A 57,671-nucleotide genomic window follows, 5' to 3' on the forward strand; every position below is an offset into this window, starting at 1 on the left:
GACGAAGAACCAAATCGAACCGAAGTATCCAAACCTTGTCCCGTCCTAAAAAAACTTTACAGTTTTTACTGTTAATCGTATCTTCTAATTTACACCTTTTTATTATAATCCTTAATAAAGTTTACAATCTTTTTAATGAATGATTTGGGTCATGAGGTAAATGGCTCGTTTTCATTGATTTCTTATAATTCTTCCAACGTTTTTTTAGAGGTTCTTTCATATAATGAGCTACCTCAGGTGTGTGATAATCAATGCTTCCGTGAGGGCGCTTAGTGTTATATACATGTATATCTTTTGAAATTGCCTTATAAGCGTCTTTGTGATTTTTGTATATCTGATTTTTCTTAAACTCATTTTTAATAATACCATTAACTCGTTCTGCCATGCTATTATCACAGGGGTTACTATCCTCAGTCATACTTATAGCTATGTTTTCGTTTACTAGGAGTTCTACATATCTTCTAGAACAATATTGCACACCTCTATCCGAGTGATGAATAAGAAAGAAGCTAGTATGGTAACTTCGGTTTGCAATAGCCATCTTCAGAGCTGCGATTGGCCCATCAGCTTCCAAAGAAGTATCAAGCGAGTACCCCATTATTTTCTTTGAATAAGCATCCATAATAAGGCTTAAATAATTAAACCCTTGAAGAGTCTGAACGTAGGTAATATCACTTACCCAGAGCTGCTCACTGCCGGTAAGTATGATCTCCTTGATAAGATTAGGATACTTCTTTAGCCAGTGATGAGAATTAGTTGTGTAAACTTTTTTATGACGTCGTCGAACAAGTAATCCGTGGAACCGCAGTAAGTTAAAGAGCTGATCTCTTCCCATTTTGATGTTGTGATCTTGCATCTTTGGTGTAAGTAAATGTAATAATTTACGAGTACCGATAAAAGGCATATCTTCTCTTATTTCTTTTACTAGCACCAGTACAATTGAATGGATAAATGTAGTTGATTCACTTCGATGAAGCGATTGGTAATAAGCTTGTCGAGTTTTGCCAAACAGCCCACAGAGCCTCTCTAGACCCATCTGGGGATGCTCCTGCTTCAGTCTTTTAACTGTTTGGCACCAAACTTTTTTGAGATCTTAATTTTTAATTGCTCTTCACTAACTTCAATTAAGGTCTCTAGCCCTTTAACCTTAAGTTTTGCATTTTCTAGCTCTTTTGATAAGTATCGAACTTGCTGAGAGAGCTCACGGATTTTAGTTTTTTCATCCATATTCTCAATAGCATTATTGGCTATTTCCAAAGGTCTTAAGTTACGCAAAGAAAACTGAACAATCCATTTAGCAATGTTGTTTCTACTGATACCATACTTCCGAGCGGCGGCTCTATGCCCAATAAGCCCTAAGTTGATTTCCTGGACAATTTTTCTTTTTTCGTCTTCTGATAGACGGGCATAAGGTTTTCTCTCAGATATTGGTTTGTGTGATGCCGTTTTTTTCATAATAAGTAGCTTTTAAGTGTAAAGCTATTCTAGGACAAGACACCTTACTGCTTTTGCGCCATTGAAGGTAATGGTAGCAAAACTGACTGTATTCATAGTAATCATTGTGGACTTCTCTATATTCCTCCCATAGCAACTGTAAGGTAACACCAACCCTTTTGAGCTCTTTTTCAAAGTAAGGAAAAAGCTTTACTAAGGCTTCATGTCGAGGATTTTGCGTTTTCTTTCTGATATTAATCAGATCAATGAGTTCACTATCCGTCATACTAGAAATTCCAGAAATAGGAACTCCACTGTTCTTAAAACCAGCAATATACTGACCTGCGGATGTTCTTCCAATGCCAACAACCTGAGCTGATTTTCGGCCACTGAGACCTTGTTCAAAATATAATCGTAATAATTCGCGTACTTCTCTCATACCTATCGGATTGTTAGCCATTATCCTTGTTTTTAAAAGTTAATGGCATAAAGATGAGAAAAGTGTCCATTTTGCTACGGAATGACTGACCGCTTTGCCCCGGAATGGGCGTCCGCTTTAAAACGGAATGGGTGACCGCCTTCTAGCGGAATGGGTGTCCGTTTTCACCGGATTGTGCACAATGATTTTTGAACGTTGGTAAAAATACTAGTTTTGGTAATGGAGCGTCTGTCCGATAGGCAGGTGCGGAATGGACATAACGAGTCGTGTTGGGAACTAGAAGCTCTTATATTTGGGTGAATGTAGTTTTTTGCTGAATGAAAATTTCATACCAATAGGCGAAAAATTGCTTTTTGACTTCTTTACCCACAAACAAGATATCGTTATAAAATTTTTTTCTATTTCTAATAGGGTTTTTAGAACTGGTTTAATTAAAATTTATGTTAAACAAATGCCTCTAATAATTTAGAAATTTCTAATAATCGGATTTGATATTCGGATTCGGCACTTAAATATTTATTGTTGTAATAATTGATATGACTTGCATAATCATTAGAATCTTTAATGAGCTTTTCTGTTTGTCTTAAAAATTCTTGAGAACTCGTAAGTAATTTGTTGAATTCTGGGAGAAGAATGTGATCGCTATTATACCTTTGCATAATTCCTTCGAATAATGGCCCAACAATGTCCATTCTGAATTCCATCAATCCAGTTGAAATTTCTTCTGGGTCAACACCATCCTCTAATTTTTTTTTCCTTTCATCTGTTATTACAATTGTTCTTTCTTTGAAGTCATTAACAATTATAAAGTATGGATTTTCAAGCAATAAAGAATGATGCGCTGTGTGGGCTGTAAGAAGACCATTCCTAACATTGGAAACTTCATCTATTAAAGCATCAAGGGTGATGGCTATTTCAGAACTGTGCTTATATTTCTTATTGAGATGTATTTGATGCTTATCTGTTACTTCCTTTGTTGATTTATCATAGAAATCTGCAATTTTATATAAGTCTACATAAGCTTTCTTCCAATCACTCCCAGGTTTGAACTCTCTAAATGCTTTATAAATATTTTGTTTGTCTACATCTAAAATTAATTTAGGAAAGGTATTAGGATAGAAAGACATTCTATTCATCTCTGTTGGATGTTTAATTTCTTCATTTGAGTAATCAGTAGCTTTTTTTGATTGATTGATATTGCTTTTATATAACTTATCAATATAGACTTGTATAAAACCCAAGCTATCTTTTAATTCCTGTATTCTTGAAGCTTCTTTTTCTTCAATTTCTAATGTTTTTTGTCTACGCTGATAAATTAAGTCAAGTATTACAAATAATATTGCGATAAAAGATAATATAGACCCCAATAAACCACCATATGCAGATATAATATTATCTCTTTTAGAGAAATCAAAATTTAAGAATTCCCAATTTTGAGTTTCATTTGCAGCATCAAATGATAATATTATTAAAAAGGTAAAAATTATGAATATGAATCCAAGTGTTAGACCTAATACCCATCTGTATAATTTTCTACTCATAATAAATAAACTTTATATTAATTTGACTGTTTTGAGAGCTTCTTATTTAAATTATCAAAAATCAATATGCATTTAGTACGAATCAACATCCTTAATGATTTGATAAGCCGACGAATCTCTATAGTCTTCATTTTGAAGCATATCATCAAAAACATCCATAGCACCTTCTAATATTTCATTCGCTTTATTATATTCTCTCATTGCGTTATATGAATTGACAATTACTTGCAAGGGTTCATTTTTAAGCATTCTTTGTGTAATATCTGGTGAATAATGATTTTTATAACTACTCGCAAGGACAATACAATCTTCAGGATGATTATTCGAGGACTTCAATAGAAGCAAATAGAATGGATGCTCTCTATATTTTCCAACATTTGAATGAACATATTTATATAAAAAATCTTTAAGTTCAGAAAACAAATGAGGCTTTATGTGAAAAAATGCTTGATTATAAATTTCTCCTACTTCTTTGTCTTCGTTATCAAAAAATCTTTGGACTAGTGTTAATGCCTCTTCAATTTTTATTTCATGTTCAATGAATTCAAATGCAGTCCTTACAACAGTATTGGGTTTGTTGTATACTAAAAATTCTTCTATTAAAGATTCTGCACCCTCATAACTTCTACAATAAGCGATTGTAATTAATTTACCAATTTCCGTACTAGATTCTTCTACTTTAATTGCATTTTCAAAAAATGAAATTAATCTCTCAAAATTATGATTTATTAAATACTGTAATGGATTAATTGAAACTTTCAAAATATCTGGATGAAAATCATTAGATAGTTCTAAAAACAATTCCATTACTCGGTCTTTGCCATGCTGTAAAAGAGATTGCATTTTGTATATGGCTGCAGCTCTGGTCGATGGTTTAGAATTATCGACAAGAGTTTTTAGAGAATTGCAAATAAAATCAAAGTACTCTTCCGAAAAGGAGCAATCTATCAGAGCACTTGCAGCAGCACCACGCACTGAATTAATACCAGCCGCTAAACTATCTTTTAAATCATCTCTTCCTTCATCACCTGTTAAAATGTTATGTTCAAGAAACCTTAAAATACTATCATCAATCCTTTTATGCTCTGAAAAATATCTTGTTATCCAGATAAGGTATAAAGTGTTCTCTTTTTCAAATATTCTGCTCTCTATAGTTTTACAGAATAATTTTATTAAAACTTCATTTGAAACCTTACCTTCTACCAAGCCTTCTAAAGCTTTTACGATGTAAGTGTTAGAAATCTCTGAATCTTCAATTATTTCGTCGATAAAATCCAAAAAATGAGAAGGGTTTTGAGATACTATATCTGCAAATCTTCTTCCATGTTCATATTCTGAAGGCTGGCTCCACCTATCAAAGTTCTTATTATTTGAATTATACTTTTTAAAACTCTTCCTCCAATTTTCTAAAGTGAATTTATCATATCTCGCGTTTAAAGGGTCTCTATTAACATGTACAACTATCCCTTCTGGCTCTTTGTTTTCTATTTCTCCAAATTTACGCTTTAGTTCCTGATATTCCTTAAGCAGTTTTTTATCTACCGTTTTATTCGTTTTTACAACCGAGGTCAACAATTCAAATTTACCTACACCATAAAACTTGTTCTTTTTTATTGTACCATCTTCGTTTTTAAAAACTCTTAATTCGTGGGGCTTATAGAATTTAGATATGACTTCTTCATTTATATTCTTCTTTTGTTTACCATCGAGCATAGAATAGGTCTTACCAAAAATCTCTAATATCATAAAGTTGAGATATTGATTAAGACTGTAAACTTCATTAAACTTTTCAAGATTTGAAAAGAACAAATAGGATTGCTCTTTAAAATTTTTAGGGTACTTAAAAATAATACTAAATGCTATAATTATTTCTGTAATATAATTAGAGCCTAAATATTCACAAACTTCATTCTTTACGAATTCAGGATTGGTCTTATATTTATCCTCTAAATATTTCTGAAGTTTATCTATTTGGTCGTAATGCTTGTGGAGGTTTATGTTTTTTCTATCATACAAAAGATAAGCAGAATCTGATATAATTGTTCCTCTGCTCTCAAAACTGCGTTTGGTTATAATTTCTTTTATTATAGTCTTTACAAGTTGATAAGCAATATCTGGGTGCTTTTCCCAAAAGTCATCATAGACCTGACTAGCGTGATTTCTTGAGTAAAAAAAGTTCGTTTCATCATTGATATCCGTTCCTTTTTTAATGTCAAGATTAGTCAATATCTGATTCTTTACCCAATCAGGAAAATGTAGAATAGTGTTCTCAAGTACTCTATAATACCAATACTCCTTTTTATATTCTGGCTTACGCTTAAGAACATTTTCAATTAATTCAATAGCAAGGGTGTTTCTAACTTCACTTACACGCCATAAGTAATCAATTACCAACTCATCCTTGATAGTAGAGTCTTTTAAAGTTTTATAATATTCCAGCAAACTCTTTCCCTCATCAACATAAATAAAACGTCTAAAAACATCTACGATTTGCCTTTGACGTTCCAATATATCCGTTTCTAATTCTTCTCTAAAAATTTCATTATTTATAAAAAAATATAACCAACCCTCACCTAGATAAAGAGATAGAAAAGTATTCCTTAATTTTTGATTTGGTAAAATAACATTTTTTACTTTTTCCTTTTCTAAAGCCAAAGGCTGCTGTTGAAATGCTATTAGTTGAAGCACTAATAATTTGATATGAAATCTTATCTCATCATTTATAATTAGTTCTTGAATATCTTTAAAATACTGTTCTTCATCAACACTTCTTCTGTAATTAAGAATTTGTTTAATTTTTGAACGAATAAATAACCCTTGATGTCTTCTTAAAATATCATTGGTTAGGTTTTTGTTCTCGTTTGTAAAATTTCTTGCAAAAGAATAATCAAAAAAAGACTGATGAAAAAATTCAATTTTATTAGTTGTATTGATAATACCTTCTGTCCTCAAATAATTTATTTCGTTTGAATAGCTATCCTCAAATAATCTTTGGTCAACATTTATCTGTTGCACTTCGTACATTTTGGAGGCGAGTTCAAATACTAATTTTGAAACTTTGTTATAGTCAACTTTCAGTTTATTGAGACCTTTATTGTCAATAATTTTATGACTCCATAATACGGAATATAAATCTTGTAGACTTTTTATTTCATCTGTATGTAAGTCAGAAGTATATACTTTGAGAAATACATCTAAATGTAATGGTACTGCTAATAAGTTTATAAAAGCATCGGTAAACTGACTAATATTTTCAACACCAGATTGTTTCAATATATTCAGCAGTGTTTCTTTATTTAGTTGCTTTATAATAAAACTTCTCTTCCCTTTATAGTTTGAAATAATTGGGTCATAGTTCAAATCGTAAATTCGAGTTGAAATAATGATTTTTATTTTTGGATGACCAATAAACTTTTGAATTAGACTATCATAAAACTTTAGTGGTTTTAGGTCTGAAGACAATGCTTGAGAAAGTGCATCAATTTGGTCAATTAATAAAACACCTTGTTCTTCTGTATCAATCAATCGATTTAAAAAGTCTTTAAAACCAACTTCCAAGTCAAACTCGTCTTCTAACTCTTTTGAAGAATTAAACGTTAGCCTATCTGCTTTTAGTGAGACCACAGGTATTTTCGCTTTTTCCAATTTATCATATAATTGTGAAATTACCACGGATTTGCCCATGCCGGCATCTCCCGCGACTACAGCAATATTTGTTTCGTTCTCTTTGAGTTTTTTCTCAATCCATTTATAAATTTCACTTACTTCAGACCTTACAATCTTTAACTTTTCATTTTCACCAAAATGGGTTTTAATTCTTTTTATATCATAAGATATCTGTTTAGCCGTTGATTGAAGTTCTGAACTTGATAGTTTAAAATTTCTTTCCTTGCTTTTATCATTATCTTGATTACTCTCATTTGGTGATTCTGGCATTAATGATATCGTAGAAAAATATCTGTTAATGACATCAACATTTGACCTAACAATATGGTCTAAATCAACTGCATTTAGAGAGGTTACATTTAATTGATTTAATAAGTCTTCAATTTCTGGCTGAACCTCTACAAGCTCTATATCTTGAAGATTAGCTGAATTTAATTCTTTTTCAATCAGTGATTTAATATTTATATACTTCCATTGGTTCTTGAAATCAGCTAATAAAAGTTTAGTATCTTGAGTGAAATCTTTTGAAGCGACAATGTAATAGGTAAAAGTTTGTATATCATTAATCAATGAAGAAGATGATGACGTGCCTTTTTTAATTTCAGAAAGGTGATGTAAAAGCAGCTTTATGATTTCTGACAGAATAATTTTTTGCCCTATGTTTTTCCCATACTTTTTACATTGGATGACCCCATTTATTTTACCACCTAAAAAAAGCATTATGTCAGCTCCTTTTTCACCTACACCTGATGAAAGCACTACCTTATCATAAATGCCCTCGAAAAAGCCTTTTTTGAGCTGTTCATTAAAATAATGATATACCACCTCTTCAAACTCCCTATGAGTTAACGTGTTAAAATCTAGTGGTCTATTACTATAAACTTCTTGTCTCATTTGTTTTATTTATTAAAATCAATCATATCCTCATCAAGCCATCTATTAATTTCTGTTTTATCGATTTTAGTTTTATTACTTGAACATTCACCTGCTTTATGATAGAACAAGTTCTTGACTTCATTATGGCATCCCATATTTATAAAGCGATGTTTTATTAAATCCTTTATCTCTATAAGCGGTATACATTTCATTTCAATTTTTTTTGCAAAAGCAATTAGCTGAAAGTCATCGTAACCTAAATATTTTTTTGCCATTTCCCACTGCTCAATAGCATATTCAGAGACTAAAACTGTATAAATATCATTAGGTAATTCCGCATTTCTTGCACGCATAAATACCTCTGAAAATAAATAACAATTATTTTCAGAAACTAAAACTATTGTGCATTCTGGGTCAGCCTCGTGTTGCTTTTTAAAATCTGAAAATACACCTTGAGAAAACAGATTGGATTGCTCCCAATGTAACTTCTTCGAAGGTGACCTAAACTTAACACTATGCATTATTTTACCTAATCTAGTTTTTACTTTAATATCGTCTACAATTGTTTTATCAGACTTTAAAGCTTCAGGATATATAACATAATCTACTTCAAAAAAAGCATGAGATATTAGCAGTGCCAAATACCAGTTCTGATATGCTATACCTGATTGTGTTGAGCTACCTCCAGAATATGGCATTACTGAAAATGGTTTTTATATGTGTTCAGATTAATCAATAATAAAATATGACTTTATGTTAAACGAAAAAATTATTTAATGTGGTCAAGCTGATAAATTAAATACCAATAAAAAAACGCTTCTGGATTGGTCTTTTTTAACTTATTCAAACGAGTTTCAAAGGGCTGTTCTATTATCCAGTCTTCCACCTCCATAGGATTTGCAAAGTGTGCCACTTTAGTGGTGCCAGTTTGTAACATGGTTGCTATGTACGCTGCTTTTGCCGCTGGCACCATCGCGCGCTCAATATGAAAGTTTTCTGAAAAAATAAAATTTTTGATGTTTTGAATTCCTCTTTGAAGTTCATTGTAATTTCCTGTGCCGCTTTGCCCTCTTGTAGCCATGAGCAGTGCTGTTTGAAACACATCGTTTAGCACATCCTCCTTATTTAATTCCTTTAACTCTCTATAGGCTAACTCTGTTTGTGCAAATCGTGTAAACACCTCGGAAACTATTGTCATGTCCGTTACCATATCGAACAAATTACCAACATCGAATAACTGCTTTATAATCTCCACTTCTTTTTCTCTTCCATAAGGCACTCCTGTTGTGTTGGGTGCAAAAGCTGTTAACTTATCGCCCAATATCGCTTCGGGAACAGGCACTGTTACCGTTGCATTCTTCCCTTCTGATTTTATAAACGGCGATTTTATTTCAATGTCACTTGTGTGCTTTCCGTAGTGGCTTTCTTCATAAAGTACATCCAACAAAATATATTCTTGTTCTGCTCTGGCATTTGTAATCGGTGTGTAATAGAATTTATAATGTTCTTTTTCTATATTGGATTTTGATTTCCTTTCGTCAATTTTATATTCTATGAAATCTGAATTTTTTATAACCGCATCCAACATTGTTTTCATGTCTTTGGGTTTTTTCGAAATTATAATATCAATATCTATCGAAAATCGTTTCGGTTCTTTCAGTAAGAGCATCAACGCAGTACCTCCTTTAAAAATAAATTCTAACCCACTATTTTGAAGATGCTCCAATAAAGACAATGCACGGATTACCTTTTCAATGAGAATAGGGTCAGATTTATGTTGTTTAGCAACATCTGTTATCCATTTTTCTTTAAGTGAATCGTCGTGAGTCATATTTCAAAGATTTGGCAGTAAAAAGGCATTAATCCCATATCTATACTTCGTTATTTATAAAATCATTTATTTCGTCACGCTTATTTCTTCTACTTGCATAACGTAACATTTTAGTGTTATTCACATTGTATTTTTCAAATACTGCTTGGTATATCCTTTTTAATTCTGCTCCCTGTTGTGCTGCGAAAATTATTGGGTCACAATAAATATCTACCAGTAATTTCTCTATGGTTTGGGTGACTACTTTATTTACTTTTTGAGTAGGAGCTTCTGTTGTTAATCGTGTAATGATAATTGGTTCAGAAGCATTCATAACGTAATTATTAATTATGTCTTCTGACGGGTCTAAAAATACTTCTTTTCCTTGTTCTTTTAATGCGTAAAAAACTGATTCCATTACATCCTTTTCTACTTCCACTATGGTATAAAATCGAAATGGTTGATGTAACATAAACTCATTTAACCATTTTGTTGACCATATACAGATATCAATAAATGGAAATTGATTGTTAATTTTACCTGATAGGTATTTCAATGATTTATTAATTTCAGGAATATATTCTTTCCCTTCATTTTCTGATAAAGAGTATAATCCTCTGCTTACCCTGTGAAGTATGCCCTTGTTTACCAAATCGTAAATTCGCCAATCTACGGTAGCACGTTTAACGTCTTTGTCAAATTGTTGATAGTAGGCAATTAAATCGCTTACTTTGAAATTTTCTTTAATTGAAAATTCCTTAATAAAATCTTCTATATGTAGCGTTTCAGAAGTGATAGTTACTAAATTTTAAAAATCATACTTTTCAAAGATTCGGCAATATAATCAATTATTGCCGAATCTTTGTATTGATTAACTCAAAATATTGTAGTGTTTTATAAATCTTTCATAATTATACCCTTTAAAGGTTTAAGGTAATATAAAATATCCGTTTTATATCTTATTAGGTATAGCCATTATAATATCCTTCTATGTAGATTTATCCTTTATATTTCGGTAGATTTCAAGGAATTTATCCTTACCTATTAAAGCACCAATTGTAATGGATAGTGGTATTGACATTGGTTCGATAATTTTCTCAAAAAAGCCTCCTATAGATTCAACTTTTTCATTTGGCATTATCCAAAACAAAACCACCAGTACCAGCAAAAACATCAAAAGGTTCGTAAAATTCGTCGTTCGTTTCATGATTGTATTTTTAAATTGTTTTCTATTTTTTTCACTGCAAAGGATTCCAACTCTTCGCAAGAACGCATTTTTTGACCGTATCGTTTAAGACATGATTTTTCAATCTATGCCTTTTCATTCAATCTTAAAAGGACACCAATTTTTCCTTTATTATCAAGCAATGTATTCACTGCGTTTTTCTTAAAATAGGACAGTAAAATAGTGTTACTTAAAACAAAGTAAAAGCAATTATTTTTAAAAAGGTCCTTTAGGTGGTAATCGAAGATTTTGTAAATGTATAACGAATCAACACACCATGAAAAACGGTCACAAAAGAACATTACGAAGATATCTTTAATTAAAAATTTTATGACAAGATTATATTTCCGCGGACAGGTACGAACCATCAAGTTTTCTCCGAGCGTTGACAAATCTGTTTCCAAAGGTGGCGTTTTAAAAAGGCGAAGATTTAAAGTTGCTGGTTTTGAACGTTGGGCAATCTTTGGCTTTTTAAAATGATAGCCTAAATGGCGATTGAATGTCACGTACTGACATGATATTCTTTGAAGCTCGAACTTAATAATAAACAATTTCAAAGATTTGGCAGTAAATGACAATTACTGCCAAATCTTTGCTACATATAGAACTATTACGAATTCTAATTCGTAACCACATTTCGTATCAACATAAATAAGCGAGCGCAGCGCTGCAAGCCCCAACATCTGCCAAACAAACCTATAAAATGTTTTTGGGGTGTTATCATTAATTTTACCATTCTATCCTTTATCTATAAATTTTCTTTCTATAAATCTCGGCTTTGTAGGCTTTGGTTCAACAAACAATGATTCCAACATTTTTCTTGTTGGTATCAAATCACGTTTTTCAATCTCTCGCAGAATTGACACAATCGCATCCAATCTCTTATTGATTAAAATAGTCAAACTATGTACTCTATTTTCAAAAGGAACGAATGGATCGATTTGGTTCTTCTCGAAAAAGTCCAACATTGCTTCCATCGTTTCGGTATAATTTTCGTTGTGATTCGAGGCAAAATTCTTAAACCTTTCAACGGTTTCATCATGAAAATTAATTCTTGAAAAATTCTTGCTCATGGTACTGAATTTTAAAAATTAGGATAATGGGTTCTACTATTTATAAGGGTTCACGATGCTTTTATTAAATTTTATTGCAAAATAAATTTTAGTTATCTCATTAAAATTTTATATAATATATTGAATATCAAATATTTATACAGAAAAGAGAATCATTATAACATCGCGCAGCGTGTTATCCTCTTGCTATTCCCAACTTTTTAAAAATATCCAGTTTATTACATTCAATTCAATCAAAGAACTGACTTTAAAATAGTCACTAATAAATCGGGAATACTCTAAATAGTTGCCACAATTATATTCGGATTATTCGTTAAGTATTTCATTCAATTTCTGGATAAGCTGTTCATTTGTTAAATGAGAATACCTGTTCTTTTCGGCTTCTACAATTCTTTCGCGAAGAAAATTTAGCTCATTTTCCTCTTCAAATTTTCTTGCTTTTTTGTTGAGTCTTTTCTGTACAGCATCCATATCTGACTTTATCTTATGATCCATAACACGAGCATAAATTTGAGTTGTTGTGATTTTTGAATGCCCTAAAATTTTCGAAACAGTCTCAATAGGCATTCCATTACTCAATGCGATGGTTGTGGCAAAAGTGTGACGCGCCATATGAAAGGTTAGGTTCTTTTCTATTCCTACTTCTGTGGCAATTTCTTTAAGGTAAAGATTTGCTTTCTCATTGGTTATTGAAGGTAGGAGCGTTCCAGAAATTTGAGTGACTGGGTGTATTTCATATTTACTCAAAATATATTCTGCTGGAAATAATAATGGAATTTTAATTTTAGTATTTGTCTTTTGCCTTATGGTGGTTATCCATTTATTGCCTTCATCATCGCCAATCCAAACGTTTTTCTTTGTCAAGTTTTTAATATCGACAAATGCAATTCCCGTGTAACAACTAAAAACAAACAAATCACGAACACGATCCAAACGGTCTATAGCAAAATGATGGTTTGCCAGTTTTGAAAGTTCGCTGTCAGACAAAAACTCTCTATCTACTTTATCGAATGAAGATTTCCATCTACGGAAAGGGTCATCTTTTATCCATTCAAGGTTGTAAGCAAGCGTTACTATTTTCCGTAAACGTTGGATATGCTTTGTGACGGTATTGTGACTCATTGCCTTTGGATGACCTTTTGGATAGTACGCATTGAGGAAATTCTCAAAATCACATAAGAATTTATAATTCAAGTCTGAAAGGAACATATCATCAATTCGTTTTTTCTTTAAAAATCGATTGACATAAACTATGGTAACACCAAAATTTCTAATCGACCCAATTGCATGGGTATTCTCAATTTTTTTTGAATGATAAGTGATGAGTTCCTGAAGCGTATGACTATTTAAGCTTTCATTTAAAAAGAGATTTTTAATTGCTTTGCTCGTTACTTCTTCGCCATTGTCTCGAAGCTCTTGATAACATCTAAAAAGTTTGGACTTAGATAAATCCAAATAACGATTGAATTCTTTGGCCTTTTGTGAGCTACCACGAAATTTTTTGTTTTTCGTATCCCACAAATCAATTTCTAACTTTCTTTTGAGACTAATGCTCAATCGTTTTTGATCTACTATAACTCTGGCATAGATGAAACCTTCTCCTTTCGTTGCTTTCTTTTTGTCCATCCAAAACTGAATGGAAAATGTTTTTGATGTACGCATAACTTTGGTTTTAAATTAAACTTGATTTGTTACGAAAGTCAAAACAAGACATAATCAACCTAAAGTTGAATTCCTTAAAAGGTAGCTAAAGCTACCTTTTAGTACTTTGAGTTACCTGATAGCTACCATATAACATCAAATAAAATGAATCCCTTAAAATCACGAAACCACGCAAATCCTATGATTTGCGTGGTTTTGATACTTTTTGATAAAGCTTTTAGTGACCTCGGCAGGATTCAAACCTGCAACCTTCTGAGCCGTAATCAGATGCGCTATTCAGTTGCGCCACGAGGCCTTTATGTTCGCAATTAAGACATTACCTAAATGCGGGTGCAAATATAATATTTTTTATGATATATGTACCAATCTTTAATTAAAAAAAATGGAATTATAGTATGTACCACCTATCACCATTGTCAAACTTTCTGTATATCAGCACATTCAAAGCTAAGGCATCACGATTAAGAAGTCTGTTAGTGATGAGCTGAATTTACTACATTAAACTAGAAACCCATTATGCTTTTGGTGAAACATCTCAAGACTAAGCGATCCTGAAAATCATAGATCCCCTTTGGTATATTTTTATGACATACTGCGTATATTTGGGATACATCTAATATTACTGTCTTATGGAACTAATACTTCAACCATGGCCATGGTACGTTTCTGGTCCACTATTAGCCCTTGTTATGTACCTACTTGTTTATTTTGGTAAAACTTTTGGGGTTTCCTCCAATTTGCGAACACTATGTTCTATTGCAGGAGCAGGAAAATACACGGACTTCTTTGGTTTTGACTGGAAGTCACAACTTTGGAATTTAATGGTAGTAAGCGGCGCTATTTTAGGAGGTTATATCGCCTATTTCTACCTAAGTGATCATTCCCTGATTCAATTAAGCAACAACACGGTTGTTGCCCTTCAAGAATTTGGTTTTGACAACATCGGGGAAACCCTAGTTCCCATGGAGATATTCTCCATGGAGGCAGTATTTAGCCTTAAGGGACTTCTAATACTGATCCCTGGAGGTTTTTTAGTTGGTTTTGGAACCCGCTATGCTGGAGGTTGTACTTCGGGACACGCCATTACAGGTTTGAGCAACCTCCAACTCCCTTCACTCTTGGCTGTAGTTGGCTTTTTTATCGGAGGACTCATTATGACACATTTAATCTTACCTTTTTTATTCTAAAACAACAACCATGAAATATATCAAATACATACTAACAGGAATGCTACTAGGAATTGTCTTAGTAAAATCAGAGGCCATATCCTGGTATCGTATCTTCGAAATGTTCCGTTTTGAATCATTTCACATGTATGGAATTATTGGTAGCGCTGTTCTAACAGGTATTCTTTTAATCCAGTTATCGAAAAAGTATGGTGTAAAGACTTACAATGGCGCTCCAATAACTATAAAGCCGAAAGAAAGGTCCAAGTATCGCTATCTTATTGGAGGTAGTATTTTTGGGTTAGGCTGGGCCTTAACAGGCGCTTGTCCAGGTCCAATTTTCACTCTTATCGGTACCGGACTATTCTCCATGATTATTGTACTAATATCAGCTGTGGTTGGCACGTTTGTCTATGGGCTTTTAAAAAACAAGCTCCCTCATTAATAAGAGTCTTTATAATAGATCAATATACTATATTGTTAACTTTTAGAACATCGAAAAGTCACATGTTTTTGTACCTTTGAGCTGCGTCCTTAAAAAACGTATTAAGGAGCAATGCAAAAAGTGTAAAAAATGAAAGTTGAACAAATTTATACGGGCTGTCTAGCTCAAGGCGCCTATTACATAGAATCAAAAGGAGAAGTTGCCATAATTGATCCGCTGAGAGAAACAGAACCCTATATCACAAGGGCAAAAAAAACAGGAGCCAAAATTAAATATATTTTTGAAACCCACTTCCATGCTGACTTTGTCTCTGGACATATTGATCTAGCTAAAAAGACAGGAGCAACTATAGTCTACGGACCCAATGCAGCCACTAGTTACGACATATACCAAGCTAAAGACCAAGAAGAATTTACTCTAGGAGATGTAACAATCAAAGTAATACACACCCCTGGTCATACTTTAGAATCATGTTGTTATCTTCTAAAAGATGAACATGATAAAAACTATGCCCTTTTTACTGGGGACACCCTCTTTATAGGGGATGTTGGCCGGCCTGACCTTGCTATTAAACAAGATTTAACCAAGGAAGATTTAGCTGGGATGCTCTATGATTCGCTGCGAGATAAAATCATGCCTTTGGAAGATGATTTACTCATATATCCAGCTCATGGCGCAGGGTCTGCTTGTGGTAAGAACATGAGCAAGGATACGGTAGATACTTTGGGAAATCAGAAGAAGACCAATTATGCCCTTGATAAGAATACAACAAAGCAGGGCTTCATCGAGAAACTTTTAGAAGGAATCCTACCCCCACCTCAATATTTCTCAAAAAACGCCTTACTCAATAAACAAGGTTATGCTTCTTTTGACCAGGTATTAGAAAAGGGAAGTATACCGTTAGATCCAGCGTCTTTTGAAGCCCTGGCAAACCAACACTCGGCTGTAGTTCTAGATGTTCGATCTCCAGAAGAATATTTAAATCAACACGTTCCAAACTCCATTTTTATAGGTTTAAACGGATCTTTTGCTCCTTGGGTAGGCGCTTTGATTACAGATCTTAAACAACCCCTTTTGTTGGTGGTACCCCAGGGTAAAGCAGAAGAAACTGTTACCCGCTTATCAAGAGTTGGATATGACAACACCCTTGGTTATTTAGAAGGAGGATTAGAGGCATGGAAAATGGCTGGAAAAGAAACCCAGTCAATTGAATCTATCGATGCAGATACCTTTAAAGACAAATTCAAAACACAGGGCGATCAAATAAGTATTCTAGATGTGAGAAAGCCAGATGAATTCAGCGCTCAACATTTACTTTCTGCGACGAATTTCCCATTGGACTTTATAAATGAGAATATGAGTGATTTAGATAAACAAGCGCCCTATTATATTCACTGTGCTGGTGGGTATCGCTCCGCCATTGCAGCTTCCATACTAAGAGCTAGAGGCTTCTCCAAGCTAACTGATATAAAAGGCGGATTTGGCGCTCTAAAACAAACTGAACTTCCAATTTCTAATGAACCTTGAGCTGATTAAAATACTGTATAAAAAAATGCCGATGAAGATAAAAATAAATATGAGTAAAAAGGATAAGCTAATCCGAGTAATTATAGCCTTTGTAATTGCGATGTTATTTTTTTTTCAAATTATAAAAGGAATCCTAGGGGTAATACTTATGCTACTAGCTATAGCAATTTTGCTTACCTGTTTTTTTAGGGTCTGCCCATTGTATAAAGTATGCGGTATTTCCACTAATCAATCCAAAACCTAACTACACAATTTCTGCACTAAGACCAGCTTGCAGTAATTGATAACAACGTGTTTTTAGGAAATCATACTCTCCTGTTTTAACGGTACATTTACCCTTGTAATGTACAATAATAGAACACTGTTCAGCCTGCTCTAAGGTGTGTTCACATACTTTAATTAGTGTATCTATAACGTGATCAAAGGTGTTAACCTCATCATTATACAAGACGATTTCATGCTCCTTAACCACCTGTTCCTCTACAAGAACATCCTCTAATATCTTTTCTTTAGTACTCATCTTCAATATTTTATACTAATTTATGAATTTTACAGCAACCCAAAGATTCTTTTCCAGATTTTCAATAAACTTTAACGAAAATTCCTCACAACGTTCTTGGATCTTTGGAATATCATCTTTGTAAAATCCACTTAAGTATAACATCCCTTGCTCGTTTAAACAATTGGCATAAACTGGGATATCTTCCAATAAAATATTTCGATTAATATTGGCAATAATCACATCATAACGCTTTCCAGATAACAAAGAGGCATCTCCCTCGAAGACTTCGATATTATGACACTCATTACGCTCGACATTTTCAAGAGCGTTTAAATAGCACCAATTATCCACATCAATGGCATCCACAGAAACAGCCCCTTGTTTTTCTGCTAAAATGGCCAACACTCCTGTTCCCGAACCCATATCTAAAACTGTTTTACCCTTAAAATCATTTTTAAGAATAAACTGAATCATCATATGTGTAGTCTCATGATGACCCGTCCCAAAACTCATTTTTGGCTCAATAATGATATCGTATTTGGTATTTGGTACCTCGTGAAATGGTGCGCGAACCGTACAAATTTCATCCACGACAATTGGACGAAAATTACGTTCCCATTCTTGGTTCCAGTTTTGTTGTTTAATCTCTGTAAAGGAATTCGATATTTTAAAATCAGGGTTTTTTAAAATGACGATGTCCTTTAAGATTTCAGGGTTCCAGTCTTGTTTTTGTATATAAGCAATAACGCCTTGCTCCTGCTCTACAAAGCTTTCAAAGCCCGCATATCCCAGTTCCGCGATTAAAATCTCGGTCCCAGGAATTGCAGGTGTTACTTTGAAAGTATATTCTAAATAAATTTGTTCCATTAACTTCTTTAACTAGAACGCATTAACAATGGCTACAAAATCCTCAGCATTTAAGGAAGCTCCACCAATAAGCCCTCCGTCTACATCAGGCTTAGAAAAGATTTCAGTAGCGTTGGCTGGCTTTACACTTCCACCGTATAAAATAGAAACGCCATCAGCCAATGAAGCGTCATATTGACCAGCTACCGTTTTTCTGATAAACTCATGCATTTCTTGAGCTTGTTCTGGTGATGCCGTTTCTCCTGTACCTATTGCCCAGACTGGTTCATAAGCCAAAACGATTTGTTTCCACGCACTAGCTGGCAGGTGAAATAATCCACTCTTTAGCTGACTTGCAACCAAATCAAAATGCTTATCGCTTTTTCGGTCCTCTAATTCTTCCCCAAAACAGAAGATGACATTTAATCCAGCATCCACTGCTGCACTTACTTTTTGAGCCAAAAGCGCATCATCCTCACCAAAATAAGCTCTTCTCTCAGAATGTCCTAAAATCACAGTCTGAATCCCTATACTCTTAAGCATATCGGCAGATACCTCACCTGTATAGGCGCCACTTTTAGCCTGGTGCATATTTTGAGCTACCACCTCCACTGCTGTATCTTTTAAGGTTTCATAAGCGGGATATAGATTAACATACGTCGGCGCAATCTTTACCTTTACATCAGTATTGGTTAAGACCTTTCTAAGATCACTGATAAGAGCTTGAGTCTCAGCTAAATCATTATTCATTTTCCAATTCCCAGCAACTATTTTTTCTCTCATGCTATTTTTAAATTTAGTTCTATAATTAATATTTCGTTAGTGTTCTTCTTTTGCTAACAGGTTATTGACTTTAAATTATTTTGTTAGTTGTCAAACTCAAAATCTTCTAAATCGTTGAAATGCAATTTTTGAGTAATGGTTCCTTCTTTAAGTTCTAATACCCCAGGGTTTGACCTTACAATGGTCTTTACCGTGGTGAGGTCACAAAAATAAAAATCAAAATCCAAATCGTACTTATTTTTATATGGGGCAAGTTGGGTTGGACTAGAAGCACTTAATCCCACAACACGATATCCCTTTTGTTTTGCCTTAGCAACCAATTGTTGAATTTCCCTTAATCCTTCCTTATCCGCCTGCTCAATCACGCGGCTTACAATAAGCATTAATAAAGGTTCATCCAAAAGCTGCTCCGTATAATCTACACCTTCACGTTCCATAGTAAAATCGTGTATCGGAGGCAAGTAACCTTCCTGTACTAGGGACGTTTCCACATCGATAAATTCTCCATCAACAGTAGGATAATTACCATTAGTAACTATAATTTCTTCTTGACCATTTACCTTAAACTTCCATGCATAATCATATATAGCCACTGGAGCATCCTCAGGGATTTCCATGCCTTGCTCTATATTATTTCCAATTTTATAGGGACGAAAATCAACCACTGGTAAATGGTTGTACACATAGTAGGCATACCAGCAGCATAGCACCAAGGCTATCATAGTAACTATTGATGCAAATTTCAGGGCTTTTATATACTTCTTACCAAAGAACAAGATCACAATTAACACCAGCAATATCACATCTTTGGTAAAGGATTCCCACGGGGTTAATTTAATAGCATCCCCAAAGCAACCACAATCAGTGACCTTATTGAAATAAGCTGAATAAAACGTTAGAAAGGTAAAGAAAACGATCATTAGCAGAAGTGACCAAACTGTAAATTTTGGCTTGTACCCCCAAAGAAGCATTACCCCGAGTATGGTTTCAAAAATCACAAGAAGCACCGCAATATGCAAGGCAAATGGCATTAAAAATGCCAAGTCCAAAACCTCAGGACTAAAATACTCTTCCAGTTTAAAAGAGAACCCAACAGGATCGTTAAGTTTAATCAATCCACTGATTACAAATAGTAATCCCACAATGATTCTTGCTGCTGAAACAACTATTCTCATAATTATTCAATATCTAGGTTATTAACATAATCACCTTACCACTAAGGTACGTGATACTTTATGCGGCTTTTAGATGTATTAGAGCAAAGACTGCGTAATTTATCATGTCTTGATAATTTGCATCAACACCTTCGCTAACCAAAGTCTTCCCTTTATTATCCTCCATCTGTTTAACGCGCAATATCTTTTGAAGAATCAGATCAGTCAAAGAACTCACTCTCATATCTCTCCAAGCCTCTCCATAATCATGATTTTTATTCTCCATCAATTCTTTAGTCTGACACACTTTCAGGTCATAAAGCTCTAGAGCTTGACCAAGGTCAATATCTGAATCACTACCTACACCCTTCTCAAGCTGAATCAAAGCCATAATAGCGTAATTGACAATTCCAATAAATTCAGAAACCTCTCCTTCTTCTACTTTCTGTACTTCATTATCTTGAATCGAACGAATTCGCTGTGCTTTGATAAAAATTTGATCTGTAAAAGACGGCAAACGCAGTATACGCCATGCACTACCATAGTCTTTCATTTTTTTTTCAAACAAGTCCCGACAAAGTTCAATGACCTCATCATATTGTTTTGATGTATTATGCATAAGTTTACTCCTATTTTGCGTAAATTTCGCTTAAAATTTCCAATGGTCAAAGCCGAAGAGCTAATCTTTCAAAAGTTGATCGTTGTAAAAAAGTCACATAGCATAAAATTAAATACCACATTTAGATGACTATCAACTGTAAGGGCAGTCTAATTGACCTAACTATCCCAAGAGTAATGGGGATTTTGAACGTTACCCCCGACTCGTTTTACGACGGAGGTAAGTACACCAAAGAGACCTCCATTTTAAAGCGTGTAGAAACCATTTTAGACCAAGGAGCTACCTTTATTGATTTAGGGGCCTACAGCAGTCGCGCAGGAGCAAATCAAGTAAGTCAGCAAGAAGAAATTCAAAGAAGCGTCCCTATAACAAAACTGATTTTAAAGCATTTTCCAGATGCCTTAATTTCAGTGGACACCTTTAGATCTGAAGTCGCTAGGCAAAATATCGAAAGCGGTGCAAGCCTCATTAACGACATCTCTGGTGGTTTATTAGACCCACAGATGCTTCCTACGGTTGGAAAACTTCAAGTCCCCTATATCTTAATGCACATGAAGGGTGACCCAAAGACCATGCAACAGAACACCCAATACAACAATTTAATCAAAGACCTGCTGTATTATTTTTCTGAGCGTATTGCAGAGGCACGCTCACATAAGATAAACGACATTATAGTAGACCCAGGATTTGGCTTTGCTAAATCGTTAGATCAAAATTATGAACTCATGGCCAAGCTGGACCTTCTACATATTTTAAAACTTCCTTTGTTTGTAGGTATAAGTAGAAAATCAATGATCTACAATTTACTTGGGACGGATCCCAAAGAGGCCTTAAATGGCACAACGAGTTTAAATACTTTAGCTTTAGATAAAGGCGCTCATATTCTAAGGGTCCATGATGTCAAACCAGCCATAGAATGTGTCAAAATCCATCAGATGATTAAAACTAACAACACAGAGATTTAAAAACAATAATTTGGTTACAAATTCACGCCATAAGTTAATTATCCTGTACCAATAATATTTTTTTTAAATTTACCTAAAAACCGAGCAATTTGGAACTATTTGATTTTGTAGAGATAAAGGTGGTAGACATCATCGACATTTTTTTAGTCGCATTTCTATTTTATTACGTCTATAAATTAGTCAAGGGTACAGTAGCCATCAATATCCTTATGGGAATTGTAGTGATTTACATCATTTACTGGCTAACAGAGGCCTTAAACATGCGTATTTTAAGTAACATTCTCGGCAATTTCATCGGCGCTGGATTTTTCGCCCTATTAGTAGTCTTCCAACAGGAAATACGCAAATTTCTACTTATGGTTGGTTCCACCAATTTCAGAGGGAAAAATGGTTTGCTAAAACACTTTAGTTTTATGCGACAAGATACCACAACGGTGGAGACCAATGTAGATGCGATTATTTCTGCTTGTGAAAAAATGAGCATGAGCCGCACCGGGGCACTTATAGTTATTGAAAGAAACAACTCCCTTGAATTCGTAAAACATACTGGTGACTATATGGATATAGAGGTCAATCAACCCATTTTAGAAAGTATCTTTTATAAAAACAGTACGCTTCACGATGGCGCTATAATAATCGAAGGCAATAGAATTGTAGCCACTCGAGCCATTTTACCCGTTTCAAACGAACGTAACATTCCACTACGTTTTGGACTAAGACATCGTGCCGCCATTGGTGTTACAGAAAAAACAGATGCTGTTTCCATTGTGGTTAGTGAAGAAAATGGCCAGATTTCATATATGAAAAATGGAGAGTTCGTCTTATTTGAGACCTTGGAGAATTTAAAAAATCAAATCCTCGAAGACCTTTCCTAAAAAGATGGATGAGTAAGAGTTCATTGTGATACTGTGAAATAAACTGCTTTTCTATTATTTTTTAAACAGCCTCTTCAGCTAAAAATTGTACCTCGTACAAGTTCTTATAATAACCGTCTTGTTTTTTAAGTAGCTCTTTGTGGGTCCCAGATTCTACGATTTTCCCACCATCCATAACGATGATCTTATCCGCCTTTTTAACCGTAGTTAGTCGATGCGCGATAACAATCGAAGTTCTTCCTTTGGTTATTTTATCTGTGGCTGTTTGAATTAAACGCTCCGAATATCCATCCACAGAAGAGGTAGCCTCATCTAACACTAGTATACTTGGATTACTCACATAAGCCCTCAAAAAGGCAATTAACTGGCGCTGTCCACTAGATAACATGCTGCCTCGCTCCTTCACATTATAATGATATCCACCAGGAAGGCTATCGATAAACTTATGAATCCCAATTTCCTTAGCCGCCTGAATGACATCAGCCTCCTTAATTTCAGGATCCATCAGGGTGATATTATTAAGAATAGTATCGGCAAATAAGAACACATCCTGAAGGACCACCGCAATCTGAGATCGCAAGGATTCTACCGTATAATCTTTGATATCTACCCCATCAATAGTAATGCTCCCTTGGTTAATATCATAAAATCGATTTAATAAGTTTATGATCGTTGACTTACCAGCCCCCGTCGCCCCGACAATAGCAATAGTCTGCCCTGGATTGACCTTTAAAGAAATCCCGTGCAGCACTTCTTCATCCTTCACATAACCAAAGCGAACTCCATTCATTACAATCTCTCCTTTGAAGGTATCTGCCTTAAGAACCCCTTCGTTTTGCACCTTACTTTTGGTATCGAGTACATCAAAGACCCTGTTGGAGGCTACCATACCCATCTGTAGGGTATTAAATTTATCAGCAATCTGTCTAAGTGGTCTAAAGATCATACTCGAGAGCATAATGAACATAAAGATGTTCCCTAAATCATCCGCACCTCCGACAACAGATCGCAATCCACCATACCAAACTATAAGACCCGTAGTTACCGCTGACATCAATTCGACCACTGCAATAAATATAGAGTTATACCAGACTGTATTAATCCAAGCCTTTTTGTGCCGTGAATTAATTTCTTCAAAGCGCTCATACTCCCCTTTTTCACGTACAAATAATTGTACGATCTTCATTCCCGTTAATCGTTCTTGAACATAGGAATTTAAGTTAGAAACCTCTTTACGGACCTCCACAAAAGCTTTCTTCATAGCTTTTTGAAAAAGTCTTGTCGCATACAACATAAGGGGAAGAATACCGAATACGATCAATGATAATTGCCAATCAAAATATATCATCACACTAGCTACCACAATCATCTTAAGCACATCACTGACAATCATAAACAAACCATCACTAAAGATAGCGGCGATTCGTTCAATATCACTAACGGCACGGGTGACCAATACTCCTACAGAAGAATTATTAAAATATTCCATTCGAAAGCGCATCATATGCTTAAATAACTTCTCTCGGATATCTTTGATTACTGATTGTCCTAGCCAGTTGGCGTAATAGATAAATGAAAGCTGACTTATCACCTCAAGGATCAGTGCCGCTACCATGTAGATCACAAAAAGCAACAAGCCATTGGCATCCTTAGTGAGCACATAATCATCTACGGTATATTTTAAGAGAATAGGACGTACAGATGAGAATACAGAAAGCATGATCGCAGCAAACCCTACAGCGAAAAATATTAAGCGGTAAGGCCTGGCATATTGCATTAACCGCCGGAATAATCTAAAATCGAATTTCTGTTTACTTTTATCTGAACTCATTAATTTTTATAAAAAAACATTCTTTGGGTATTGAACTTCCGTCAAATAAAGTCCTTGAGCTGGAACAGAAACTCCTGCCTGCCTCCTATCTTTACTCGCTAAAACTTCTTTAAATTGAGCAATACTACATCGATCTAAGCCCACTTCTAACAAGGTCCCGACTACGGCTCTGACCATATTTCTAAGAAATCTGTCGGCAGTAATATTGAAAACTAACAAAGAGCCTTCTTCTTGCCAATAAGCCTTTTGAACATCACAAATATAGGTTTTTACATCGGTGTTTGATTTGGAAAAACATTGAAAATCTTCCGTCTCAAGTAAAATTTCAGCAGCCTTATTCATCGCAGCAATATCCAGGTCTGCCCTTAAATAATACGCATAATCAAATAAGAACGGATCTTTAAAAGAGGTCACCCAATAGGCATAACTGCGTCTTACGGCATCAAAACGCGCATGCGCGTGGTCATTCACAGGGTAAATATCTTTAATAGCAATATCTTTTGGCAAAAAGCTGTTGAGTTGATACACCAATGCTTTAGTGTCAATAGCTTCACTTATATCGAAATGCGCATACATCAGACGTGCGTGAACGCCTGCATCCGTACGACCAGCCCCAAGAATACTTATATTTTCTCTTAACAGAGTGGACAGAGCCTTTTCAATGGTCTGCTGCACGGTGACGGCATTGGGTTGGGTTTGCCAACCATGGTAATGCTTACCATTATATGAAAGCGCAATAAAATATCTCAATTAAAACCCTATTTTTGTAACAGAAAACAAAGATACCAATTATTTGAAGAGCACAATTAGCAGCAATTGTTTTAACAAAACAAAAACTTTAAAGATTTCATAAGTGCTTTTAGGTCAAATGCCAAACTTTTATATGCAAAAGATTTTATTACTATCAGACACTCATGGACACATCGACGATAAGATCTTAAAGTATGTAAAACAGGCGGATCAGGTGTGGCACGCTGGTGATATTGGCAGTCTTGAGGTTACCGATGCTATAAAAGCTATTAAACCACTGAAAGCCGTTTACGGCAATATCGATAATTCGACCATACGAACAGAATTCCCAGAGGAAGTTCGATTTACATGTGAAGGTGTGGATGTTTGGATGATCCACATTGGTGGTTACCCAAACCGTTACACCCCAAATATTCGCGAAAGAATCAAATCGAATCCCCCCAAACTCTTTATATGTGGGCATTCCCATATTTTAAAAGTACAATGGGATAAGAAGCTCAATCTACTGCATATGAATCCAGGGGCTGTCGGTCAATACGGAATTCATAAAATCCGCACCATGCTACGATTTGTAATCGATAATACGGAGGTCAAATCTTTAGAAATTATCGAGCTAGATAAAAGAAATTAAATAACCGCTATATAAGCACATAAAATTGTTAAACAAAAAAATCAATAAATGAAAAAAACAGTACAATTCTTCATCATCAGTTTACTTGTTCTCGGCAGCTTTTCTGGGTGTACAAGTATGCAAACAGGCACAAATTCCAACGCCGTTTTGGGGGCGGTTAAAGGTGTATTAACCAATGGAACTTCAAAGGCATTTAACATTTTCTCAGATTCCAATGCCTTTATGACCAATGCTCTAATTGAAGCCGCATTACCTAAAGAAATAAAAGAGATAAATGCCAAGTTGGAGTCTTTGGGGTTATCACATATTGTAGAGAAAGAAAAACAATACATTAGTCAAATCGCAAATGCCTCTATTACAACAGCGCGCCCAATTGTCAAACAAGCTATTGAGCAAATGACCCTTTCAGATGCTGTAGGGATAGTTTCCGGAGGCAATGGAGCAGCCACCAACTATCTAAGAACAACCACTGAGACTAAACTACAAACTGCCATAAGCCCTCTTGTTCATACCCAAACAGAAAAACTAGGGGTAAACACCCTTTTAAATAACGCACTTGGTGGACAAAATGGAACCCTCAACGCTATACTGGGCACAGTATTAGGCACTGGAAGCAATCAAAACACTACAGAACTATTAAACGATGCAATAACCCAACAACTTATTGAAGGGCTCTTTAACATCGTAGAAGATGTAGAAAATGATACAAGAGCAAATCCGAGTAATTTACTGAATTCCGTTTTGGGAACAACTACCAAAAATCAATAGTTAGAATATTAAAAAGTAATCGGTCTAAAAGGAGAGCTTAAGCCTCTCCTGTTGGACCAAAGTTCAATGGGATTGGAGGCTGCTCATAATCCTTAATTTCCCCATGATTGCTCTCAAAACGCTGCACATTATCATGAAGTGCCTTTAGAAATCTCTTGGCGTGTTGTGGGGTAAGAATAATACGACTTTTCACCTTTGCCTTAGGTCTACCGGGCATAATACTTACAAAATCAACCACAAATTCAGAAACAGAATGATTTATGATGGCTAAGTTCGCATAGGTTCCTTCCGCAGTTACATCATCTATTTCGATATTGATTTGATTTTTATTTTGTTCTTTTTGATCGCTCATAATTCATGTTTTTGAGAGAACTAAAGGTACTAAGATCTCAGCAATATTAGAGAAGATTTAAAAAAAATAACCCTAGAGAAAATCTCCAGGGTTATTAATTTATCAAACACTTATTAATTTACTAGAAATTAACGTGTTGTTGTTTGCTTGCCATGATCTCATCGTACTCTTCCTTAGATCCTACAATAATATTATCGTAATCTCTCATTCCGGTACCTGCTGGGATTCTATGACCAACAATAACATTTTCTTTAAGTCCTTCAAGACCATCGACCTTACCGCTAACCGCTGCCTCGTTTAACACCTTAGTAGTTTCCTGGAAGGAAGCTGCTGAGATAAAGGACTTGGTTTGAAGTGAAGCTCTTGTAATACCTTGAAGAATTGGCGTTGCAACCGCTGGAACAGCATCTCTAGCTTCCACCAATTGTTTATCTGCTCTCTTAAGTACAGAATTCTCATCTCTGAGCATTCTAGGTGTAATGATCTGACCTGCTTTTAAGTTTTGTGACTCACCAGCATCCTCGACAACCTTCATACCAAAGATTCTATCATTTTCTTCAATGAAATCATCTTTATGTACTAATTGTTGCTCAAGGAAGGTTGTATCTCCAGAATCGTTGATACTTACCTTACGCATCATCTGACGTACAACTACCTCAAAGTGCTTGTCATTAATTTTCACCCCTTGTAAACGATATACTTCCTGTACCTCATTTACCAGGTACTGCTGAACAGCAGATGGCCCTTTAATTCTCAAAATATCTTCTGGTGTAATAGAACCATCAGATAGTGGCATACCTGCACGAACATAGTCATTCTCCTGAACTAGGATCTGGTTAGATAATTTAACCAAGTACTTTTTAAGTTCTCCTAATTTAGATTCAACTATAATCTCACGGTTACCACGTTTTATCTTACCAAAGGAAACCACACCATCAATCTCACTTACCACTGCAGGGTTCGAAGGGTTACGCGCCTCGAAAAGCTCGGTAACTCTTGGTAAACCTCCAGTGATATCTCCTGCTTTAGAAGATCTTCTTGGAATCTTAACCAATACTTTACCTTCGGCCACTTTATCACCGTTATCTACCATGATATGCGCACCAACTGGTAAGTTGTAAGAACGTAAGGTTTCTCCTTTGCTATCTTTAATTAATAGCGTAGGAATAAGTTTTTTATTACGAGACTCAGAAATTACTTTCTCTTGGAAACCTGTCTGCTCATCAATTTCTACTTGGTAAGTAACTCCTTGTTCGATATTCTCATAAGCAATCTTACCTGAGAATTCAGAGATAATTACCGCGTTATATGGATCCCACTGACAAACCACATCACCTTTTGTTAATTTATCGCCATCCTTTTTGAAGATTTGCGAACCATAAGGAATGTTATTGGTTGCCAAAGTGATTCCAGTTTTCTCATCAATAAACTTGATTTCAGCTGTTCTGGAAATAACAATATCGACTGGCTTTTGTTCAGCGTCAACACCTTTAACAACTTTAAGATCATCGATCTCAACTTTACAATTGTATTTAGAAATGATCTTGTTATCCTCAGAGATGTTTCCTGCAATACCTCCAACGTGGAAGGTACGTAGGGTCAACTGAGTTCCTGGCTCACCGATGGACTGTGCAGCAACAACACCAACAGCCTCACCTTTTTGAACCATTTTCCCAGTAGCTAAGTTTCTACCGTAACATTTAGCACAAATACCTTGTTTAGCCTCACAAGTAAGCGGAGAACGTACATCCATACGCTCTAGTGGAGAAGCATTTACCTTTTTAACAATGGCATCTGTAATCTCTTCACCTGCACCAACAATTAACTCTTCAGTTAACGGATCATACACATCATTTAAAGAAACACGTCCTGCAACTCTATCACCTAGAGACTCAACAATCTCGTCATTTTTCTTTAAGGCTTCTACTTCAACTCCTCTTAAGGTACCACAGTCAACAGTATTTACGATAACATCCTGTGATACATCCACTAAACGACGTGTCAGGTAACCAGCATCCGCAGTTTTAAGTGCGGTATCCGCTAGTCCTTTACGAGCACCGTGCGTTGAGATAAAGTATTCCAAAATCGATAGACCTTCCTTAAAGTTAGAAAGAATCGGATTTTCAATAATTTCACCACCACCAGCGGTAGATTTTTTAGGCTTAGCCATCAATCCACGCATACCAGTAAGCTGACGAATCTGCTCTTTAGAACCCCTTGCTCCAGAATCCAACATCATAAATACGGAGTTGAACCCTTGGTTATCCTCACGAATACGCTTCATAGCCATTTCGGTAAGCATCGCATTAGTAGAGGTCCAAACATCAATTACCTGATTATAACGCTCGTTATTGGTAATAAGTCCCATGTTATAGTTCATCATAATTCCGTCAACCTGTTGATTGGCATCCTGAATCATGGTGTCCTTTTCAGCTGGGATAATAATATCACCTAAACTAAATGATAATCCACCTTTAAAAGCGAAGTTATACCCCATACTCTTAATCTTATCTAAGAAATCAGCAGTAGTTGGCACATCGGTTGCTTTTAAAATATTATGGATAATATCTCTAAGCGATTTTTTAGTCAATACCTCATTGATATATCCTGCATTTTCAGGAACCACTTCGTTGAATAGAACTCTACCCACCGTAGTTTCAATAATTTGAGGAACTAACTCTCCTTCTTCATTAAAGTCACGAGTACGAACCTTTACAATAGCATTAAGTTCCACTTTCTTTTCGTTGAAAGCGATATTTACCTCATCCGCTGAGTAGAAAGTAAGCCCTTCTCCTTTAACGGCTCTCTCTGGAGTTGATTTTCTAGCTTTGGTCATATAATAAAGACCAAGAACCATATCCTGAGATGGTACTGTAATAGGAGAGCCATTTGCAGGGTTTAATATATTGTGAGAAGCCAACATTAACAACTGTGCCTCAAGGATAGCCTCTGGTCCTAATGGCAAGTGAACTGCCATTTGATCCCCGTCAAAATCCGCGTTAAAAGCGGTACACACTAATGGGTGTAATTGTATAGCTTTTCCTTCGATTAGTTTAGGCTGGAAGGCCTGAATACCCAATCGGTGTAACGTAGGAGCACGGTTAAGTAATACAGGGTGTCCTTTAAGTACATTCTCAAGGATATCCCATACAACTGGCTCTCTTTTATCTATAATCTTTTTGGCAGATTTTACTGTCTTTACAATTCCTCTTTCGATTAGTTTTCTAATGACAAAAGGTTTGTAAAGCTCCGCTGCCATATTCTTTGGAAGCCCACACTCATAAAGCTTCATCTCTGGACCTACAACAATAACAGAACGAGCAGAGTAATCAACACGTTTTCCTAGTAAGTTTTGACGAAAACGTCCTTGCTTACCTTTAAGAGAATCCGAAAGTGATTTTAGCGGTCTGTTTGACTCGGTCTTAACAGCAGATGATTTTCTGGTGTTATCAAAAAGTGAATCAACAGATTCCTGAAGCATACGTTTTTCGTTTCTCAAAATCACCTCAGGTGCTTTGATTTCCATCAAACGCTTCAAACGGTTATTTCTGATAATAACACGTCTGTAAAGGTCATTGAGATCCGAAGTAGCGAAACGACCACCATCAAGTGGTACTAATGGACGTAACTCTGGTGGAATCACCGGAACTACTTTCATGATCATCCATTCAGGCTTGTTCTCTCTATTCTTTTGAGATTCACGTAACGCTTCAACAACTTGAAGACGTTTTAAAGCCTCAGTTTTACGTTGCTTAGAGGTTTCGTTGTTTGCCTTGTGTCTGAGTTCATAAGAAAGATCATCTAGATCAATTCTAGACAACAATTCGATCAAACACTCCGCCCCCATCTTAGCGATAAACTTATTAGGATCGTTATCCTCTAAGTATTGATTTTCTGCTGGAATGGTTTCTAAAATATTCAAATACTCTTCCTCGGTAAGGAAGTCCATTTTTTGAACAGGATCACCATCTGCATTTTTAGCATCACCTGGTTGAATAACCACATAACGTTCGTAATAAATAATCATGTCCAGCTTCTTGGAAGGTAATCCAAGAAGGTAACCGATTTTGTTAGGTAAAGAACGGAAATACCAAATATGAGCAACTGGAACCACTAAGTTAATGTGTCCAACGCGATCACGTCTTACTTTCTTTTCTGTTACTTCAACACCACATCGATCACAAACGATTCCTTTATAACGGATTCTTTTATATTTACCACAAGCACATTCATAATCCTTTACAGGTCCAAAGATACGCTCACAAAATAGACCGTCACGCTCTGGCTTATGGGTTCGGTAATTAATAGTTTCCGGTTTGAGAACCTCACCTCTGGATTCTCCTAGAATAGATTCCGGAGAGGCTAAACCGATTGAGATTTTATTAAATCTCTGTACTGTATTCTTATCTTTATTTCTAGCCATAATATATGGTGATAATGAATTAAGTGTAATTTGTATTACCTTTTTAACCTCGGGCAACCTTTTAAAAAGGCTGCCCTATGGTTAAAATTATTAATCTTCTAATCTGATATCTAATCCAAGACCTTTTAATTCGTGCATTAACACGTTAAAAGATTCTGGGAGACCAGGTTCTGGCATCATTTCTCCTTTGACAATGGACTCATAAGTTTTCGCTCTTCCGATAACATCATCCGATTTTACCGTAAGGATTTCTCGTAGGGTACTAGATGCTCCATAAGCCTCCAGTGCCCAAACTTCCATCTCTCCAAAACGTTGACCACCAAATTGCGCTTTACCACCAAGAGGTTGTTGCGTAATAAGTGAGTATGGTCCAATTGAACGAGCGTGCATCTTATCGTCAACCATATGCCCAAGTTTCAACATATAGATAACACCTACAGTTGCAGGTTGATCAAAACGCTCTCCAGTACCACCATCATATAGATAAGAGTGACCGAATCTAGGAACTGATGCCTGATCTGTTAATTCATTGATCTGATCCAAAGTTGCCCCGTCAAAAATTGGAGTTGCAAATTTCTTACCTAGATTTTTACCTGCCCATCCAAGAACAGTTTCATAGATCTGTCCAATGTTCATACGCGAAGGTACCCCTAATGGGTTCAACACGATATCCACTGGTGATCCATCCTCTAAGAAAGGCATGTCTTCCTGACGAACGATTCTAGCAACAATACCTTTGTTACCGTGACGCCCAGCCATTTTATCTCCAACCTTCAATTTACGTTTCTTAGCGATGTATACCTTGGCAAGTTTCATAATACCTGCTGGCAATTCATCCCCTACAGAGATTGTAAATTTATCACGACGCAATGCACCTTGAAGGTCATTGAGTTTAATTTTATAATTGTGAAGCAAGTCATTGATTAGTGCATTGGTCTGATCATCAGTAGTCCAAGTTCCACTTACTAAGTGAGCAAAATCATCAACCGCATTCAACATCTTTTGCGTATACTTCTTCCCTTTAGGGAATACCTCTTCGCCTAAGTCGTTGAAAACACCTTGTGAAGTTTTACCGTTTACAATTGAAAATAATTTTTCAATCAACACATCCTTCAATTGCGAAAATTTGGTTTCGTATTCCAATTCCAATTTCGCGATATCTTCTTTATCCTTAGCTCTTTTACGCTTATCTTTGATAGCACGTGAGAATAGTTTCTTATCGATAACTACCCCATTTAATGAAGGAGAAGCTTTCAATGAAGCATCCTTCACATCACCTGCTTTATCACCAAAGATTGCTCTAAGTAATTTCTCCTCTGGGGTAGGATCAGATTCACCCTTAGGTGTGATCTTACCAATAAGGATATCACCAGGCTTAACTTCAGCACCAATACGGATCATACCGTATTCATCCAAATCTTTAGTAGCCTCCTCAGATACGTTCGGAATATCATTAGTCAATTCCTCAGCTCCAAGTTTGGTATCTCTAACTTCTAATGAATACTCATCGATGTGAATCGAGGTAAAGATATCCTCTCTTACCACCTTTTCAGAGATCACAATAGCATCCTCAAAGTTATACCCTTTCCAAGGCATAAACGCTACTTGAAGGTTTCTACCCAAGGCTAGTTCCCCTTGTTGAGTAGCGTATCCTTCACAAAGCACCTGACCTTTAACCACTTTGTCACCACGTTTAACGTTAGGTTTCAAGTTGATTGAAGTTCCTTGGTTAGTTTTTCTAAACTTAACCAAATCATAGGTTTTGAAGTCATCGTCAAAGCTTACCAAACGATCCTCTTCAGTACGGTCGTACTTGATAATGATCTTTTTGGCATCTACATAATGAACAACACCACTTCCCTCAGCATTAACAAGGACTCTGGAATCAGTCGCCACTTGACGCTCTAATCCAGTACCTACAATAGGTGATTCAGGACGTACAAGTGGAACGGCCTGACGCATCATGTTAGATCCCATCAGTGCACGGTTTGCATCATCATGTTCTAAGAATGGTATCAGAGAAGCTGAAATAGAAGCAATCTGGTTTGGCGCAACATCGGTATAATCGATTTCAACTGGATCTACTACAGGGAAGTCACCTTCCTCACGAGCAATTACCTTATCGGTATCGATATTTCCATCTTCCTTCATCGGAATGTTGGCTTGTGCAATTTTCTTCTCTTCCTCTTCCTCTGCACTTAGGTACAAAATCTGAGAAAGGTCAACCTTACCATCAGTTACCTTGCGATATGGAGTTTCGATGAATCCCATACCATTGATCTTAGCAAATACACTCAAAGATGAAATCAAACCAATATTTGGTCCCTCAGGTGTTTCAATTGGACACAGACGACCATAATGCGTATAGTGAACGTCACGCACCTCGAATCCGGCTCTCTCACGAGAAAGACCTCCAGGTCCTAACGCGGAAAGACGACGTTTGTGTGTGATTTCAGCAAGTGGATTGGTCTGATCCATAAACTGAGACAACTGATTGGTTCCAAAGAAGGAATTAATCACCGAAGACAATGTTTTAGCATTAATAAGGTCAATTGGAGTAAAGACCTCATTATCTCTAACATTCATTCGTTCTCTAATGGTACGAGCCATACGAGCTAAACCAACTCCGAACTGAGAAGACAATTGTTCTCCTACAGTACGAACACGACGGTTAGACAAGTGATCAATATCATCGATCTCAGCTTTTGAATTAATAAGCTCGATCAAATACTTGATAATGGTAATTATATCTTCTTTAGTTAGCACCTGCTTATCCATATCGATATTAAGGCCTAACTTTTTATTCATTCTGTAACGACCTACCTCACCAAGATTATAACGCTGATCTGAGAAGAACAACTTATCAATAATCCCTCTTGCAGTCTCCTCATCTGGCGGCTCAGCATTACGCAATTGACGGTAAATGTGCTCAACAGCTTCCTTTTCGGAGTTTGTAGGGTCTTTTTGTAGGGTATTGTAGATAATAGCGTAGTCGCCTGTGTGGCTATCCTCTTTGTGAAGAAGAACAGTCTTAACATCGGTCTCTAAGATTTCATCAACATGCTCTTTCTCTAAAATGGTATCCCTATCTAAGATAATTTCATTACGTTCAATTGAAACCACCTCACCAGTATCCTCATCAACAAAATCCTCATGCCATGTCTTTAAAACACGAGCAGCTAATTTTCTTCCAAGAACCTTTTTAAGGCCACTCTTAGATACCTTAACTTCCTCAGCTAAATCAAATATCCCTAAAATATCTTTATCACGCTCAAATCCAATAGCACGGAAAAGCGTAGTCACTGGTAATTTTTTCTTTCTATCAATATAGGCGTACATCACGCTATTGATATCAGTAGCAAATTCTATCCATGATCCTTTAAAAGGAATAACACGAGCAGAATATAATTTAGTTCCGTTAGCATGGAACGATTGACCAAAGAATACACCTGGAGATCTATGCAATTGCGATACTACAACACGCTCGGCACCGTTAATAACAAAAGTACCACTTGGTGTCATATAGGGAATAGTTCCCAAATACACGTCCTGGACTATGGTTTCAAAATCTTCGTGCTCTGGATCTGTACAGTACAGTTTTAGTCTAGCCTTAAGTGGAACACTATAAGTCAATCCTCTTTCGATACATTCCTGTATAGAATAACGTGGAGGGTCGATAAAGTAGTCTAAAAATTCAAGTACAAATTGATTGCGCGTATCAGTAATGGGGAAGTTCTCCATGAAGGTATTATAAAGACCTTCGTTTCCTCGTTCTTCAGATTTGGTCTCCAGTTGAAAGAAGTCCTGGAATGACTTTATCTGAATGTCCAAGAAGTCCGGATATGCCGGAGTATTCTTAGCAGAGGCGAAACTAATTCTTTCAGTCTGATTTGTGAACATCAATGGACAATATTTTGATTAAAATGAAAATTGAAAAAGCGTATACACTAATATACGCAAAAGGGTTTAGGTCTCAACCCGAACTATCTCAGGAAGGACCTAAACCGTAATTTACAGCGCGAGGCTGCAAGATGGAATTACTTTAATTCTACCTCAGCACCCGCTTCTTCTAGAGACGCTTTTAAGCTTTCAGCCTCGTCTTTAGAAATTCCTTCTTTGATAGCTTTTGGTGCGCTATCAACTATTTCTTTAGCATCTTTAAGACCTAGACCAGTTAATTCTTTAACTAGTTTTACTACAGCCAATTTAGAAGCTCCAGCAGCTTTAAGGATAACGTCAAACTCAGTTTGCTCCTCAGCAGCTTCACCTCCACCAGCGGCAGCTCCACCTGCAACAGCTACAGCTGCAGCAGCAGGCTCGATACCATATTCTTCTTTTAATATATCAGCTAATTCGTTTACTTCTTTAACTGTCAAATTAACCAATTGTTCTGCAAAATCTTTTAAATCTGCCATTTTCTACCGTTTTAATAAATTTTTAAAATATAATTGTTTTAAGTGCGTACTTATGATTCTTTTTCTGATAAAGTCTTAAGGATACCAGCCAATTTACCACCACCTGATTTAAGACCGCTAATAACGTTCTTAGCAGGAGATTGTAACAATCCGATGATATCTCCGATAACTTCTTCTTTAGACTTGATACTAACAAGAGCATCTAGTTGCTCGTCTCCAAGGAATACTGCCTCTTCGATGAAAGCACCTTTAAGAATAGGTTTATCAGATTTCTTACGAAAATCCTTAATTAATTTTGCAGGAGCATTTCCAGTTTCAGAAAACATCAAGGAAGTATTTCCTTTAAGTACTGTTGGAAGATCCCCAAAATCTTTATCAGAAGCTTCCATTGCTTTTTCAAGCAATGTGTTTTTAACAACTGCGAGTTTGATATTTGCCTTAAAGCAAGCTCTTCTTAAATTAGTAGTAGCTTGGGCATTCAAACCAGAAATATCAGCCAAATAAATAATGCCGTTATCTCCTAACTGCGCAGTCAAATCTTCTATTACCGTTAACTTTTCTTCTCTAGTCATGATTATAAAAATTTACACTGCCAATTAAACTGCTTTAGGATCAACAGGAATACTTGGACTCATCGTACTAGATAAGTAGATACTCTTGATATAAACTCCTTTTGCCGCAGTTGGCTTCAGTTTTAAAATTGTTTGTAATAATTCATTGGCGTTACCTGCAATCTTATCTGCAGAGAAAGAAGCCTTACCGATAGCAGCGTGAACGATACCAGTTTTATCAACTCTAAAGTCAATTTTACCAGCTTTCACCTCTTCTACAGCCTTAGCTACGTCCATTGTAACTGTACCAGTTTTTGGGTTTGGCATTAAACCTCTAGGTCCTAATACACGTCCTAGTGGGCCTAATTTTCCCATTACGCTTGGCATAGTGATGATCACATCAACATCCGTCCAACCGTCTTTGATCTTTTGAAGATACTCATCTAACCCAACATAGTCAGCACCAGCAGCTTTAGCTTCTTCTTCCTTATCTGGAGTAACCAAAGCCAAAACTTTTACATCCTTACCTGTTCCGTGTGGAAGAGTTACAACCCCTCTAACCATTTGGTTAGCTTTACGAGGATCAACTCCCAAACGTACCGCAAGGTCAACAGATGCATCAAACTTTACGTTAGTGATATCTTTAACTAATTGAGAAGCCTCATCAACAGAATACAATTTGCTTCTATCAATTTTAGTTACAGCCTCTTTTTGTTTTTTTGTCAATTTTGCCATTTCTAGATTCTTTAAGATTTAAAAGGGCCTGTCTCCTGAAACCGTTAATCCCATAGATCTTGCAGTACCTGCAACCATGCTCATAGCTGATTCCACTGTAAATGCGTTAAGATCTTGCATTTTGTCTTCTGCGATAACTTTAACCTGTTCCCAGGTAACGCTTGCAACTTTTTTACGGTTTGGCTCTCCCGATCCTTTTTTAACCTTAGCCGCTTCCATTAGCTGAACTGCCGCTGGCGGTGTCTTAATTACAAAGTCAAATGATTTGTCTTTGTAAACGGTGATAACAACAGGTAATACTTTACCTTGTTTGTCCTGTGTACGCGAATTAAATTGCTTACAGAACTCCATGATGTTAACGCCGGCAGCACCTAGAGCGGGTCCAACCGGTGGCGATGGATTCGCTGCACCTCCCCTGACTTGTAGCTTAACTACTTTACTTACTTCTTTTGCCATTGTTTATGTTCAATTTAAAATTTGAATCGTCCAAATTTTGGAAGCTTAGACGAATCTATATAATGTGTAACAATTATATCTTTTCTACTTGCATATAGCTCAATTCCAATGGTGTCTTTCTTCCAAAGATTTTCACCATCACTTCAAGCTTACGCTTTTCTTCGTTCACCTTCTCAACTGTTCCATTGAACCCATTGAAAGGACCATCGATAACTTTTACTGTCTCTCCAAGATTATAAGGAATAGCAACATTATCCGTTTTCACAGATAATTCATCCACTTTTCCTAGCATACGGTTAACCTCAGATTTACGAAGCGGCACAGGATCTCCTCCTTTTACTTCTCCGAGAAAACCGATAACACCGGTGATAGATTTAATAATGTGAGTCACCTCTCCACCTAAGTTGGCTTTCACCATTACATAGCCTGGGAAGTATACACGATCTTTGCTTATTTTCTTTCCATTACGAATCTGGACCACCTTTTCAGTTGGAACCAAAACCTCATCTACATAATCACCAAATCCAAGACGTGCGATATCCTGCTCTATGTAACCTTTAACCTTATTCTCCTGGCCACTTACAGCTCTTACTACATACCATTGTTTTGCCAACGTATCTGCCATTGCAATACCCGTCTTTTAAGATTAACTAATTACTCCAAAATAAAGCTTGATCAGTTCTCCGAAAACTGAATCAATACCCCAAATCACCAATGAAAAAAGTATAGAGAAAACAGCAACAACAACCATTAATCTTTGACCTTCAGACCAAGAAGTCCAGGTTACGTTTGCTTTTAACTCTACAAATGATTCTTTTATATAATCTATCATTTTGATTTCTATATATTTGCACGGGTGGAGAGATTCGAACTCCCATCAACGGTTTTGGAGACCGCTATTCTACCCTTGAACTACACCCGTATAATTAAGTTTAAAGGCGTCCTACTTAAACAAAAGAAGGACACCTTAAACTTATATTTATTGACCTTAGTCTAAAATTTCAGTTACCTGACCAGCACCTACTGTTCTACCACCTTCACGGATAGCAAAACGAAGTCCTTTGTTCAACGCGATAGGTTGAAGCAACTCAACATTGATAGTTAAGTTATCACCAGGCATAACCATTTCAACTCCATCAGGTAAAGTAATAGTACCTGTTACGTCAGTTGTACGTACATAGAACTGAGGACGGTAGTTGTTGTGGAATGGAGTGTGACGTCCACCTTCTTCTTTTTTAAGAACGTAAACCTCAGCTTTGAATTTAGCGTGTGGTTTAACAGAACCTGGCTTACAGATAACCATACCTCTTTTGATATCAGTTTTCTCAATACCTCTTAACAAGATACCAACGTTATCACCAGCTTCTCCTCTATCTAGTATTTTACGGAACATCTCAACTCCTGTAATAGTAGAAGTTAATTTCTCAGCTCCCATACCGATAATATCAACACCCTCTCCAGTTTTAGCTACACCTGATTCGATACGACCTGTTGCAACAGTTCCACGACCAGTAATAGTAAATACATCTTCGATAGGCATTAAGAAATCTTTATCAACATCTCTTTCTGGTAATTCAATCCATGCATCAACAGACTCCATTAAAGAAAGTACACTGTCAACCCATTTTTGCTCACCGTTCAAAGCACCAAGTGCAGAACCAGCTACAACAGGACCATTATCACCGTCATACTCATAGAAACTTAAAAGTTCTCTAACTTCCATTTCAACAAGCTCTAAAAGCTCTTCATCATCTACCATGTCAACTTTGTTCAAGAATACAACGATTCTTGGAATACCTACCTGGCGACCTAGAAGGATGTGCTCACGAGTTTGTGGCATTGGACCATCAGTAGCAGCAACCACTAGAATAGCACCGTCCATTTGAGCAGCACCTGTAACCATGTTTTTTACGTAATCCGCGTGACCAGGACAGTCAACGTGAGCGTAGTGACGATTAGCAGTTTGATACTCTACGTGAGAAGTATTAATAGTGATACCTCTTTCTTTTTCTTCAGGAGCGTTATCGATAGAATCGAATGATCTCGCATCAGAAAAACCAGCATCAGCCAACACTTTAGTGATAGCAGCAGTTAAAGTAGTTTTACCGTGATCTACGTGTCCAATAGTACCTATATTTAAGTGGGGTTTGGAACGATCGAAAGTTTCCTTTGCCATGATTTAATAATTTTAATCTTAGTTATATATTAGTGTTCAAATTTAAACGAAACAAGAGCCAATGACGAGAATTGAACTCGTGACCTCTTCCTTACCAAGGAAGCGCTCTACCCCTGAGCTACACCGGCTTGTAAACACCTTAAAGCATAAAAAACCACACTTTAAAGTACCAGAACAAGAGAAGAGAACATACCTATTTTCAAAAGACAATCCTCAACTCTTTTTTCTCAAAACCCAAGGAATACCCAGGTTATTCTAGAGCGGGAGACGAGGGTCGAACTCGCGACATTCAGCTTGGAAGGCTGACGCTCTACCAACTGAGCTACTCCCGCATTAATACCGTTTTAAATCTCACCTAAAAAGCATATTTTAAAACGTTGTGGGGAGAGCAGGATTCGAACCTGCGAAGGTAAAAACCAACAGATTTACAGTCTGTCCTCGTTGGCCGCTTGAGTATCTCCCCAATAGTAAGTTTTATGATAGTTAATTTGTAAAAATCCTTCCTTCAAAAACCGAGCGCAAAACTAGTGAATAATTTTTAATCCACCACAATTTTTTCTCATTTTTTTTATGAATTATTACACACATAAAAACTCAAACAATACATCAAAAAACTTAACTTTTTTTAGAGCCGATAGAGGGACTCGAACCCACGACCTGCTGATTACAAATCAGCTGCTCTAGCCAGCTGAGCTACATCGGCGTTTCATTAAAAAAGTCCGCTATTTCTAACGGACTGCAAATGTATATAAATAATTCTTTATACAAAACAAATTGTAAAAAATTTTAATTAGATATACGCTCTAAGTTTTTGCTTCCTCTTTTTCAAAATTCTCTCTAGAGAATCAGCTGCAGAATCAACAGCCTCCTCAAAGGTTTTACACTTCTTCTTCACTAAAAACTCATCTCCAGGCACATGCACTCTTAATTCCACGATCTTATTCTCTTTATCACTGGTGTTTTGGACTTTTAAAAACACATCGGAATATATTACTCGATCGTAAAAATTATCCAATTTATCCATTTTCTTTTGAATAAAATTCAACAACTCCTTTTCCACGTTGAAGTTGACAGATTGGGTGTTCACTTCCATATCATCTATATTTAAAAGGGTTAAACGTACATCCCAAGACAGGATGAAATTACATTTGACGATCGCAATGATCCTGAGTAGCTTGTTTACATAGGCGTAGCATTTTATTTTTTTCCTCTAGGGTGCGCCTGCCCGTACTGTTTCTTTAACACCGCAATACTATTATGAGTATACACCTGGGTCGACGCTAAAGACGAATGCCCTAATAATTCCTTGACAGCATTTAAATCAGCCCCTTCGTTAAGAAGGTGCGTTGCAAAACTATGTCTCAGAATATGCGGACTCTTTTTTTGCTTGGTTGACGCCTTACTAAAGTAGCCATTAATTGTTCGATACACAAACGATTCATGGATTTTATGACCGTTTTTAAGAATAAATAAACAATCTGTGGACGATGACCCTTCTATTTGTCCTCTAAGCTGGAGATACTCGCCCAATAAGCGCTCTATCACAGGGAGGATTGGTAAGATTCGTTCTTTATTTCGTTTGCCTAAAACTTTTATAGTTTTATTAGCAAAATCTACATCATTAACCGTTAAATTAATTAACTCTGCCCTACGCATACCAGTGGCATAAAACAGTTCAATAATGGTTTTATCACGCACCCCTTCAAAAGAGTTGTCAAATTCAAAACTATCTAACACTGCTCTAATCTCCTGTTTAGAAAAAGGGATCTCTACTTTTGTCTCTGTTTTAAGCGCACGATGTTTATCCAGCGGATTAATTTCGAGTTGTTTGGTTTTAAGCAAGTACTTGAAGTAGGCTTTAAGAGAAGATGCTTTGCGATTAATGGTGCGATTACTATTACCGATTTCCACCAAGGTGACAATCCACGAGCGAACCATAGGGTAATTCACCTCTTTAAAATCGAATCCGCCATAGCTAGTGACACAAAAGTCCCTAAAGCTCATTAAATCTCTTCTATAGGCCGCAGTGGTATGCTGAGAATAATTCCTTTCGATTTGTAGATAGTCTAAAAACTTTTGAAACTCCATAACTCAAAGTTACTAGAACTTTAGCAGAAACTAGCAGCAGACTAAATAAAAAAATCCCAGCCTTATAATAAAGCTGGGATGTATCTATTTAAGATCTTATAATAAATTAAATCTCTTCTTGATCTCTCAAATGCTGTATGTATTGAGCTTTCTGACGCTTAGCTCTGTTGCCTACAGAAGGCTTATCGAACTGCTGACGGTTACGTAGCTGTCTCATTCTACCAGTTTTGTCGAACTTACGCTTATAACGCTTAAGCGCTCTATCGATATTCTCTCCTTCTTTAATCGGTATAATTAACATCGTTGTATCACCTCCTTTCTTTTTCGGTCGGCAAATATAATACATTTTTACAATAAAAAACAAAAAAATTAAAACACGCCAACCAACTATTGCTCAAGGCCCTATCCACAAGATACTACGCCTTAAGTAGAAAATTCACTATTTTAAAATATGTCTAGAAATTACCACCTTTTGTATCTCAGTGGTCCCCTCTCCTATAGTACACAGTTTGGAATCCCTGTAAAACTTCTCTACCGGAAAATCTTTAATATACCCATAACCTCCATGGATCTGTACCGCTTCATTTGCAATACGCACGCATGCCTCGGAGGCAAACATTTTACACATTGCACCAATTTTAGTCATCGGTCTTCCTGCATTTTTTTCAAAAGCTGCTTTGTGTAACAAAAGTTCAGAGGCCTGAATATCAGTTGCCATATCCGCTAGTTTAAACGAAATACCTTGAAATTCAGAAATCGGTTTACCGAACTGTACGCGCTCCTTAGAATATTTCAATGCCGCCTTATACGCTCCATTTGCCACACCTAAGGAAAGTGCACCAATGGAAATTCGTCCACCGTCAAGTATCTTCATTGATTGAATAAACCCTTCTCCCACTGGCCCTAATCTATTGGTATCTGGAATACGACAATCGGTAAATACCATTTCAGCAGTTTCACTTGCACGCATCCCTAGCTTATCTTCTTTTTTCCCACTGGAAAACCCAGGAGTTCCTTTCTCAACAACAAAAGCTGTAATACCTCTAGAATCTCCTTTTTCACCAGTACGCACAATAACTACCGCTATATCTCCACTTTTACCATGTGTGATAAAGTTCTTAGCCCCATTAATTATCCAATGATCCCCCTCTTTAACGGCCGTTGTACTCATACCACCTGCATCAGATCCAGTATTGTGTTCGGTAAGCCCCCAAGCACCAATCCACTCTGCGCTGGCCAATTTAGGAATCCACTTAGCCTTCTGCTCATCGTTTCCAAAGGTCAAAATATGATTTGTACATAAAGAATTATGCGCTGCAATAGATAAACCTATCGATGGATCAACCATAGAGATTTCATTTAATACCGCAATATACTCGTGATATCCTAAGCCAGATCCACCATATTCTTCTGGCACCAATATTCCCATAAAACCAAATTCACCAGCTTTCTTTAAAACATCCACTGGAAAGATTTGTTTCTCATCCCATTCCATAACATACGGCTCTATGAATTGCTTCGCAAAATCACGTGCGGATTCAGCAATCAATTTCTGCGTTTCCGTATAATCAAAATTCATCTTTTCCTCAATACCTAGTTCCATAAATAAACGATTTTTAATCGGAGGTCAAATATAGTTGAATTCTCTTAATTCTTTCCTTAGAAAAACCCGCATTTTTTCCAAATATCCAATTCTTCATCAACCAACTAAACTCCTATAATAAGTTACAAACTTATCAAATGACGCAACTCCAAGTAAACCAAAAACAGATTAAAACAAAAAAATCATCCCTCTTATGCACCGATTCCAGCACATAAGAGGGATGATCTACAACGCCTAAGCGCTACGATATATTATTTTGCTTTCACTTTTACAGGATCTGGATTCTTAAACAATTCACCAGCTTTAAGCTTTCTTGTATACTCCTTAAGATCAATCTTAACTTCCTTACTCATAATATAGAGCCCTATAATATTAGGGAATGACATTGATAAAATCATCATATCGGAGAAAGTTAGGACGGCTCCTAAACTCACTGATGCTCCAACTACCACCATAAACATAAAAAGAAGTTTATAGACAATTTCTGTTTTTTTGCTTTTTCCAAAAAGAAACGTCCAAGCTCTCATTCCGTAATACGACCAAGAGATCATGGTGGAGAATGCAAATAAGAACACGGCCATTGCAAGTACATATGGGAACCAGCTAATTACTGTTCCAAAAGCATCAGAGGTCAATTGCGCTCCTCCGATCCCTTCAACTTCATGCATTCCAGTAAAGATCAGCACTAAAGCTGTTAAGGTACAAACCACTACTGTATCAATAAATGGCTCTAACAAAGACACAAATCCTTCAGAAGGAGGGTGATTTGTTTTAGCTGCACTGTGCGCAATTGCTGCTGATCCTACCCCAGCCTCATTAGAAAAGGCCGCTCTTTGAAAACCTACTATCAACACCCCTATTACTCCACCTTTTAAAGCAGTTGGATTAAAGGCACCATCGATAATTGCGGAAAAAGCAGCTCCTAAGTTTTCAATATTCACTCCAATAACCACTAGAGCTCCTAACACATATAAACCTGCCATAATTGGAACAATCTTTTCAGTAACTTTTGCAATACTACTAATTCCTCCAATGATGACCGCTCCAACTAATATAGCTGTTACAATTCCAAACCAAAATCCATGCCCCTCCATAAAGGCCATTTGACCTTCTAGGGTTTCAAAAGCCTGGTTTGCCTGAAACATGTTTCCACCACCAAAGGAAGCTCCTACAGTTAAAATTGCAAACAAAACGGCTAATACCTTTCCAAGGCCTTTAAGGTTCTTTTTCTCCAAACCATATCTTAGGTAATTCATCGGTCCACCGAATACACGACCATCAGGAAGGATATTTCTATACTTTACCCCAAGAGTACATTCGACAAACTTAGATGACATCCCTAAAAGACCCGCTACAATAATCCAAAGCGTAGACCCCGAACCTCCAATGGAGACTGCAACAGCTACACCAGCGATATTCCCAAGACCAACAGTACCCGATACAGCAGTAGCCAAAGCTTGGAAATGGGTTACCTGTCCAGGTGCTGAAGGATCGTCATATTTACCTTTTGCTAAATCAAGCGCATGCTTAAACCCTCTGAAATTGATAAAGCCCATTCTCAATGTAAAGAACAATGCTCCACAGATTAACCAGATAACGATAAATGGAATACTGGTGGTTTGAAAATCACCATTTGGATGCAAAAGCGGAATTGGCTCATCGTACTTAATTTCAGCAAGATTGTGCGCTCCCTCCTCTACAACATGCTGGGTGTTTTCTGAATTATAAATCACACCACCTTCTTCAACCCGGTACTTTAGTGTACCAGCTGCCAGTGCAGTGACAGTGATAGTTTCTCCAGTGGATTTTGATACTATGGCAATATCTTGACCTTTATCAACATGGTCACCTTCCGCTACAAGCCACTGATCAAGAATAAACTTTTCGTCGATACCCGCGCTCCATCCAGGGATAGGGATCAATTTTACATCCGCATAAGTTATTGGATTGTAAATACCAGTGGCTGCAAAAGGATCCCAAAATAAAACGGATCCAAGAGCCGATACTGCTGGCGTCATGAATCCGTTGAAAATTTCTGTTATAGACTCTGCTTTAATCTCATATGTTTCTGTGACCGATTTACCGTGTGAGTCAGTAACACTTAGGGTGTACTCAACACCTTCGGTCAGTCCTGTACTTTTAGCTGATTTTAGGGGAGTTGATTGGTTGCTCCATTTGTAGATATAAGGTGGATTACCTCCAGAGACCTCAACTTCAATTTGACCATCGTTAATTTGACTTGATGGATTTATTAAGGTTTCTTTTATACTAAGCTCCTGCGCAGTTAAAAACAGGGAACCTAGCACACATAAAACCGAGAGAAATTCTTTTCTCATATAAGATTAAGTTTTTGTTAAGTTATTTTTAAATTAGCTTTAAACACGGAACAATATCATAAAAAAATGATTCTTATTCAAATTTACCCCGTTAAATCTAGTTTTTATTCAATAGTTGACCGATTAAAAGTAGCAATTTTAATTCGTTATCAGTCATCAATCGGCTAAACACAAATTAGTGAATCACAATAACTAAAGATATTTAAATTCATTATTTTACAAATCAAATACAGAAGATCTCTTGGTATACACCAAATCCTTAATTTTAAGCCAGAAAGCTAAATTTAAATACACTACAAACCAAATTCCCAGTGTTGCAAAGGAAGCATAGATGAAGAATAACCGAACATTCTTGGTTTTCATGCCAAGGCGTTCCGCTACGCGAGAAGAGACAGCATAACCATTCTTCTCAAAGTAATATCGTATTTTTTGAAGTGAAATCACAACACAAAGGTACTAAATTCTTCGACAGCACTAAAGACAAAAAGGGCGGTAAAACCACCCCCAATTATCCTTATTTTTTTAAATAAATTAGCCCTCTGTAGTCTCACCCTCCCACTCCATAAAACCACCAATTAAGTTATTGGTGTTATCAAAACCGTGCTGGTTCATCAAAAGACAAGCCTGAGCACTGCGTTTTCCAGAGCGACAGTACACAAAATAGTTTTTAGACTTATCTAGTTTTTCAACCTCATCTATAAAACCTTGACCTTTATAAATATCGATGTGGATAGCATTTGGAATATACCCCTCTTCTAACTCTTCGTCTGTGCGTACATCCAGAATTACTGCATTGTCATCATTTTGAAGTTGTTCTAACCACTCTTCTTGTGTCAACTCGACCATAATATGTATTGTATTTTAAATTAAAAAATAGAAGCTCACCTCCCACCCTGCAAAGTTATATAATTTCGGTGGAAAATTATTTAATAGAACAACCAATAGCCTTGGTTATTTCTATCTCAATTTTACGGCCTTCGAGCATAGCCTCAATAGCATCTTCCACATAATTAACTTCCACTTCTCCTGCGTCCTGGTAGTTATCATCGATAGCACCTATATATCGCACAATGTTACCAGAATTGGTTTTCTCCAACAAAAAACAGTGCGGGGTTCGTTTTGCGCCATATAGAGGAAAGACCTCCTGCTTCTGATCCATTAGATAAGGAAAGGTATAGGACTTCTCCTGGGCACGTCTTTGCATATTTTCAAAACTATCCTCAGGTCTAAACTTAGGGTTGTTGGGATTTATAGCAATTACAGGCACTCCAGAAGATTTGTATTTTCTATCCAAGTCAATAATCCTTTGCTCGTAAGCATTGGCATAAGGACAACTATTACATGTAAAAATCACCAAAAACCCCTTGGCATTACCAAAGTCAGAGAGTGAAATCATATCACCATTTACATTCTTTAAGGAAAAATCCGCTGCTATATCGCCAATCGAATACCCTTCAGCTCTATGGTCTGGGGGACTAAAGGCAAATAAACCCGAGACGGCCATAAGCACTAAAAGCATTCTAATAGTATTCATACTTTGATTAGGTTAATTAGTTAACAAAATTTAAAATTAGTTCAAAAAGTCCTGAAGCTCAGCCTCAAGACTCATAAAGGTAAATGATTTTTCATAAAACTCACGCCTATCTGCATTAAAAATTAAGGTTGCTGGAATAGCTCCAGACCAATCCTTATCAATTTTGGGTATCCAGCGATTTTGATTGGGGTCATCAAGCAAGATTACCTGGCTTTTAAGATTCAGATTTTCAACAAAGGGCAATAATTGGCTCTCAACTTTATTTGGAAAATCTAAACTTACAAGTACTACCTCCACTTGTTGATCTCCATAAGTATTTTGCAGTTTTTCAAATTCAGGGATTTCCTTCACACACGGCTTACACCAAGTTGCCCAAAAGTTCACCACATAAGTCTTTTGGGAATGAACCTTGAGAAGCTTTTCAAACTCATCAAAACTATACACTGGAATATCCGAATACGAGGTAGATAATAGCTGATGTGGTTTTGCCATCTCGTAATCAACAAAGGAATTGCTTATACTTTGTTCCCCAGGTTTACAAGAAACCATGGTCACAAAAACCATCAAAAAACCAATACTTCTCATAGTAGTAATATTGCATATTTCGGGACTAAATTTAACAAGTGTGGAATGCGCAATACTACTTTTAACATTTTTTTATCAAATCATTTTAAAAACTACAGTACATTTGTACATACAATAGTTGTTGATACAATGAAAATAGAAGATATTATAAAATCAAAAGTTATTTCTCTCGAGTTAAAGACTGTCCTTAATTTGTTACACACATCGAATATAGTTCAGGATAAAACCTCCGAGGTACTTAAACCTTTTGATTTGTCGTCAGAACAATTTAATGTATTGCGAATTCTAAGAGGACAAAAAGGTGTCCCTGCAAGTTTGAGCTGCGTACAAGAGCGTATGATCTGTAAGATGAGTAATACTACTCGACTTGTAGATAAGTTGATCGCTAAAGACATGGTACAACGAAGCATCTGTGAGAACAATAGACGTAAAGTAGATATTGTTATCACCCAAAAAGGGCTTGATATCCTAAAACAATTAGATGCACCTATGAAAGCCTTAAATGATTCAGTAATAGAGAACCTAAGTACTCAGGAGACAGAAACCCTCAATGAGTTATTAGATAAAATAAGAAGTTAAAAAAAATTTAAACAACAGTTGTATATACAACGATTAAACAACATCCGATGAACACATATAATAAAAACTTAAAATGGCGATATGCCACTAAGCAATTTGATGCCACTAAAAAAATATCAGAAGCGGATATCGCGTCATTAAAAGAAGCAATTCAACTGTCCGCTTCCTCCTATGGATTACAACCTTATAAGGTCTTGATTATATCAGATCCAAAAATTAAAGAGCAATTAAAGGTTGCAGCTAATGGACAGCAACAACTAGTAGACTCCTCTCATGTGGTGGTTTTTGCTAATGTTGCTGACTTAAGCGAAAAACACGTAGCCTCTTATATTGAGAACATCAGCAGAACAAGAGGAATGGAAATCGAACAGTTAGAAGGTTTTTCGAATTTAATGAACAGCGTGGTTGGAGGTTTATCAGAAGATGCCCGTGAGATATGGGCGGCCAAGCAAACCTATATCGCTCTTGGAAACCTTCTTTCCGCAGCTGCAGATTTAAAGATCGATAGTTGTCCTATGGAAGGATTTGATGCTGATAAAGTCTCGGAGGTATTAAATTTAAAAGAGCTAAACCTAACACCAAGTGTTATTGCTCCACTGGGATACCGATCAACTCAGGATCCTACCCAACACTACCAAAAAGTTAGAAAACCTGAAGAGGAACTCTTCATCACTATATAACACAAAAATCAAATTATTAAATTTTAACAAAAAGAAAAATTAAAGATGAAAAACCGAATTTTAAACTCCGTAGTAGTTCTAGCAGTTGCAATAGGTGCAAGTGCATTTGTTAACGCAGTAACCAAAGAAGTAAATGTAAAAGAAAGCCAAGTAAATTGGAAAGGTTACAAAGTAACAGGTTCCCATTACGGGACAATCGCTCTAAAGAGTGGTTCATTAGAATTTCAAGGGGATGTATTAACTGGTGGAGAGTTTGTCGTAGACATGAACTCAATCAACACTACTGACCTCTCAGGTGAGTACAAAGACCAATTGGATGGACACTTAAAATCAGACGATTTCTTTGGCGTTGAAAACCATCCAACCGCAACTTTAAAAATTTCAAAAGTTACCTCAAGCGGTAAGAATTCATACGAGGCCACAGGTGATTTAACCATCAAAGGTAAAACACATCCTGTCGATTTTGAAATCTCTGTTTATGGAAGCAAAGCTACTGCAAACTTAAAAATTGACAGATCCAAGTATAACATTCGATATGGTTCAGGTAGTTTCTTTGATAATCTTGGAGACAAAACAATCTATGACGAATTTGACTTAAATGTAGATTTAGTATTCTAAAAAAATACCGATGTTTACTATTATATAATTAAGTGTTGATACAGGCAGTCTTCGGGCTTCCTGTATTGTTATATAATTGAATGTCACGTTTAAATTCGATTTCGTTGTAAATTCATTTTTTTGTTTGCCAACTTAATTTAGTTTTATATATTTGAGGCATCAATGAGAACAATAAGAAAAAATACATGGTGGTGGTACAACTTACGTCAAATGTCGTGAGCTAGCATCCTATTAGTGTATTTTGAAAAATAATACGAAAGGCTTGTCAATCACGACAAGCCTTTTTTTTTGCTTTAAATAAAATAAATTACCATATTTCAAATGAAAACATATCCATTAAAAACACACTTTAAACAGATTCTATCCGATACGATAACACCGGTTAGTGTCTATCTAAAAATCCGGGATCGATACCCCAATAGTATTTTATTGGAAAGTAGTGATTACCACGCCAACAACAACAGCTTTTCCTATATTTGCTTCAACCCTATCGCCTCTATCAAAGTTGAAAATAAAACCATCGTAGAACAATACCCTGATGGAACCACAACTGAGGATTCTATCGACCAACAGACCAATGTTCCAAAACGAATTACGGAGTTTGCTCAGCGATTTGAAACAGATTCTAATAGCTTTAAGTTTATAAACAATGGACTCTTCGGTTATATCGCTTACGATGCGGTACGGTATTTCGAGGATATTACTATTAGTAAAAAAGAAGACTCATTAGATATTCCAGATATCTACTATGCAGTTTACCAAAACATCATCGCTATTAATCACTTTAACAATCAGGCCTATATCTTTTGCCATTGTTATCAGAGTGAATCCAACATAGAAGAAATCAACCAACTTCTACAAGCAAAAAACTTCTCTTCCTATAATTTTGAAAAAGTAGGAGAGCCGAGTTCTAAACTCAAAGACGAAGATTATAGAGCATTAGTGGAAAGAGCCAAAGAACATTGCCATCGTGGAGATGTATTTCAATTAGTGCTCAGTCGTCGTTTTGAGCAGAAGTTTAAAGGGGATGAGTTTAATGTCTATCGAGCCTTGCGTTCTATCAATCCATCACCTTATTTATTTTACTTTGATTATGGAGACTTTAAGATATTCGGAAGTTCCCCAGAGGCTCAATTAATCATCAAGGATGATAAAGCTGAAATACATCCTATTGCTGGTACTTTTAAACGTACTGGAAATGATGAAAAAGATGCCCAACTGGCAAAAGAACTCTCCGAGGATGATAAAGAAAACAGCGAACATGTGATGCTAGTCGATCTGGCAAGAAACGATTTGAGCAGAAACGGAAATTCCGTAAAAGTAGAAACTTACAGAGAAGTCCAATTCTTTTCACATGTGATTCATCTTGTATCAAAAGTTACAGCGATCAAGAAAAAACAAACCACAACCATGCGAGTAGTTGCTGACACCTTCCCCGCCGGTACATTAAGTGGAGCACCCAAACATATGGCCATGCAATTAATCGATAATTATGAGAGTAGTAATCGCGACTACTACGGAGGAGCTATCGGGTTTTTAGACTTTCACGGCAACTTCAATCACGCCATTATGATTCGGACCTTTTTAAGTAAAAACCACAACCTGTATTACAGAGCAGGTGCAGGAATAGTATCTGGATCCAATCCTGAAAGCGAACTACAAGAAACCTTTAACAAATTAGGAGCATTAAACAAGGCCATGCAAATGGCAGAAGATATCTAAAGAAATGAAAAGAATTTTAGTCATAGACAATTACGATAGTTTCACCTATAATCTAGTACATTATCTAGAGGATCTAGGCCAAGAGGTTACAGTTAACAGAAATGACCAACTCACCCTAGACCAGGTGGAGCAGTTCGATAAAATAGTACTATCCCCAGGCCCAGGAATCCCTGATGAAGCGGGTCTTTTAAAAGACATCATTAGAACCTACGCTCCAACTAAAAGTATTCTGGGGGTTTGTCTTGGACAGCAGGCCATTGGTGAGGTTTTTGGAGGGAAATTAATCAATATCCCAGAGGTATATCACGGGGTTGCGACAACCATTTCAATTGTTGCAGAAGATCCAATTTATAAAGACCTACCAAAACAAATAAAAGTAGGTCGCTACCATAGCTGGGTGGTGGATCCTAAGCTTCCAGAGGTATTAATACCAACTTCTTATGATGACAATGGACAGGTAATGTCATTAAGGCATGTGGAGTATGATGTATGTGGGGTGCAATATCATCCAGAATCAGTGCTCACGCCTCAGGGGAAACAAATCCTAGAGAATTGGCTGAAGGCTTCGTAATACGACTTACTAACCAACTGACAAAAAGTAGTTAAAGCAAATTAAACAATATCATAATACAGCAAAAGCCATGAAAGCACTATTAAATAGATTAATTAACCATGAAACCATATCCAAGGGAGAGGCTAAAAATGTGCTGGTAAACATTTCCAATGGTTCTTATAATCCCAGTCAGATAGCCGCCTTCTTAACGGTATATATGATGCGTAGCATTACCATTGAAGAACTAGAAGGTTTCCGAGATGCTTTATTAGAGCTATGTATCCCAGTAAATCTTGATGGATACAACACCATCGATCTATGCGGTACCGGTGGAGACGGAAAAGACACCTTTAATATCTCTACGCTCGCGTCTTTTGTCACCGCTGGGGCAGGAGTTCATGTAACCAAGCACGGAAACTACGGAGTTTCTTCAAAATGTGGATCCAGTAATGTGATGCAGCATTTAGGAATACAGTTCTCAAGTGATCCTGATTTTTTAAAGCGATCCATTGACAAGGCTGGTATCTGTTTTCTGCATGCTCCCCTATTCCACCCGGCGATGAAAAATGTAGCACCTATTAGAAAGGAACTAGCTGTAAAAACATTTTTCAACACCCTAGGTCCGATGGTAAACCCAGCTTTTCCAAAAAATCAAATGGTAGGAGTGTACAATTTAGAACTAGCACGTATGTATGCATACCTCTATCAAAACACCGATAAGAATTACGCCATCGTACATGCCCTGGATGGTTATGATGAAATATCGTTAACCTCGAGAGCGAAAGTGATCAGAAATCACACTGAACAAATGTTGTCAGCTGATGATTTTGGAGTCCAAAGACACACTCAGTCTGCTATATATGGTGGAGATAGCGTGGAATCTGCAGCCAAAATATTCACCCAAGTCCTAGAAGGCCAGGGAAGTGAAGCCCAAAACAATGTCGTCTGTGCCAATGCGGCCGTCGCAATAGCTACGGTGAAAGGGCTTACCCCCTTAGAAGGTTTCCAACTCGCCAAAGAATCTTTAATTGAAAAAAAGGCCTTAGCAGCATTTAAAAACATTAGAGACTTGAGCCTAAACTAAAAAGAATTAAAGTAAACCATTTTTGATGAATATATTAGAAAAAATATTTGCTGATAAGAAAAAGGAAGTTGCCTTAAAACAATCACTCATACCAATATCTCAGTTAGAGCAGAGTGTTTTATTTAAAAGGGAATCTCCTTCCCTTAGTTCCAAACTAAAAAATAGCAACACAGGCATCATTGCTGAGCACAAAAGACGTTCTCCTTCAAAGTCCATTATCAATCATGACCTAAATGTAGAGCAAGTAGCAACAGGTTATAAGGAGGCAGGAGTTTGTGGGATGTCTGTACTAACTGATGGAAAGTATTTCGGAGGATCATTGGATGATTTGCTCCTTGCAAGAGCTGCGGTAGATATTCCTTTACTTCGAAAAGAATTTATATTTGATCCCTATCAAATTATTGAAGCAAAAGCTTATGGAGCTGATGTGATCTTACTAATTGCAGCTATACTGGATAAACAGCAAATCAAATCGCTGAGTGAAACTGCTAAATCCATTGGACTAGAAGTATTATTGGAGGTTCACAACAATGAGGAACTTCAAAAATCGATCATGCCAAGCATTGATCTATTAGGGGTTAACAACAGGAATCTAAAGACATTTGATGTTAGTTTACAGACCAGCAAATCTTTAGCTGAGCTAATTCCAGATGATTTTGTAAAAGTATCAGAAAGTGGTATCAGCAGTACTGAAGCTATAAAGGAGTTACAGCCCTTCGGATTTAAAGGATTTTTAATTGGAGAGAACTTTATGAAAACAGATCATCCAGGAGCAAGTGCTAAATCATTTATATCCCAGCTACAATGAAGTTAAAGGTGTGTGGTATGAAATACCCAGATAACATTCTAAAAGTAGGAAGTCTACAACCAGATTACCTCGGGTTTATTTTTTATGAAAAATCTCCGAGAAATTTCACGGGTCCATTGCCCGAAGTTTCTGAATCTATAAAAAAGATAGGAGTTTTTGTCAACGCTACCACAGAAGAGGTCACTGATAAAGTAAGCCAATTTAATTTAAACGGAATTCAGTTGCATGGAAGTGAACCAGCAGAGTATATTAAGGAGTTAAAATTGAAATTACAGCAGAGTGTACAAAGTGGAGCTTTAAGTAATCTACCATTTATAATTAAAGTGTTCTCTGTTAAAGATCACTTTGATTTTTCAACCTTAAATACCTACGAACCTCTTGTTGATTACTTCTTATTTGATACCAAAGGCGTGTATGCCGGAGGTAATGGGTTTACCTTTAATTGGGAACTTTTAAAAGCTTACCCTTCGAAAAAACCTTTTTTCCTAAGTGGAGGCATTGGAATAGCCCAGCTTGAGGCTATAGAAAAAATAGATCCCAATTTACCTGTTCATGCCATCGATATCAACAGCCAATTTGAGCAAGAGGCAGGATTAAAAAATAGCACATTAGTCAAAGAGTTTAAATCTAAATTAGATGAGATTTATCCTCGATAAATGGAAGTCACTATTAAAAAAATAAAAAAATATGTATCACGTCAATAAGCAAGGATATTATGGAGAATTTGGGGGAGCTTATATCCCTGAGATGCTCTACCCCAATGTAGAAAAGCTTCGCCAGGAATACCTTAAGATAATGGGAGAGGAATCCTTTATAAAACAGTTCAACCAATTGCTCAAAGATTATGTGGGTAGACCCTCACCTTTGTATTTCGCTAAAGGACTTTCCAAAAAACACGGCACCAAAGTATATTTAAAAAGAGAAGACCTCAACCATACTGGAGCACATAAAATAAACAATACTATAGGGCAAATCCTTCTAGCCAAACGATTGGGTAAAACTCGTATCATCGCAGAAACTGGCGCAGGTCAACACGGCGTGGCAACGGCCACTGTATGCGCCTTAGCAGATATACAATGTGTGGTTTATATGGGTGAGATAGATATCCAGCGTCAAGCACCCAATGTAGCCCGAATGAAAATGCTCGGTGCTGAGGTACGTCCAGCACTTTCAGGAAGTAGAACCCTTAAAGATGCGACCAATGAAGCCATCCGTGATTGGATTAACAATCCAGTGGATACTCATTACATAATCGGATCTGCCATTGGCCCACACCCCTATCCTGATATGGTAACCAGATTTCAAAGTGTTATTTCTGAAGAAATAAAATGGCAGCTTCAAGAAAAAGAAGGTAGGGACTATCCTGACTATGTAGTTGCTTGTATTGGAGGGGGTAGTAATGCCGCTGGAACATATTATCATTTTCTCGATAATGAAAAGGTAAACATAATAGCCGTTGAAGCCGCAGGGAAAGGAATTCAGTCAGGAGAAAGTGCTGCAACCTCACAGCTTGGAAAAGAAGGAATCATTCACGGATGTAAAACTCTACTGATGCAAACCCAAGATGGACAGATTACAGAGCCGTATTCGATTTCTGCAGGGTTAGATTATCCAGGAGTTGGCCCTATGCATGCACATTTGTACCGCTCTAAAAGAGGAACTTTTTACTCAGCTACGGATGAGCAAGCAATGAAAGCTGGACTTGAGCTTTGTAAAACAGAAGGAATTATTCCAGCCATAGAAAGCTCGCATGCCCTAGCGATTTTTGAACATACCACATTTAAAGAAGACGACATTGTTGTGATCAGCTTATCGGGGCGAGGAGATAAAGATCTAGACACCTATATCCGTTATTTCGATCTTTAATTATATCCTAAAATTTTAAAAACGCATTACAATGAATAGAATCAATAGAAAACTAGAAGCATCAAATAAGCTCCTCTCAATATACTTTACCGCTGGGTATCCGGATCTTGAAAATACTGTGCCCATTATTGAGCAACTTGAAAAAAGTGGTGTGGATATGCTAGAGATAGGGCTCCCTTTTTCCGATCCTTTAGCAGATGGCCCTACCATTCAGGCAAGTTCTACCAAGGCCTTAAAAAACGGTATGTCTTCTGAAAAACTCTTCGAACAGTTAAAAAACATTCGAAAAACCGTTGAAATACCGCTAATTATCATGGGATATTTCAATCCCATACTACAATACGGGGTGGAGAAATTTTGTCAAAAATGTCAAGAAATTGGCATAGACGGTTTGATTATACCTGATTTGCCAGTTGATGTATACCACCAAGAATATCAAGAGGTATTTGAGAAATACAACCTGATTAACATTTTTCTGATAACCCCACAAACCTCCAAGGAGCGTATTGAACTGATAGACTCCGTATCAAAAGGATTTATATATATGGTCAGTTCGGCCAGTGTAACAGGAGCTAAAAACACGTTTGGTGATGCGCAGACCGATTACTTCAAAAAGGTAGAAGCCATGAATTTAAAGGCGCCACAAATTGTAGGTTTTGGAATCAGTAATAAAGAAACCTTTGAAAGTGCTACCGAGTACACAAAAGGAGCTATTATAGGGTCTGCCTTTATCAAAGTGGTAACCGAAAAAGGTATATCAGGAATTGATCCTTTTGTAAAAAGTATCCTTTCGTAAAACAAAATAGAAGTTAAGACAATAGAATCCGATGGTTAAGGCTGTCGGATTTTTTAATTATAGAAACCTAAGCCAATACCATAACAGGATCAACTACAACCTTATGGTAACTTTTTAATAATTTTTTGAGTTAAACAAACGTTTAATTTTGTGCTTATTTTTTAAAATTCTGTGCAATGGATTATAATCAGAAACAAGTGCAGATATTTGAAGTGGCAGAAAGGTTATTTGCCGAAAACGGTTATGACGGTACTTCGATTCGATCAATCGCAAAACAGGCCGATATCAACATCGCCATGATTTCTTATTATTTTGGCTTAAAAGAAAAACTACTAAAGCAATTATTAAACTTCAAAACTGCTGACTTCACTCAGGAATTAGAGGACATCCTGAGCACCTCACAGGATCACTTCGTGAAACTAGAACAGATCATTACCCTAATTATAAGAAGGGTTCACAAGAACAGAAGGGTGTATAAGATCATTCACTTTGAGTATTCCAAAACCAGACAGCAAATCGAATTTGATGCCTATCTGAATAACAAAAAGAAAAACTATACCATCATAGAATGCTTCATTAAAGATGGACAACAAGCCGGGGTGTTTTCAAAAAATGTTACCATTCAACTACTACTGCCAACGGTCTTGGGCACCTATTTTAATCTCCTGTACAACAAAAAATCCTATGAAGATATTTATCAATTAGATCCTAATATCAGTATTGATGATTTTGTTCATGGCACCTTAACAAAACATATAATTAGAACAATAAAAGCCAAACTGACCTATGAAGATTAAAAGCACCTTGGTTATGTTAACTACCATCCTTGGTATATACTCCATGTTTGGACAACAAAGACCATTGCGCTTAGAACAAGCCATATAACTTGCCCTGAGCAATAGCGAAAAATCAATGATCGCAGACACCAAAGTCAGCACTGCGGGCTATGAATTAAAATCGACCAAAAGCAATCGTTATCCCGATCTAGAACTAAGCGGACAATATTTAAAACTAGCCAAAGCCAAAACAGAGCTAAAAATAGATTTTGAAGTTCAGCAGCGTATCGCCACATACCACAACTATTTATATCCAAAGGGTTTAGTCCCAATGAATCGCTAAACAA

Annotated in this window: 58 protein-coding genes and 6 tRNA genes; 21 read left to right on the plus strand and 43 right to left on the minus strand. The window is 36.5% G+C overall.

Annotated features, from left to right (window positions below):
* Positions 1–121: 121 nt before the first annotated feature.
* The 9 genes from I215_RS09490 to I215_RS16180 all read right to left on the minus strand — a co-directional run bounded on the left by I215_RS09490 (position 122) and on the right by I215_RS16180 (position 10,973).
* Positions 122–1,036 (minus strand): IS3 family transposase, encoded by a 915-nt coding sequence (locus I215_RS09490; RefSeq protein ID WP_008991746.1) that lies wholly within the window; start codon positions 1,034–1,036, stop codon positions 122–124.
* 17 nt (positions 1,037–1,053) lie between these two features.
* Positions 1,054–1,455: a hypothetical protein gene (locus tag I215_RS09495; protein WP_008991747.1), complete on the minus strand. Its 402-nt coding sequence runs from the start codon at positions 1,453–1,455 to the stop codon at positions 1,054–1,056.
* The gene (locus I215_RS09500) at positions 1,421–1,894 is read right to left on the minus strand and encodes a hypothetical protein (protein ID WP_008991748.1); all 474 of its coding nucleotides are present in this window, start codon (positions 1,892–1,894) and stop codon (positions 1,421–1,423) included. The genes I215_RS09495 and I215_RS09500 overlap by 35 nt, the downstream gene beginning before the upstream one ends.
* Before the next feature lie 422 nt (positions 1,895–2,316).
* On the minus strand, positions 2,317–3,414 hold the full coding sequence (locus I215_RS09505; RefSeq protein WP_008991749.1) for a hypothetical protein: 1,098 nt from the start codon (positions 3,412–3,414) through the stop codon (positions 2,317–2,319).
* 72 nt (positions 3,415–3,486) lie between these two features.
* Positions 3,487–7,974, minus strand: coding sequence for an ATP-binding protein (locus tag I215_RS09510; RefSeq protein WP_008991750.1), 4,488 nt, complete (start codon positions 7,972–7,974; stop codon positions 3,487–3,489).
* 5 nt (positions 7,975–7,979) lie between these two features.
* The gene (locus tag I215_RS09515) at positions 7,980–8,654 is read right to left on the minus strand and encodes a hypothetical protein (protein ID WP_008991751.1); all 675 of its coding nucleotides are present in this window, start codon (positions 8,652–8,654) and stop codon (positions 7,980–7,982) included.
* 71 nt (positions 8,655–8,725) lie between these two features.
* A complete protein-coding gene (locus I215_RS09520) occupies positions 8,726–9,787 on the minus strand; it encodes a nucleotidyl transferase AbiEii/AbiGii toxin family protein (protein ID WP_008991752.1) in 1,062 nt (353 codons plus the stop codon).
* Positions 9,788–9,827: 40 nt separating this feature from the next.
* On the minus strand, positions 9,828–10,562 hold the full coding sequence (locus I215_RS09525; RefSeq protein WP_040460184.1) for a DUF6577 family protein: 735 nt from the start codon (positions 10,560–10,562) through the stop codon (positions 9,828–9,830).
* Positions 10,563–10,754: 192 nt separating this feature from the next.
* Positions 10,755–10,973 carry a hypothetical protein gene (locus tag I215_RS16180; protein WP_008991754.1) on the minus strand — a complete coding sequence of 73 codons (219 nt, stop codon included), beginning with the start codon at positions 10,971–10,973 and terminating at the stop codon, positions 10,755–10,757.
* A gap of 348 nt (positions 10,974–11,321) precedes the next feature.
* Between I215_RS16180 and I215_RS16185 the strand changes: the two genes are divergently transcribed.
* Positions 11,322–11,471, plus strand: a complete 150-nt coding sequence (locus I215_RS16185) for a hypothetical protein (RefSeq protein ID WP_156800254.1) — start codon at positions 11,322–11,324, stop codon at positions 11,469–11,471.
* A gap of 257 nt (positions 11,472–11,728) precedes the next feature.
* Here the strand turns inward: I215_RS16185 and I215_RS09535 are convergent, their stop codons facing one another.
* From I215_RS09535 to I215_RS09545, 3 genes are all read right to left on the minus strand, one after another.
* Entirely contained in the window at positions 11,729–12,064 is a 336-nt protein-coding gene (locus tag I215_RS09535) for a BfmA/BtgA family mobilization protein (protein ID WP_008991756.1), read from the minus strand.
* A 306-nt stretch (positions 12,065–12,370) separates the two neighbouring features.
* Positions 12,371–13,726: a site-specific integrase gene (locus I215_RS09540; RefSeq protein ID WP_008991757.1), complete on the minus strand. Its 1,356-nt coding sequence runs from the start codon at positions 13,724–13,726 to the stop codon at positions 12,371–12,373.
* Positions 13,727–13,947: 221 nt separating this feature from the next.
* Positions 13,948–14,021: transfer RNA gene (locus tag I215_RS09545), tRNA-Arg, on the minus strand.
* 334 nt (positions 14,022–14,355) lie between these two features.
* On the opposite strand from I215_RS09545, the gene I215_RS09550 reads away from it, so the two are divergent.
* The 4 genes from I215_RS09550 to I215_RS09565 all read left to right on the plus strand — a co-directional run bounded on the left by I215_RS09550 (position 14,356) and on the right by I215_RS09565 (position 17,108).
* Positions 14,356–14,913, plus strand: a complete 558-nt coding sequence (locus I215_RS09550; RefSeq protein ID WP_008991758.1) for a YeeE/YedE family protein — start codon at positions 14,356–14,358, stop codon at positions 14,911–14,913.
* Between the two features lie 10 nt (positions 14,914–14,923).
* Positions 14,924–15,337: a DUF6691 family protein gene (locus tag I215_RS09555; protein WP_008991759.1), complete on the plus strand. Its 414-nt coding sequence runs from the start codon at positions 14,924–14,926 to the stop codon at positions 15,335–15,337.
* Positions 15,338–15,466: 129 nt separating this feature from the next.
* Positions 15,467–16,864: an MBL fold metallo-hydrolase gene (locus tag I215_RS09560; RefSeq protein ID WP_008991760.1), complete on the plus strand. Its 1,398-nt coding sequence runs from the start codon at positions 15,467–15,469 to the stop codon at positions 16,862–16,864.
* A gap of 49 nt (positions 16,865–16,913) precedes the next feature.
* Positions 16,914–17,108 carry a YgaP family membrane protein gene (locus tag I215_RS09565; protein ID WP_262486286.1) on the plus strand — a complete coding sequence of 65 codons (195 nt, stop codon included), beginning with the start codon at positions 16,914–16,916 and terminating at the stop codon, positions 17,106–17,108.
* On the opposite strand, the gene I215_RS09570 is transcribed toward I215_RS09565, so the two are convergent.
* The 5 genes from I215_RS09570 to I215_RS09590 form a co-directional block, all read right to left on the minus strand.
* The gene (locus I215_RS09570; RefSeq protein WP_008991762.1) at positions 17,109–17,384 is read right to left on the minus strand and encodes an ATP-dependent Clp protease adaptor ClpS; all 276 of its coding nucleotides are present in this window, start codon (positions 17,382–17,384) and stop codon (positions 17,109–17,111) included. It lies immediately after the preceding gene.
* A 15-nt stretch (positions 17,385–17,399) separates the two neighbouring features.
* The gene (gene prmA / locus I215_RS09575; RefSeq protein WP_008991763.1) at positions 17,400–18,233 is read right to left on the minus strand and encodes a 50S ribosomal protein L11 methyltransferase; all 834 of its coding nucleotides are present in this window, start codon (positions 18,231–18,233) and stop codon (positions 17,400–17,402) included.
* A gap of 12 nt (positions 18,234–18,245) precedes the next feature.
* Entirely contained in the window at positions 18,246–18,995 is a 750-nt protein-coding gene (gene tpiA / locus I215_RS09580; protein WP_008991764.1) for a triose-phosphate isomerase, read from the minus strand.
* Between the two features lie 83 nt (positions 18,996–19,078).
* Positions 19,079–20,170, minus strand: coding sequence for a BT_3928 family protein (locus I215_RS09585; RefSeq protein WP_008991765.1), 1,092 nt, complete (start codon positions 20,168–20,170; stop codon positions 19,079–19,081).
* Between the two features lie 58 nt (positions 20,171–20,228).
* A complete protein-coding gene (locus I215_RS09590) occupies positions 20,229–20,768 on the minus strand; it encodes a DUF1599 domain-containing protein (RefSeq protein WP_008991766.1) in 540 nt (179 codons plus the stop codon).
* Positions 20,769–20,893: 125 nt separating this feature from the next.
* Between I215_RS09590 and folP the strand changes: the two genes are divergently transcribed.
* Together folP and cdaA are read left to right on the plus strand one after the other, a co-directional pair.
* Positions 20,894–21,733, plus strand: coding sequence for a dihydropteroate synthase (gene folP, locus I215_RS09595; protein ID WP_040460192.1), 840 nt, complete (start codon positions 20,894–20,896; stop codon positions 21,731–21,733).
* Positions 21,734–21,822: 89 nt separating this feature from the next.
* Entirely contained in the window at positions 21,823–22,608 is a 786-nt protein-coding gene (cdaA, locus tag I215_RS09600) for a diadenylate cyclase CdaA (protein WP_008991768.1), read from the plus strand.
* A 61-nt stretch (positions 22,609–22,669) separates the two neighbouring features.
* Here the strand turns inward: cdaA and I215_RS09605 are convergent, their stop codons facing one another.
* A complete protein-coding gene (locus tag I215_RS09605; RefSeq protein WP_040460194.1) occupies positions 22,670–24,439 on the minus strand; it encodes an ABC transporter ATP-binding protein in 1,770 nt (589 codons plus the stop codon).
* Positions 24,440–24,445: 6 nt separating this feature from the next.
* On the minus strand, positions 24,446–25,189 hold the full coding sequence (gene truA, locus I215_RS09610) for a tRNA pseudouridine(38-40) synthase TruA (RefSeq protein ID WP_008991770.1): 744 nt from the start codon (positions 25,187–25,189) through the stop codon (positions 24,446–24,448).
* Positions 25,190–25,322: 133 nt separating this feature from the next.
* Between truA and I215_RS09615 the strand changes: the two genes are divergently transcribed.
* On the plus strand, positions 25,323–25,820 hold the full coding sequence (locus I215_RS09615; protein ID WP_008991771.1) for a metallophosphoesterase family protein: 498 nt from the start codon (positions 25,323–25,325) through the stop codon (positions 25,818–25,820).
* A 48-nt stretch (positions 25,821–25,868) separates the two neighbouring features.
* Positions 25,869–26,588 (plus strand): DUF4197 family protein, encoded by a 720-nt coding sequence (locus I215_RS09620; RefSeq protein ID WP_008991772.1) that lies wholly within the window; start codon positions 25,869–25,871, stop codon positions 26,586–26,588.
* 37 nt (positions 26,589–26,625) lie between these two features.
* Here I215_RS09620 and I215_RS09625 read toward each other — a convergent pair whose 3' ends face one another.
* From I215_RS09625 to I215_RS09740, 24 genes are all read right to left on the minus strand, one after another.
* A complete protein-coding gene (locus tag I215_RS09625; RefSeq protein ID WP_008991773.1) occupies positions 26,626–26,940 on the minus strand; it encodes a DUF3467 domain-containing protein in 315 nt (104 codons plus the stop codon).
* Between the two features lie 121 nt (positions 26,941–27,061).
* Positions 27,062–31,363 carry a DNA-directed RNA polymerase subunit beta' gene (rpoC, locus tag I215_RS09630; protein WP_008991774.1) on the minus strand — a complete coding sequence of 1,434 codons (4,302 nt, stop codon included), beginning with the start codon at positions 31,361–31,363 and terminating at the stop codon, positions 27,062–27,064.
* A 90-nt stretch (positions 31,364–31,453) separates the two neighbouring features.
* Entirely contained in the window at positions 31,454–35,263 is a 3,810-nt protein-coding gene (gene rpoB / locus I215_RS09635) for a DNA-directed RNA polymerase subunit beta (protein WP_008991775.1), read from the minus strand.
* Between the two features lie 137 nt (positions 35,264–35,400).
* Entirely contained in the window at positions 35,401–35,778 is a 378-nt protein-coding gene (rplL, locus tag I215_RS09640; protein WP_008991776.1) for a 50S ribosomal protein L7/L12, read from the minus strand.
* Between the two features lie 50 nt (positions 35,779–35,828).
* A complete protein-coding gene (rplJ, locus tag I215_RS09645; RefSeq protein WP_008991777.1) occupies positions 35,829–36,350 on the minus strand; it encodes a 50S ribosomal protein L10 in 522 nt (173 codons plus the stop codon).
* A gap of 24 nt (positions 36,351–36,374) precedes the next feature.
* Positions 36,375–37,064: a 50S ribosomal protein L1 gene (gene rplA, locus I215_RS09650; RefSeq protein ID WP_008991778.1), complete on the minus strand. Its 690-nt coding sequence runs from the start codon at positions 37,062–37,064 to the stop codon at positions 36,375–36,377.
* An 18-nt stretch (positions 37,065–37,082) separates the two neighbouring features.
* Positions 37,083–37,520 (minus strand): 50S ribosomal protein L11, encoded by a 438-nt coding sequence (gene rplK, locus I215_RS09655; RefSeq protein ID WP_008991779.1) that lies wholly within the window; start codon positions 37,518–37,520, stop codon positions 37,083–37,085.
* 73 nt (positions 37,521–37,593) lie between these two features.
* Positions 37,594–38,145, minus strand: coding sequence for a transcription termination/antitermination protein NusG (gene nusG, locus I215_RS09660; RefSeq protein WP_008991780.1), 552 nt, complete (start codon positions 38,143–38,145; stop codon positions 37,594–37,596).
* 21 nt (positions 38,146–38,166) lie between these two features.
* Complete coding sequence (gene secE / locus I215_RS09665; protein WP_008991781.1) at positions 38,167–38,352, minus strand: preprotein translocase subunit SecE; 186 nt, start codon at positions 38,350–38,352, stop codon at positions 38,167–38,169.
* A gap of 19 nt (positions 38,353–38,371) precedes the next feature.
* A tRNA-Trp gene (locus tag I215_RS09670) sits at positions 38,372–38,442 on the minus strand.
* Positions 38,443–38,508: 66 nt separating this feature from the next.
* A complete protein-coding gene (gene tuf, locus I215_RS09675; RefSeq protein WP_008991782.1) occupies positions 38,509–39,696 on the minus strand; it encodes an elongation factor Tu in 1,188 nt (395 codons plus the stop codon).
* Positions 39,697–39,752: 56 nt separating this feature from the next.
* A tRNA-Thr gene (locus I215_RS09680) sits at positions 39,753–39,824 on the minus strand.
* Positions 39,825–39,955: 131 nt separating this feature from the next.
* Positions 39,956–40,028: transfer RNA gene (locus I215_RS09685), tRNA-Gly, on the minus strand.
* A gap of 48 nt (positions 40,029–40,076) precedes the next feature.
* Positions 40,077–40,159 (minus strand) — tRNA-Tyr (locus tag I215_RS09690).
* A 166-nt stretch (positions 40,160–40,325) separates the two neighbouring features.
* Positions 40,326–40,399: transfer RNA gene (locus I215_RS09695), tRNA-Thr, on the minus strand.
* An 87-nt stretch (positions 40,400–40,486) separates the two neighbouring features.
* The gene (hpf, locus tag I215_RS09700) at positions 40,487–40,789 is read right to left on the minus strand and encodes a ribosome hibernation-promoting factor, HPF/YfiA family (RefSeq protein ID WP_008991783.1); all 303 of its coding nucleotides are present in this window, start codon (positions 40,787–40,789) and stop codon (positions 40,487–40,489) included.
* Between the two features lie 104 nt (positions 40,790–40,893).
* Positions 40,894–41,784 (minus strand): tyrosine-type recombinase/integrase, encoded by an 891-nt coding sequence (locus I215_RS09705; RefSeq protein ID WP_008991784.1) that lies wholly within the window; start codon positions 41,782–41,784, stop codon positions 40,894–40,896.
* 106 nt (positions 41,785–41,890) lie between these two features.
* Positions 41,891–42,085: a 30S ribosomal protein S21 gene (gene rpsU / locus I215_RS09710; RefSeq protein WP_008991785.1), complete on the minus strand. Its 195-nt coding sequence runs from the start codon at positions 42,083–42,085 to the stop codon at positions 41,891–41,893.
* A gap of 138 nt (positions 42,086–42,223) precedes the next feature.
* Positions 42,224–43,363, minus strand: coding sequence for an acyl-CoA dehydrogenase family protein (locus I215_RS09715; protein WP_008991786.1), 1,140 nt, complete (start codon positions 43,361–43,363; stop codon positions 42,224–42,226).
* A gap of 275 nt (positions 43,364–43,638) precedes the next feature.
* A complete protein-coding gene (locus I215_RS09720) occupies positions 43,639–45,723 on the minus strand; it encodes an amino acid carrier protein (protein WP_008991787.1) in 2,085 nt (694 codons plus the stop codon).
* Between the two features lie 216 nt (positions 45,724–45,939).
* Complete coding sequence (locus I215_RS09725; protein WP_008991788.1) at positions 45,940–46,167, minus strand: hypothetical protein; 228 nt, start codon at positions 46,165–46,167, stop codon at positions 45,940–45,942.
* An 87-nt stretch (positions 46,168–46,254) separates the two neighbouring features.
* Positions 46,255–46,569, minus strand: coding sequence for a rhodanese-like domain-containing protein (locus I215_RS09730; RefSeq protein WP_008991789.1), 315 nt, complete (start codon positions 46,567–46,569; stop codon positions 46,255–46,257).
* 76 nt (positions 46,570–46,645) lie between these two features.
* Positions 46,646–47,257 carry a thioredoxin family protein gene (locus I215_RS09735; protein WP_008991790.1) on the minus strand — a complete coding sequence of 204 codons (612 nt, stop codon included), beginning with the start codon at positions 47,255–47,257 and terminating at the stop codon, positions 46,646–46,648.
* A gap of 36 nt (positions 47,258–47,293) precedes the next feature.
* On the minus strand, positions 47,294–47,842 hold the full coding sequence (locus tag I215_RS09740; RefSeq protein WP_008991791.1) for a TlpA disulfide reductase family protein: 549 nt from the start codon (positions 47,840–47,842) through the stop codon (positions 47,294–47,296).
* Positions 47,843–47,971: 129 nt separating this feature from the next.
* Here I215_RS09740 and I215_RS09745 point away from each other — a divergent pair, with 129 nt between their 5' ends.
* From I215_RS09745 to I215_RS16390, 12 genes are all read left to right on the plus strand, one after another.
* Positions 47,972–48,421 carry a MarR family winged helix-turn-helix transcriptional regulator gene (locus tag I215_RS09745; protein ID WP_040460203.1) on the plus strand — a complete coding sequence of 150 codons (450 nt, stop codon included), beginning with the start codon at positions 47,972–47,974 and terminating at the stop codon, positions 48,419–48,421.
* A gap of 47 nt (positions 48,422–48,468) precedes the next feature.
* On the plus strand, positions 48,469–49,101 hold the full coding sequence (locus I215_RS09750; RefSeq protein WP_008991793.1) for an NAD(P)H-dependent oxidoreductase: 633 nt from the start codon (positions 48,469–48,471) through the stop codon (positions 49,099–49,101).
* 45 nt (positions 49,102–49,146) lie between these two features.
* Positions 49,147–49,719, plus strand: a complete 573-nt coding sequence (locus I215_RS09755) for a YceI family protein (protein WP_008991794.1) — start codon at positions 49,147–49,149, stop codon at positions 49,717–49,719.
* Between the two features lie 321 nt (positions 49,720–50,040).
* A complete protein-coding gene (locus I215_RS09760) occupies positions 50,041–51,441 on the plus strand; it encodes an anthranilate synthase component I family protein (protein ID WP_008991795.1) in 1,401 nt (466 codons plus the stop codon).
* Between the two features lie 4 nt (positions 51,442–51,445).
* Positions 51,446–52,012 (plus strand): anthranilate synthase component II, encoded by a 567-nt coding sequence (locus tag I215_RS09765; protein WP_008991796.1) that lies wholly within the window; start codon positions 51,446–51,448, stop codon positions 52,010–52,012.
* Between the two features lie 70 nt (positions 52,013–52,082).
* The gene (gene trpD / locus I215_RS09770; RefSeq protein WP_008991797.1) at positions 52,083–53,078 is read left to right on the plus strand and encodes an anthranilate phosphoribosyltransferase; all 996 of its coding nucleotides are present in this window, start codon (positions 52,083–52,085) and stop codon (positions 53,076–53,078) included.
* A 25-nt stretch (positions 53,079–53,103) separates the two neighbouring features.
* Positions 53,104–53,886 (plus strand): indole-3-glycerol phosphate synthase TrpC, encoded by a 783-nt coding sequence (gene trpC, locus I215_RS09775; protein ID WP_008991798.1) that lies wholly within the window; start codon positions 53,104–53,106, stop codon positions 53,884–53,886.
* Entirely contained in the window at positions 53,883–54,542 is a 660-nt protein-coding gene (locus tag I215_RS09780; RefSeq protein ID WP_008991799.1) for a phosphoribosylanthranilate isomerase, read from the plus strand. The genes trpC and I215_RS09780 overlap by 4 nt, the downstream gene beginning before the upstream one ends.
* 31 nt (positions 54,543–54,573) lie before the next feature.
* Positions 54,574–55,752: a tryptophan synthase subunit beta gene (trpB, locus tag I215_RS09785; RefSeq protein WP_008991800.1), complete on the plus strand. Its 1,179-nt coding sequence runs from the start codon at positions 54,574–54,576 to the stop codon at positions 55,750–55,752.
* Between the two features lie 31 nt (positions 55,753–55,783).
* Positions 55,784–56,548 carry a tryptophan synthase subunit alpha gene (gene trpA / locus I215_RS09790; protein ID WP_008991801.1) on the plus strand — a complete coding sequence of 255 codons (765 nt, stop codon included), beginning with the start codon at positions 55,784–55,786 and terminating at the stop codon, positions 56,546–56,548.
* A 176-nt stretch (positions 56,549–56,724) separates the two neighbouring features.
* On the plus strand, positions 56,725–57,345 hold the full coding sequence (locus tag I215_RS09795) for a TetR family transcriptional regulator (RefSeq protein ID WP_008991802.1): 621 nt from the start codon (positions 56,725–56,727) through the stop codon (positions 57,343–57,345).
* A 115-nt stretch (positions 57,346–57,460) separates the two neighbouring features.
* Positions 57,461–57,667, plus strand: coding sequence for a hypothetical protein (locus I215_RS16390; RefSeq protein ID WP_008991803.1), 207 nt, complete (start codon positions 57,461–57,463; stop codon positions 57,665–57,667).
* The last annotated feature ends 4 nt before the right edge of the window (positions 57,668–57,671 follow it).

It is taken from the genome of Galbibacter marinus, assembly GCF_000300875.1.
Lineage (GTDB): Bacteria > Bacteroidota > Bacteroidia > Flavobacteriales > Flavobacteriaceae > Galbibacter > Galbibacter marinus.

Excerpts from the sequence above, each read along its gene's own strand:
- I215_RS09490 (WP_008991746.1), bottom strand. The coding sequence starts at position 1,036 with ATGGGTCTAGAGAGGCTCTGTGGGCTGTTTGGCAAAACTCGACAAGCT.
- I215_RS09495 (WP_008991747.1), bottom strand. The coding sequence starts at position 1,455 with ATGAAAAAAACGGCATCACACAAACCAATATCTGAGAGAAAACCTTAT.
- I215_RS09500 (WP_008991748.1), bottom strand. The coding sequence starts at position 1,894 with ATGGCTAACAATCCGATAGGTATGAGAGAAGTACGCGAATTATTACGA.
- I215_RS09505 (WP_008991749.1), bottom strand. The coding sequence starts at position 3,414 with ATGAGTAGAAAATTATACAGATGGGTATTAGGTCTAACACTTGGATTC.
- I215_RS09510 (WP_008991750.1), bottom strand. The coding sequence starts at position 7,974 with ATGAGACAAGAAGTTTATAGTAATAGACCACTAGATTTTAACACGTTA.
- I215_RS09515 (WP_008991751.1), bottom strand. The coding sequence starts at position 8,654 with ATGCCATATTCTGGAGGTAGCTCAACACAATCAGGTATAGCATATCAG.
- I215_RS09520 (WP_008991752.1), bottom strand. The coding sequence starts at position 9,787 with ATGACTCACGACGATTCACTTAAAGAAAAATGGATAACAGATGTTGCT.
- I215_RS16180 (WP_008991754.1), bottom strand. The coding sequence starts at position 10,973 with ATGAAACGAACGACGAATTTTACGAACCTTTTGATGTTTTTGCTGGTA.
- I215_RS16185 (WP_156800254.1), top strand. The coding sequence starts at position 11,322 with ATGACAAGATTATATTTCCGCGGACAGGTACGAACCATCAAGTTTTCT.
- I215_RS09535 (WP_008991756.1), bottom strand. The coding sequence starts at position 12,064 with ATGAGCAAGAATTTTTCAAGAATTAATTTTCATGATGAAACCGTTGAA.
- I215_RS09540 (WP_008991757.1), bottom strand. The coding sequence starts at position 13,726 with ATGCGTACATCAAAAACATTTTCCATTCAGTTTTGGATGGACAAAAAG.
- I215_RS09550 (WP_008991758.1), top strand. The coding sequence starts at position 14,356 with ATGGAACTAATACTTCAACCATGGCCATGGTACGTTTCTGGTCCACTA.
- I215_RS09555 (WP_008991759.1), top strand. The coding sequence starts at position 14,924 with ATGAAATATATCAAATACATACTAACAGGAATGCTACTAGGAATTGTC.
- I215_RS09560 (WP_008991760.1), top strand. The coding sequence starts at position 15,467 with ATGAAAGTTGAACAAATTTATACGGGCTGTCTAGCTCAAGGCGCCTAT.
- I215_RS09565 (WP_262486286.1), top strand. The coding sequence starts at position 16,914 with ATGAGTAAAAAGGATAAGCTAATCCGAGTAATTATAGCCTTTGTAATT.
- I215_RS09570 (WP_008991762.1), bottom strand. The coding sequence starts at position 17,384 with ATGAGTACTAAAGAAAAGATATTAGAGGATGTTCTTGTAGAGGAACAG.
- prmA (WP_008991763.1), bottom strand. The coding sequence starts at position 18,233 with ATGGAACAAATTTATTTAGAATATACTTTCAAAGTAACACCTGCAATT.
- tpiA (WP_008991764.1), bottom strand. The coding sequence starts at position 18,995 with ATGAGAGAAAAAATAGTTGCTGGGAATTGGAAAATGAATAATGATTTA.
- I215_RS09585 (WP_008991765.1), bottom strand. The coding sequence starts at position 20,170 with ATGAGAATAGTTGTTTCAGCAGCAAGAATCATTGTGGGATTACTATTT.
- I215_RS09590 (WP_008991766.1), bottom strand. The coding sequence starts at position 20,768 with ATGCATAATACATCAAAACAATATGATGAGGTCATTGAACTTTGTCGG.
- folP (WP_040460192.1), top strand. The coding sequence starts at position 20,894 with ATGACTATCAACTGTAAGGGCAGTCTAATTGACCTAACTATCCCAAGA.
- I215_RS09605 (WP_040460194.1), bottom strand. The coding sequence starts at position 24,439 with ATGAGTTCAGATAAAAGTAAACAGAAATTCGATTTTAGATTATTCCGG.
- I215_RS09615 (WP_008991771.1), top strand. The coding sequence starts at position 25,323 with ATGCAAAAGATTTTATTACTATCAGACACTCATGGACACATCGACGAT.
- I215_RS09620 (WP_008991772.1), top strand. The coding sequence starts at position 25,869 with ATGAAAAAAACAGTACAATTCTTCATCATCAGTTTACTTGTTCTCGGC.
- I215_RS09625 (WP_008991773.1), bottom strand. The coding sequence starts at position 26,940 with ATGAGCGATCAAAAAGAACAAAATAAAAATCAAATCAATATCGAAATA.
- rpoC (WP_008991774.1), bottom strand. The coding sequence starts at position 31,363 with ATGGCTAGAAATAAAGATAAGAATACAGTACAGAGATTTAATAAAATC.
- rpoB (WP_008991775.1), bottom strand. The coding sequence starts at position 35,263 with ATGTTCACAAATCAGACTGAAAGAATTAGTTTCGCCTCTGCTAAGAAT.
- rplL (WP_008991776.1), bottom strand. The coding sequence starts at position 35,778 with ATGGCAGATTTAAAAGATTTTGCAGAACAATTGGTTAATTTGACAGTT.
- rplJ (WP_008991777.1), bottom strand. The coding sequence starts at position 36,350 with ATGACTAGAGAAGAAAAGTTAACGGTAATAGAAGATTTGACTGCGCAG.
- rplA (WP_008991778.1), bottom strand. The coding sequence starts at position 37,064 with ATGGCAAAATTGACAAAAAAACAAAAAGAGGCTGTAACTAAAATTGAT.
- rplK (WP_008991779.1), bottom strand. The coding sequence starts at position 37,520 with ATGGCAAAAGAAGTAAGTAAAGTAGTTAAGCTACAAGTCAGGGGAGGT.
- nusG (WP_008991780.1), bottom strand. The coding sequence starts at position 38,145 with ATGGCAGATACGTTGGCAAAACAATGGTATGTAGTAAGAGCTGTAAGT.
- secE (WP_008991781.1), bottom strand. The coding sequence starts at position 38,352 with ATGATAGATTATATAAAAGAATCATTTGTAGAGTTAAAAGCAAACGTA.
- tuf (WP_008991782.1), bottom strand. The coding sequence starts at position 39,696 with ATGGCAAAGGAAACTTTCGATCGTTCCAAACCCCACTTAAATATAGGT.
- hpf (WP_008991783.1), bottom strand. The coding sequence starts at position 40,789 with ATGGAAGTGAACACCCAATCTGTCAACTTCAACGTGGAAAAGGAGTTG.
- I215_RS09705 (WP_008991784.1), bottom strand. The coding sequence starts at position 41,784 with ATGGAGTTTCAAAAGTTTTTAGACTATCTACAAATCGAAAGGAATTAT.
- rpsU (WP_008991785.1), bottom strand. The coding sequence starts at position 42,085 with ATGTTAATTATACCGATTAAAGAAGGAGAGAATATCGATAGAGCGCTT.
- I215_RS09715 (WP_008991786.1), bottom strand. The coding sequence starts at position 43,363 with ATGAATTTTGATTATACGGAAACGCAGAAATTGATTGCTGAATCCGCA.
- I215_RS09720 (WP_008991787.1), bottom strand. The coding sequence starts at position 45,723 with ATGAGAAAAGAATTTCTCTCGGTTTTATGTGTGCTAGGTTCCCTGTTT.
- I215_RS09730 (WP_008991789.1), bottom strand. The coding sequence starts at position 46,569 with ATGGTCGAGTTGACACAAGAAGAGTGGTTAGAACAACTTCAAAATGAT.
- I215_RS09735 (WP_008991790.1), bottom strand. The coding sequence starts at position 47,257 with ATGAATACTATTAGAATGCTTTTAGTGCTTATGGCCGTCTCGGGTTTA.
- I215_RS09740 (WP_008991791.1), bottom strand. The coding sequence starts at position 47,842 with ATGAGAAGTATTGGTTTTTTGATGGTTTTTGTGACCATGGTTTCTTGT.
- I215_RS09745 (WP_040460203.1), top strand. The coding sequence starts at position 47,972 with ATGAAAATAGAAGATATTATAAAATCAAAAGTTATTTCTCTCGAGTTA.
- I215_RS09750 (WP_008991793.1), top strand. The coding sequence starts at position 48,469 with ATGAACACATATAATAAAAACTTAAAATGGCGATATGCCACTAAGCAA.
- I215_RS09755 (WP_008991794.1), top strand. The coding sequence starts at position 49,147 with ATGAAAAACCGAATTTTAAACTCCGTAGTAGTTCTAGCAGTTGCAATA.
- I215_RS09760 (WP_008991795.1), top strand. The coding sequence starts at position 50,041 with ATGAAAACATATCCATTAAAAACACACTTTAAACAGATTCTATCCGAT.
- I215_RS09765 (WP_008991796.1), top strand. The coding sequence starts at position 51,446 with ATGAAAAGAATTTTAGTCATAGACAATTACGATAGTTTCACCTATAAT.
- trpD (WP_008991797.1), top strand. The coding sequence starts at position 52,083 with ATGAAAGCACTATTAAATAGATTAATTAACCATGAAACCATATCCAAG.
- trpC (WP_008991798.1), top strand. The coding sequence starts at position 53,104 with ATGAATATATTAGAAAAAATATTTGCTGATAAGAAAAAGGAAGTTGCC.
- I215_RS09780 (WP_008991799.1), top strand. The coding sequence starts at position 53,883 with ATGAAGTTAAAGGTGTGTGGTATGAAATACCCAGATAACATTCTAAAA.
- trpB (WP_008991800.1), top strand. The coding sequence starts at position 54,574 with ATGTATCACGTCAATAAGCAAGGATATTATGGAGAATTTGGGGGAGCT.
- trpA (WP_008991801.1), top strand. The coding sequence starts at position 55,784 with ATGAATAGAATCAATAGAAAACTAGAAGCATCAAATAAGCTCCTCTCA.
- I215_RS09795 (WP_008991802.1), top strand. The coding sequence starts at position 56,725 with ATGGATTATAATCAGAAACAAGTGCAGATATTTGAAGTGGCAGAAAGG.
- I215_RS16390 (WP_008991803.1), top strand. The coding sequence starts at position 57,461 with ATGATCGCAGACACCAAAGTCAGCACTGCGGGCTATGAATTAAAATCG.